We start from the raw sequence: 57,072 nt of genomic DNA, 5'->3' as shown, positions 1-57,072 counted from the left end.
ATGTTCGCGCTGTTCATCAACGCCTCGATCCTGATCGTCTCCGCCGCGGTGTTTCACAAGGCGGGCAACCACGAGGTCGCGGAGATCCAGGACGCCTACAAATTGCTCACCCCTATGCTCGGCGTCGGCGCGGCGAGCACGATCTTCGCCGTGGCGCTGCTCGCTTCGGGGCAGAATTCCACGCTTACCGGCACACTGGCCGGCCAGATCGTGATGGAGGGGTTTCTCAATCTGCGCCTTCGCCCCTGGCTGCGCCGCCTGATCACGCGGGCGCTCGCGATCATCCCCGCGGCGATCGTCGCCGGACTTTATGGCGAGAGCGGCACAGCGAAGCTGCTGGTGTTCTCGCAGGTGGTGCTGAGCTTGCAGTTGCCCTTCGCCGTGATTCCGCTCGTCCAGTTCACGAGCGATCGCGTCAAGATGGGCGAGTTCGTGAATCCGGCCTGGGTCAAATACGCGGCGTGGGCGGTCTCCGCGATCATCGTGGCGCTGAACGCCAAACTCCTCTACGACTTCGTCGCGTCCTGACCATGTATCGCAAGATCCTCGTCGCCCTCGAAAACGGCCGCGCCGACGCGACCCTGCTCCCGCACATCGCCGAACTCGCGGGCAAGCTCGGGTCGGAGCTCCTGCTCCTGCACGTCGCCGATGGCTGGGCCGCGCGCAACTTCGAGCAGCTCAAGCTCAGCGAATCCGATGAGATGCGCGCGGACCGAGACTACCTTGCCCGCTGCGCGGGCGAACTGCAGAGCGCCGGGCTAGTGGTCACGACGCAGCTTGCGCTGGGCAATCCGCCGGCCGAGATCGTTCGCGCGGCCGCAGCCGAACACTGCGACCTTATCGCCCTCGCTTCGCACGGCCACCGGCTGCTCGGTGACCTCATCCACGGCAGCACGATCGACGCGGTGCGCCACGCGACGAGCACGCCGTTGCTCGTCGTCCGCGCGGTGATGAAACCTTAGAAGAAGCGCGCGAAGAGATCGCGGAACAGATGCGCGCCGAAGATCGCGGCGAGCACGTAGATCAACCACGAAACCTGGCGAGCGCGGCCGGTGAAAAGATAAACCAGAGCGAACGCCAGCAGGCCGAGCCCGATGCCTTCGGCGATGCTGAACGTGAGTGGCGTGCCCAGGATGATCAGGAACGCCGGCGCAGCTTCGTGGAAATCCTTCAAGTTCAGATCCGCCACGGATTGGAACATGAAGATACCGACCACCACGAGCGCTGGCGCGGTCGCGACCGCCGGCACGGCGAGGATCAACGGCGTGAAGAACAGCGCGCCGAGAAACAACATCGCGACGGTCACGCTCACGAGTCCGGTGCGGCCTCCCGCGGCGACACCCGAAGCGGACTCGACGTAGCTGACGACGTTCGACGTGCCGAAGAGAGACGAGAGGATCACGCCGATCGAGTCCGAGATCAGCGCCTTGCCCGCGCCGGGCAATTTGCCCTCCGCATCGAGCAAACCCGCGCGCTGCGCCACGCCGACGAGCGTGCCGATGTTGTCGAACAGCGCGATGAGCAGCAGCGTGAGGACGACCGTCGTCGCCTTGACCGGGTCCTGCGTGAAGTAGTCGAAGTTGAGCTTGAGGAACGTGTCGCCCATCGACGCCGGCAGCGACACGACGTGTTCGGGCCAGTTGGTGAGATGTCCGCCCTTGCCGTCAGGAATGACGAGGCCCGCGAGCGTGATGCCGAGGATCGAGAGGATGATCGCGCCTGGGACGTTGCGCGTGACGAGGATGATCGTCAGCAGCAGGCCGGCGAAAAACAGCAGCACGGACGGTGCCCCGAGGTTGCCGTGCGTCACGAGCGTGTTTGCGTCCGCGACGACGAGTCCGCCGTTCTTCAATCCGATGAAAGCGATGAAGAGGCCCACGCCGCACGTGATCGCCATCTTCAGCTGAAACGGGATGATGTTGATGATCTTCTCGCGGATGCCGGAAACGGAGAGCGCGAGGAACGCGAGACCGTTCACGAACACGAGGCCGAGCGCCGATTGCCACGGCACGCCGAGTCCGAGGCACACGGTGAACGCGAAGTAGGCGTTGATTCCCATACCCGGCGCGAGCGCCAGCGGGAAGTTCGTCACGAGCCCCATGATCAACGTGCTCGCCGCCGCGGCGAGCGCGGTGACGGTCACGAGTCCACCGCGCGGGATGCCGGCGGCGGCGAGGATCGCGGGGTTCACCGCGAGGATGTAGGCCATCGCGGCAAACGTCGTGATGCCGGCCTGGATTTCGCGGGCCGCGGTGGTGCGGTGGCGTTCGAACTGAAACAAGCGAGCGAGCATGGGCAGATTGAGCTTTCCGAGAGTGCAGGTCGGCGGCTAGAGAACCAGCCGGTTTTTATGCCGAACGTCGACGCGCACGTGCACCTCTATCCGCCGGAAGTCGCGGCCGACCCTGAGGCGTGGGCGGCGGCTCGCGGCGAGACGCATTGGGCGCGCCTTTGCACGCGCCGCCGCCAGAACGGGGCGCCGGTGCAGTTGTTCCCGAGCGTGGATGAGTTGTTGCGCGACATGGATGCGGCGCGGATCGACCGCTCGGTGTTGCTCGGTTGGTATTGGGAAAAACCGGCGACGTGCGCCGCGCAGAATCGCTTCTACGAGCGCTGTGTCCGCGCACACCCGGACCGCCTCGCGGCCTGCGCCGCGGTGCATCCGGACGACCTCGCGGAATTGCGCCGCGCGCGCGACGCGGGTTTCTGCGGCGTCGGTGAACTCTCGCCGCATTCGCAGGGCCTCGCGAGTGACGATCCGCGGGTGACCGAATTGCTACAGTGCGCGGGCGAACTGAAGTTGCCGGTGAACCTGCACGTCACCGATCCCGCGAGCCGCCGCTACGACGGCTGGGTCGCGACGCCGTTGGATGACTTCGCGCGCTGGGCGCGGGAGCTGCCGGAAACGCGTTTCGTGCTCGCACATTGGGGCGGGGGCATGGCGTTCGATCCGGCCAGTCGCGCGCTGGCGAACGTGTGGTTCGACACCGCCGCCTCGCCGTTGCTCTACGATGCGACGGCGTGGCAGCGCGCGGTCACGGCGGTGGGCGCGGAGCGATTGCTCTTCGGTTCGGACTATCCGTTGCGCCTGTTTCCGCGCGATGATGCGGGGAGCGGCCTGGCGCGTTTTGCGGGCGAAGCGCGGGCGAATCTTTCGCGCGAGGCGTGGGCCGCCGTCATGGGCGGCAACGCGACGTCATTGTTCGGCGCAGCGCGCTAGGATCCATTCGAAGACCGGGCTGCTGACGCGCGGTGCAACGATTTGCAGACCGGCACTCAGGCCGTTCGGCAGCTCGACCGGAACCGTCATCACCGGCAATCCGGCCAGCGAAGCTGGCGCCGTGAACGTCAGGATCGCGCGCCGTGTCTCGGGCGTGCATTGCGCTTTCGTCGGCGCGGGCACCGGCGCGCAAGGCAAAGCGAGAAAATCGATCTCGCGGAACAACGCGCTGAACGACTCGCGCACGACGGCAAAGATCGCGCGCGCCGCCGCGAGCTGCTCTGGCGTGGTCTGGCCGGCCTTGACGAACCGCTGCCAGATGCCGGGATCGTAGCGGTCGCGAAATCGACCGAGCCACGGCTCGTGAATCGTGAAGGCCTCATGCGTGACGAGCGTGGTGTAGGCGTCCACGGCGTTCGTCCAGGTTGCGAGCAGAGCCTGTTCGCATTCGGCGGCCAGCGGCGTGGCCAGTTGGGCGGCGGCGCGGGCGCACGCGTCGTCGAGCACGGAATCGACGCCCGGAAGAATCTTCCCGGCGCGAAGGAAACCGCCGCGCGGCGCGCGATCCGCGCCTGCGCCGACTCCGAGCAACGCACGGTTCAGGGTCGCCAGATCCTGCGGAAACGCGGTGAACCAGCCGGCGGTGTCGCACGTCGGCGAGAGTGGAAAAGCGTCGCGCACGAATGCATCGCCCGGCGTGAGACGAAATCCATACAACCCGCAGAACGCCGCCGGCACGCGCACCGAGCCGCCGGTGTCGGAGCCGAGCGCAAAGGGCGCCACGCCCGCGGCCACGAGCGCCGCGGAACCGCTGCTGGAGCCGCCGGCGAGCCGATCGGCCAAGCGCGGATGCGGGCAGTCGCCGTAGGTGCGGTTTTCGCCGGTGAGGCCGGCGGCGAATTCGACCATGTGGGTTTTCCCCGCGAGCACTGCACCTTGTTCGCGCAGACGACGCACGAGCGCGCTGTCGCCGGGCGTCGCACGCACATCCGCCAAGAACGCGGAGCCGGCGCGCGTGGGCACGCCCGCGACGTCGAACAGGTCCTTGGCAAGGTAGGGAAGGCCGCGCAACGGTCCGGTGTCGCGCGCGAGCGCGGCGGAGAGTTGCGCTTCATCGGCCTGCCAAGCCAGCGCGGCGGAGCGGAGCGGGGAGGGGAGCGCGGCGATACGGCGGGCGACTTCCTGCGTGGCGAGGTCGGGCGCCATGGCTTGCCAGCCGGCGAAGGGCAAAGGAACTGGCGTTTTGCTTCCGGTTGTATCCACTGGCCGTTTCATGGACGGCCCCGCGCCCATCGTCAAACTCGCCTCGGTCCGGAAGCGCTACGGCGACGGGCCGCTCGTGCTCGATGGGATCGACCTCGACATCGCCCGCGACGATTTCGTGAGTCTGATCGGGCCGAGCGGTTGCGGAAAGTCGACGGTGTTGAAGCTGATCTCGGGACTGAGTCCGACGACGGAAGGCGACGTGCGCGTGCTCGGCAAGGCACCGCGGCAGGCGCGCGACCGCCAGGTGTTCATTTTCCAGGATGCGACGCTGCTGCCGTGGCTCACGGCGCGACAGAACGTGGAAATACCGCTGCGCTTGCGTCGGGCGTCGGAGGCGGAACGCGCGGCACAGGCGGAAAAATTCCTGGAGCTCGTCGGGTTGGCGAAGGTGCGGGATTATTACCCGCGTCAGCTGTCGGGCGGCATGAAGATGCGCGTGTCGATCGCGCGGGCGCTCACGCTCGCGCCGGAATTGCTGCTGCTCGACGAGCCGTTCGGTGCGCTCGACGAGATGACGCGGCACCGGTTGAACGAGGAGTTGCTGACGTTGCGCGAGCAGTCGCCGTTTTCGGCGGTGTTCGTGACGCACTCCGTGGCGGAGGCGGTGTTTCTCTCGAATCGGATCGTCGTGATGTCGGCGCATCCCGGTCGCATCCATCGCGAAGTGCGCGTGGAGTTCGGTTATCCGCGGCGCGCGGCGCTGCGCGAGACGGCGGAGTTCGCCGCGAAGGTGAACGAGGTGACGCGCGTGCTGCACGAAGTCGAAACGGAGGCGCGGGCATGAGACGCGAGTCGCTGTTTAAGCAGTGGCTGCTGCCGGTCGTGACTGGCGCGGTGTTCTTCGCCATCTGGTATGCCGTGCGCGCGGCGACGGGCTTGCAGAGCTGGATTTTGCCGACGCCAGTGGAGATTTTGGAGGCGGCGTGGCGCGAGAAAGCGCGGTTGATCTCCGCGGTGGGCGCCACGGCGCTCGGCGCGGCGGCGGGTTTTTTGCTCGCGGCGGTGCTCGGTCTCGCGATGGCGCTGGTGCTTGGCGTGTCGAACTCGCTGCGCCTCTCGCTCTATCCGTGGCTGCTGGTGCTGCAGATGACTCCGGTGATCGTGCTGACGCCGATCATCGTGCTGTGGGCCGGGCCGGGCATGCCGGGCATCATCACGATCACGTGGCTCATCTCGTTTTTCCCCATCGTGGCGAACACGACGCAGGGGCTGCTTTCGACCGACATGAACCACGTGGCGCTCTTCCGCATGTGCAACGCCAGTCGCGTGCAGGAGCTGCTGCTGCTCCGGATGCCGTCGGCGCTGCCGTATTATCTGGCGGGGCTGCGCATCGCGGCGACGCTGGCGCCGATCGGCGCGATCTTCGGCGAATACATGGTCGGCAACGCCTCGGGTGGGTCGGGCGGGCTCGGTTTTCTCGTCTACAGCTACAACACCCAGATCAAGATCCCCGCCCTGTTCGCGACGGCGCTGACGAGCTGCCTGCTCGGCTTCGTGTTCGTCGCGGCGGTGTCGTTCCTGAATTGGGCATTGCTGCACCACTGGCACGATTCCTTCGAACGCAACGATCACTGACATGCGCCTCTCCACGCTCCTCCTCGCGCTCCTTTCGCTCGTGCTCGTCACGGGCTGCGGCAAGAAAACCGCCACGGCCGACGCCAACGGCCGCATCAAGATTCGCTTCCAGACCGACTGGTTTCCGCAGCCCGAGCACGGCGGCTATTACCAGGCGGTCGCGAAGGGTTACTACGCGGCGGAGGGACTCGACGTCGAAATCGTGAAAGGCGGCCCGAACGCGCAGGTCATGGCCGCCGTCGCCACCGGTCGCGCGCAGCTCGGCATGACGAACGGCGACGACGTGATCGTCGCGGTCGGACGCGGCGTGCCGATCAAGATGGTGGCGGCGGAGATGCAACGCGACGCGCAGGGCATCCTTTTTCACGCCGAGAATCCGATCCGCTCGCTGCGCGATCTCGACGGCAAGACGATCATGGCGGGCGCCGGTTCGATCTGGCTGCAGCTCGCGCAAAAGAAGCTCGGCATCCATTTCAACATCCAGCCGCTCGTGGGCGACCTCGCTCGTTTTATGAGCGACAAGAAGTTCATCCAGCAGTGCTTCGTCACGAACGAGCCGTTCTTCGTGCGGCAACGGGGCGCCGATGCCGGAGCGCTGCTGATCGCGCGGCCCGGCGAATACGAACCGTATCGCGCGATCTTCACGAGCGATGCATTCCTGATCGAGAATCCCGACATCGTCCGCCGCTTCGTGCGCGCCAGCCTCCGCGGTTGGACCGATTACCTGACCGGCGATCCGACGCCGGGAAACAACCTGATCAAGGCCGCGCGCCCGGACCTGACGGACGACTTCTTCGCCTACAGCATCAAGGCGATGAAGGATTACCAACTCGTGCTCGGCGACCCGGCGCGCGGCGAAAAAATGGGCCAGCTCACGGCGGCGCGACTCGAGACGCAGCTGAAGTTGCTCGGCGAACTCGGGTTTCTCGAGCGACCGCTGACGGTGAAGGAAGTGGCCACCTTCGAGATGTTGCCACCCGAGGCGCGTTGAACGGCGGCTTGTCTTTCCGCGGGCGGTTGGTTCGCTCGCGTTTTCCCATGAAGACGACCTCGCTGCTCGCTCCCGTCTCGCTCCTCGCACTGACATTCGCGCTCGCCGGTTGCGGCGAGAAGAAAGCCGATGCCAAGGCTTCCGCCAAAGGTTTGGAAACGGCCGATCAGCGCGTGAGCTACGGCATGGGTTACCAGATCGGCTCGAACATCGCGCGGCAACCGGCGCTAAAGTTCGACCAAGCGGCGTTTGCGGCCGGCGTGCAGGACGCGGTCGGCGGTCAGAAGACGCGCCTCGACGAAAAGCTCATCCAGGCCGCGTTCGAGGAACACCAGCGCAAGCTCGCCGCCGAGATGGAGGCGCAAGGGAAGGTGAATCTCCAGGCGGCGAACGATTTTCTGGCCAAGAACAAGACGCGCGCCGGCGTGAAGACGACCGCTTCCGGTCTCCAATACGAGGTGCTGAAGAAAGGTTTCGGCGGCGCGAAGCCGAAGGCGACGGACAAGGTGCGCGTGCACTATCACGGCACGTTGATCGATGGAACGGTCTTCGATTCGTCCGTGCAGCGCGGCCAGCCGATCGAGATGCCGCTCACGCAGTTCGTGCCGGGTTGGGTCGAGGCGCTGCAGCTCATGTCCGTCGGCGACAAGTTCAAGGTCTACTTGCCGCCGGCACTGGGCTATGGAATGCGCTCAGGCGGCAAGATTCCGCCGAATTCCGCGCTGATTTTCGAAATCGAATTGCTCGGCGTCAACTGACGCGGCGCGGGCGATGGCGGGTGAATCCGGTCAGTGGACGCGGCGAATGGGCGAGTGCCTCGACGCGTTGGCGCGCGAGCAGATCGGCTCGGCGTGTCCAGTGATCGACCATGAGGTCGTCGCGCCGCGCGGCGGCGAGGCGGACGATTTCTTCGTGTGGCTCGTCTGCCGCAGCAAAGCGGAGCGGCGCGCATTTTGGGATACCGAGCAGGCGCGGTTCGTGTCCGCCCTGAAAAAACGGATGCTCGCCGCGGGATTCCCCGAGTCGGCTGTGGCTTCGCTGAGCGTGCGTGTCACCTCCCGCGACGAAGTGGACGCGGCAGGCGGGCGATTCTCGGCGCTGCGCTGAAACGCGACGCCGGGAGATTCAGACGAGATCCTTGACCAGAATCTTCGAATTGCGGCCGCTTTCCTCGTAAGTCTTTAGACGCGAATCAGGCAGGGCGTCCTTGTCGGCTTCGACGAAGCCGCAGACCGAGGTGAAAAACGTGAAGGCCTGCGTCGACATCGCGACGACCTTCTCGGCGCCGCGCTCCTTGGCGAGCTTGAGGCCGAACTCGATCATCTTCCGACCGATGCCGCGGTGGTGGTAGAAAGGCATGACGTAGACCGAGCCGATCTCGGCGGTGTCGGACTTGTCCGGGTAGAGCGCGACGGAGGTGCAGGCGATGATGTTCTCGTCGATCTCGTAGACGTAGAAGTTCTCGATGTTCTTCTCGATCGCCTGCTGGGTGCGGAAGACGAGTTCCTCGCGCTTCACGGCCGAGCGGGTGAGGTTGTAGATGGCGCGCACGTCGCCTTTGCGGGCGAGGCGGATCTGCTGGTATTCGTTGCCGTGGATGAGCGTGCCGACGCCTTCGTTGGAGAAAATTTCGGTCAGCAGGCCGTCCATCATGCGGCCGTCGAGCAGGTGAACGCGCGGCGTGCCGGTCTCGATGGCTTTCACGGCGTGCGCGGCTTTGGAGCGCATGGGCTCGTTGATCGCTTCCGGATCTTTGGCGACGAGATCGCGGAGGAGGTCGACGTTGATCTGCTGTTTGAAGGTGCCGTTGATCTCGAGGCCGCGGCAGGGCGAGAAGAAGATGATCTTCGTGGCCTGGAGCACCTCGGCGATCTCGGCGGCGAGGAGATCGGAGTTCACGCGCAGCGGGCGGCCGTCGCGATCGAAGGCGATGGGGTTGACCACAGGGACGACGCCGGAGCCGATGAGCTGGAGGAGGAACTCCTTGTCGATGCGGTCGACGCGGCCGGTGAGCTGATGGTCGACGCCGCGCAGGATGCCGAGCGGCACCGAGCGGACGGCGTTGGTGAGCGCGGCCTTCAGGTTGTTCTGCGAAAGCTCCTCGAGCACGAGGTGCGTGACGCGGCCCGCGGCGCGGATGGCGAGGTCGAGCGTCGGCGCGTCGGTGACGCCGGTGCCGATGGAGTCGGTGATCGTGACTTTGCGCAGGGCGGAGAGCTCTTCGATCTGGCGGCCGATGCCGTGGACGATGACGACCTTGATGCCGAGCGAGCGGAGCACTGCGACGTCGAGGAGGATGTTGCCGAAGTTCTCGTCGGAGACGATCGCGCCGTCGATGGCGATGACGAAGATCTGATCCTGGTAACGCGGAACGTATTTCAGGATGCCGCGGAGGTCGGTGGGCTTGATGTCGGCGCCGGTGGACATTTTTTCTTGGCGCATTTCTTCGGGCATCGCGCCCGGCGCGTCAATAGCGCGTCGCGCTTCCGCGCGTCAGCGGACGTTGAAGGTCCACTGCGCTGCCGGTCCGTGTGCCGCGAGTCGGATCGTGTAACGACCCGGTGACAAGCGGTCGGTCGGCACGCTCGCGCAATAGTCGGCGTCCTCCCAGCGGCTGAGCAATTTGCTCGGCAGGCGCTCGAGCGTGGGGATGAGCACGATCTCGTTGCCGCGCAGCAGCGCTTCGAGGTGGCCGACCTGGTAGCTTTGGTCGGACAAACTCGCCGTGAAGAACACGGAGTAAGCCGAGCCGCGCGCGACCTCGGTCGGCGCGGTGACCTTGTCGATGGTGGCGAGGAGGCGTGGTTTTTCGGCGAACGACGCTTCGAGCTCGGTGCCGAGGCCGGCGCCGGCGCGCGCGACGGAGGCGGCGATGCTGAAACCGGGTTTGTTCGCCGGGCGTGTGAGCTCGACAGGAAGTTTTTGCCAGCCGGCGTTGAGGAGGCGCGCGGTGGTGGCGCGCTTGTTCATGTCCTCGTAGGGGCGGAAGGCCGGGCCGGGCTTCCGGTAGTAGATGTTCACGAGCGTGTAGCCGACCACGAAGATCACGATGGCGAGCACGATCCATTTCATGGACCAGGGCTTCGGGTCGGGGCGGTTGCGGCGGGCGCTCATCAGCGCGCGAGCAAAGCACGGTGCGCTGCGGGGACAAGCGGGGATTGCGCGAGGCGCGCCCGTGGTCGTGCGGCGCGCGGTGGTCGCCGACGTCCACGGCGGCGACTGGCGGAAGGGCGCAGGGCGTGCGAGGCCGCTTGGCGCCGGCAGCGATGACGGCGCGCATCTTCGATAGGGTGACCGAGGTAGAACGCACTCCGCCGGTGTGCGGTTGGGAAATTCCATTGCGCGGGGGCGGGGGAGTTGTTTCGTTGCGGGTTTCCCATGAAGAAGTGGTCGCAGACTTTCATTCCCACGCTCAAAGAGAGCCCGGCGGACGCCGAGATCGCCTCGCACAAGCTGCTCGTGCGCGCCGGCCTCGTGCGCAAGCTCGGCGGCGGTCTCTACACCTTCATGCCGGCCGGCCTGCGCGTGATGCAGAAGATTTCGCAGATTTGCCGCGAGGAGATGGAGCGGGCGCGGCCTGAAAACGAGCGCGCGGGTGCGATCGAGGTCTGGATGCCGCACGTGCATCCGGCCGAGCTGTGGGAAGAAGGTCCGCGCTGGAATGCGGCGCGCGAAATCATGTTCCGCGTCGACCACGCCGGCGCCGGCAAGGGCCGCAGCAAGGAGCCGGAGTTCGTCCTCGGCCCGACACACGAGGAGGTCGTCACGCCGCTCGTGAAGACCGAGATCACGAGCTACCGCGATCTCCCGAAGAATTTCTACCAAATCTCCACGAAGTTCCGGAACGAGATCCGGCCGCGCTACGGCCTGATGCGCGCGCGCGAGTTCGTGATGATGGACGCGTATTCGTTCGACGCGACCGACGACGGCGCGATCAAAAGCTACCTCGCGATGAAGGCGTCCTACGAAGCGTTCTTCAAGCGCCTCGGCATCGTCGCGATCGCGGTCGAGGCCGACACCGGCGTCATGGGCGGCAGCTTCTCGCACGAGTTCATGGTCCCCGCCGAGATCGGCGACGACGACGTGATCTACAACGAGGAGAGCGGCTACGCGGCGAACCGCGAAAAAGCCACGAGCGCGCTCGTGCCGGCGGATTTGGCCGACGCGGCACCGGTCGGCGCGATCGAGGAATTCGCCACGCCCGGCGTCGTGACGATCGCGGCGCTCGAGGCCGCGCCTTACTCGGTGCCCGCCGATAAACAATGCAAGACGCTCGTCTTCGTCGGCGACGGCAAGCCGTTCGTCGTGATCGTGCGCGGCTGCGACGATGTCGAGGAGGCGAAGCTCGGCTCGCTCGGCTTCCAGCTCTGGCGTCCGGCCACGCCCGAGGAAATCGAGCCGGTGCTGGGCGCGAAACCCGGCTCGCTCGGTGCGGTGAAGGGCACGATCAAGAATCCGTCCGCGCTCGCGGGCGTGTTCGCCGATCACGCCATCCGTCTCATCGGCAACGGCACGACCGGCGCGAACAAGGACGGTTTCCACCTGCGCAACGTCAACGTCGCGCGCGATCTCGCGATCACGAAGTTCGGCGATTTCCGTCGCGTGCGCGTTGGCGAGCCCGATGTGAAGTCCGGCAAGCCGCTCAAGGTCCGCCGCGGCATCGAGGTCGGCCACATCTTCAAGCTTGGCACGAAATACTCCGAGAAGTTCAACGCGGTCTACACCGACGACAAGAAGCAGTCGCACCTGATGGTGATGGGCTGCTACGGCATCGGCGTGAGCCGCACGCTGCAGGCGATCATCGAGCAGTCGAACGACGCCGACGGCATCATCTGGCCTTGGGCCGTCGCGCCGTGGCAGGTCGTGGTGACCAACCTTGACCCGCAGGATGCGACTGCGAGCAGCGTCGCCGAGAAGCTCGCCGCCGCCGCCGAGGCCGCAGGCGCGGACGTGTTGATCGACGACCGCGCGGAACGTCCCGGCGTGAAGTTCAAGGACGCCGATTTGCTCGGTTTCCCGTTGCGCCTCACGGTCGGTGGCAAGGGCCTCAAGGAGGGCGTCATCGAGATGAAGTGGCGCGCCGAGAAGGAAGTGAAGAAAGTCCCGCTCGCCGAGGCCGAGGCGGTCATCGCCGCTGCCGTCCGCGCGGTTGCCGCGAAGGCGTGACCGTGCGGGCCGGACGGCGAGTCACTTTGCGTTCGCGACTTGCCTCCGCGAGTTCGTGCCGGCGCGGAACGGAGTCCGCGTCGGGCCTTTTACGGCGCTGGCATTCTAACCGCTTCTGATTTTTCTGTTCCCGTGGCCACCAAAACTCACACGACACCTGCGCTAGCGACGGACGCCGAGACGCGTCTGCAGGATGCGTGGCGCGTCGTCGTGCTGAACGACCCCGTGAACCTCATGTCGTATGTCGTCATGGTGTTCAAACGGGTGTTCGGCTACGACGAGGTGAAGGCGCGCAAGCACATGCTCGAGGTGCACGAGCAAGGGCGTTCGATTCTCTGGACGGGCAATCGCGAGGCGGCGGAGGCCTACGTTTTCACGCTGCAACAGTGGCACCTGTCCGCGGTGCTCGAAGCCAATGAAGCGGGTTGAGGTCAAACTGAACCTCGACGCCGTCGCGCCGTTGCTCGACGTCATGAAGATGACGGCCGACCAACTCGAGCCGACGCTCGCGATCGACCCGCAGGTGCCGGATCCGGAGTTCGCGGACACGTGGAGCAGCGAACTGCTCGCCGGCCAGTCGAGCGATCTCGCGGTGTTGCTGGGACTGTTCGACTCGGACTTTTTCGCCACCGGCGTGATCGCCCTCGATCCGACGAACAGCGAGCCGATCCTGCGCGCGTGCGCCGCGATCCGGCTGAAGCTGCGCGCCAATTACTTCAAGGACATCGAGGAGGTGCACTTGGAGGCGGGCGAGCTCGACATCGAAGACTTCGCCGAGCCGCTGCGCCGGGCGTTCGCGGCCTATGTTTTTCTCGCGACGCTGCAGGAGGTGATCGTGCAGCACCTCGACCCGACGGTCATGGAGTAAGGGAGGGTGACGCCGGCGTCGCCCAGCCATCTGCGATCTGGCGCCAGTGGGATGTCGGTGCCCACCGCAACGCAGCAGATGACGGCATGGAATTCCCGAGGGAAATTCCGCCACCTTCGCGTTTGACGGGGCAGCCTGGCGGTCTACGGTCCGGGGCGACACTCTGCAGTGTTCGAGGTGCCTCGAATTCGCTCTTTGCCTTTGATACCATTTGGGAGCCGCCAAGCGGCACGCCGATGCCAGGCCGTAAACCGGAAGGCAGAAACGTGCCAGGTGGCGCCCACCTTAACCTAGAAGGTTTTGGAGCCACAGTAGGCATACGGCACAGGCGGAGTGTCATTTCATTTTCTCCCACGCACACATGGAAAGACTGCCTTATTACCAAGTCCTGCACCTGCTCTCGCTGGCGGTGCTCAGCGCGCACACGTTCATGGCGTTTGCCAATCCGGCGCCGGAAAACCGCAAGCGCACCATGATGATCACGGGCATCGCCGCGCTGCTGATGCTCGTCAGCGGCTTTGCGATGCTGTCGCTGAACAAGATTCCGCTCATGAGCACCGGATGGGTCTGGGTGAAGCTCGTCTGCTGGCTCGGCTTGGCGGCCCTTTCCGGCATCGCCTATCGCCGTCCACACTTGCGCAGCGTGCTGAGCACGATCGCACTCGTGCTCGTGGCGACGGCGTTCGTGATGGTGTATTTCCGGCCGTTCTAAGCCGGAGGCACTGATGCCCGAAACGCTGTGCGGCCTGTGGATCGACGACGCGGGTAAGGCCCACGTGTCGGTCTCCACGCCCGATGGCGGCCGCACAGAGCGTGTGGCGGCGTTTCGGCCGTTCGCGTGGGTCGCGGAGAGCGCGACGATTCCCGATATCTCTTTCGAGCGCCTGCGCGGCGAAGGGGCGTTCACTTGGCTCGCGCACGCGGACGAACTCGCGCGCTTCGACGATTTCTTCCGGGCCACGCGCGAAGGCGCGCCGATCGACGTGCTCAAGCCCTACGAGAGCCAGTGGCTGCTCCAGCAGCGCGCGCGGCTCTACGCCGAGATGCACTTCTCGGAGCTGCGCCGTTGCCAGCTCGACATCGAGACGGCGTCCGAGGAGCCGGGCGGTTTTTCCGATGCGCGGCGCGCCGGCGACCGCATCCTCGCGATCGGCCTGCAATGCGGGGAGCGGCGCGAGTTGTTGCAGTTGGAAGACGAGACGCCGGACGGCGAAAAGCGCCTGCTCATCCGCTTCAACGACGCGTTGCGCGAGATGGACCCGGATGTCATCGAGGGGCACAACCTGTTCAAGTTCGACCTCGATTATCTGCGTCAGCGTTGCCGTCGCTACAAGATTCCGTGTGCGTGGGGCCGCTTCGGACTGAACGCCGAATTCCGCAACAGCCGCCTGAAGGTCGCCGAGCGCTGGGTAGATTTCCCGCGCTGCGACATCCCGGGTCGCGCGGTGATCGACACCTATCTGCTCGTGCAGCTCTACGACATCACAACGCGGGAGATGACCTCCTACGGTCTCAAGGAGGCGGCGGTCTACTTCGGCGTGACACCCGAGTCGGGCGCGGGCCGCACCTACATCGACGGCTCCGGCATCCAGGACGAATTCCGCCGCGACCGCGCGAGGTTTCTTGCGTATCTCGCCGACGACCTGCGCGAGACGCGGGGCGTGGCCGACGTGTTGCTGCCGACGTATTTCGAGCAAACGCGGACATTCCCGTTGCTGCTCCAGGATGCGGCGCTGCGCGGCACCGCGGGCAAGGTCGATCTGCTCTTCCTCGAGGAATACTACCACGCCCGCGCGTCGTGTCCGGCGCCGCAGGATTGGGCGTCGTTCGAGGGCGGTTTCACGCGCAGTTTTCAGGAAGGCGTGTTCAAGCACGTGCTGCACTTCGACGTGGCGTCGCTTTACCCGAGTTTGCTGCTGCACATCGGGCGCAATCCGAAGAACGACTCGCTCGGCGTATTTATCCCGCTGCTCAGGCAGCTGCGCGAATACCGTCTGAAATACAAGCAGCTCGCCAAGTCCGCACCGACGGCCGCCGAGCGCGACGAGGCGCAGGCGCGCCAGGCGAACTTCAAGATCCTCATCAACTCGTTCTACGGCTACCTTGGCTTCTCCGGCGCGCGGTTCGGCGACGGCGACCTAGCCGCCGAAGTCACGCGACGCGGACGCGAGTTGCTCCAGAAACTGATCGAAGAATTCCAGCAGCACGGCTGCACGATCCTCGAAGCCGATACGGACGGCATTTACCTCTCGTCGGAGCAATACTTCGCGGAGCCCGAAACCCTGCTGGCCGCGGTCGCCGGCGTGTTGCCGCCCGGCATCGAACTGGAATTCGACGGCCGTTACGACGCGATGTTCTGCTACAAGGCCAAGAACTACGCGCTCGCGGCTGACGGCGAAGTGACCTTGCGCGGCTCCGCACTGCGTTCGCGCGGGATCGAGCCTTACCTGAAGCGGCTGAGCGACGAGTTCATCGCCTTCGTGCTCGGCGTCACCGACCAGTCGCCGGCGAAGACGCTCGAGGACTATCGCGCGAAGATCGCGGCGCGCGAGTTGCCGGTGGCCGAACTGGCGAAATCCGAGTCGCTGAGCCAAAATCCCGACGCGTATCAGCAATGGGTCGCGGGCGGCGGCAAACCGCGACGCGCGGCGGCGGAGGCGGCGTTGCAGATGACGCCGCGGCCGCGCATGGGCGAGCGTGTGACCTACTACATCGGCGCGAAGCAAAAAGGGCAGACCGCGGACTGGCAGCGGGCGCGGCCGGTTGCCCTCTACGACGCACAGGCGGCACCCTACGATCCTGTCTATTACTTGGAAAAAATCGACGATTGGGCGGAACGCTATGGACGCTTCGTGGGTCTCCGACCCAAAGTCGACCAGCAGGAATTCCTGCTGTAATCCATGCGCACCCGCCTGTGCTATCTCGCGTTGCTCGTCCTGCCTCTCCTCGCGTATTGGCCGGTGTTCACGCATGAGTTCGGATCGCCCGAGGATTTTCTTCGCCTGAGCGCGCCCGAAGTGCTCGCGGCCGACGGCGCGCAGAAGGGCATCCTGCATGGCGCGCTTCAAGACCTCGCGTTTCACTCGATCGACTCGGTGCCGCTGCTGGCGGCGCTGCGCGGACTTTCGTTCCTGCTCGTGTTGCTGTGCGGCGTCGCGATCTGGCAGGTTTGCGAACGCGGTGGCTGGTCGGAGATCGACGCGACCGCGTTGGCGGCGAGCGTGATGCTGCTGCCCGCGGCTCAGCTCTACGTCACCTGGGCGGCGGCGTGGCCTGCCGCATTGTCGGCGCTGCTGTCGTTGGCGGCGTTTGCGGCGACGGAGAGCGAATTGGAAGTGGGCGGGCAACGGCGGTTCGTTGGCCTGCTGGGCGGTGCGCTGCTCTATTTCGGCGCGGCGATGTGCTACTTCCCGAATGCGACCATGGGGCTGGTGCCGCTCGCTGCGCTCACGCTGGCGCGGCCGCTGCGTCTGGCGGGCGAATTGAAGGGCTGGTTCGCGACCCATTCGGCCATCATGGCGGCGGGCCTGATTGCATCCGGCCTGCTGGAACGGTGGCTGATGGACGGAGCCGGCATCGTCGATCGCACGGAGATCGTCGGTCGGCTGGAGTCGTTGCTCACTTTCGCCCTGCCGGCGGGTTGGGGCGTTTTCCTCGTCGGCGAACACGGCTCGGCGCGCGTGTTGGCGGCCGCGATCGGCGCGATCGTCATCGTGGGCTTGATCGCTCTCGCGCGGCGCGAAAGCCGGACCGAGCCGCGCGCGCGACTCGGTTGGTTGCTGGCGTTGGGCATGGCGATGGTGCTGTTCAGCGCGGTCGCGGTGTTTTCGCCGAACTGGCACGGCGGGTATCGCTCGCTGTGGCCGCTCGGTGGCATCGTCGTGGTGGGTTTGGTGGCCGCGGTGCGCGGCAGCGGCGAGCAAACGGGCAAGAAGCCGGTGTGGCACTTCGCGGCGTTGGGCGGCTTGGTCGCTGTCGGAGTGTTGTCGGCCGGCGCGCAGGTGTCCTCCCTGCTCGTCACGCCGCTGGCTCAGGAGTGGGATTCGCTGAATGGCGCGGTGCTGCGCACGAAGATCGCGGGCGACGTGAAGGTTCAGCTGCGTCTGCCGCCGGGCGACGTGATCAGCAACGGCATTCCCGAGGCGCGGTTCGACGCGCGTGTCGCGCAGACGCCGGCGGCCGCGATGCGGATGTTCAATGCCGCGCTCGACGATCGGTTTTCAGCGGGCTTGCCCAAGGGGACGAAGGTGCACGTGGACGTCCTCGCTGAGGGGACGCCACCGTCGGACGCGTTGGTGTTCGAGCTGAAACGATTCTGACGCGGTCGCCGGAGCGGGGCGCAAAAAAGCCGGAGCAAATGCTCCGGCTCGAGAAAGGGAACGAGCGGCTATGCTCAGATCTTGCCGGCGAGTTTCGCCTTGAGGGTGCCTTTGTCCATCATGCCGACGAACTGCTCGGCGACGGCGCCGTTCTTGAAGAGGAGCAGCGTGGGGATGGCACGGACGCCGTATTGCGCGGCGAGGTCGCCATTATCGTCGACGTTGACCTTCGCGATCTGGAGTTTGCCGGCCAGCTCGGTCGAGAGGTCTTCGAGGATCGGCGCGATGGCCTTGCAGGGGCCGCACCAGGGAGCCCAAAAGTCGACGAGGACGGGCGTGGCGCCGGAGACGGCGGGTTTGAACGAGTTAGTATCGAGATTGAGGATATTCGCGGCCATGTTGGGAGGGAAGTGAAGTGCGGTTCGGAAAAAAGACAACAGCGCGTCTCAGCGTGGCGTGGATTTATGGATGATCTCGGCGAGCTCCTTGGGCTCGACGGATTCGAGGTGTTTGCCGCGGTGTTTCAGCTCCTCGAAGGTCTTGATCATGGTCTCGGCCATACGGCCGTGCGTCTCCTCGGAACCGCCAAACAGGGAGAATTTTTCGCCCTGCGTGATGCGTTTGTGACCGTCGTCGTTGTCGAGTCCGAGGCCGAGCAGGTGCGCGTTCGCCTTGGGTTTCTTCGCCGACTTAGACGGACGGCGGCGGGGCGCTTTTTTCATCTTGGGGCGTGACGGTGTTCGCCGAGTCGGGCGTTTCAAGTGCGTTTTGCTCCATGACAGGCGTGGGAGCCGGAGCAGGCGATTCTGGCGTCGGCGCGGCTTCGGCGGCGGGCTCAGTCGTCGTTGGCACGACTTCGGCGGCAGCGGTCGCGGGTTGAGTGTCGGCGGCAACTGTCTCGGCTGTTGCGTCGGCTTGAGCGGTCTCAGTCGTCGCGTCGGCGACGGACGGGGCATCAGCAGGTGCGTTCTCGACTACCGTGCAAACAATGTCTGCGAACGCCTCGTCCTGACGCAGCCGGAGTTTGCTGAGGCGGGTGAGTTCCAGCATCGCGAGGAAAGTCGCGACGAGCGTGCGCAATGGGATCTTGGTCGTGAACAGGCTCGAGAACGTGAACTCCTTCTGCGTCTTCACGCGCTCGAGGATGTATTCCATCTGGTCGGCGACGGTGACCTGCTCGGCGTGAATTTCGCCGACGACGAGTTTCTCGGCGAGGCGGCGAAGGACGACGTTGAAGCTGTTCCAGAGTTCGATGCGGTCGACGCTCTTCAGCGGGCGCTCTGCGAGCGGGGCGAATGCGCTGGCGGGGCGCGGGAGCATGTCCTGCGTGTAGCGGGCCATCTCGCCGAGTTTGCCGGAGGCTTCCTTGAATTTCTTGTATTGGAGGAGCTGGTGGACGAGCTCCCAGCGCGGATCGAGTTCCTCGTCGTCGGCGTTCGGGTCGATCGCCTGCTGATGCTTCGGGAGGAGCATGCGGCTCTTGATCTCCATCAGCGTGGCGGCCATCACGAAAAACTCGCCAGCGACCTCGAGCTCCAAGTCCTTCATGGCGTAGAGGACTTCGAGGTATTGCTTGGTCACCGATTCGATCGGGATGTCGTAGATATCCAGCTCGTTCTTGCGGATAAGGAAGAGCAGGAGATCGAGCGGACCCTCGAAAACGGGGAGTTTGATGCGATAATCGGCTTCGGCGACCACGGGTCGAGTCGAGGGACGGCGTGGAGGGCGCGCAAGGGGGAAATCGCGTCGCGCGTGCGGTGCGATAAACGCCGACTTTCAATGCTGGCCGGAAGCCGACGCTACGACGCGCGTCGGCGCAGGATCGCGACGTAGAATCCGTCGCTGTCGTGCGTGGCGGGGAGCAGTGTCGTGCCGGCACCGTCGAAACGGCCGCCGAGGTCGCGCGCGGGTTTCTCGGCGGAATATCCCGCATGGGCGGCGAGGAACGCGGCGACGACGTCGTGGTTCTCCACGTGACTCAGCGAGCAGGTCGCGTAGACGAGCAAGCCGCCGGGGCGCACGTGCGCGGAGTTGGCGGAGAGGATCGAGAGCTGCTGCGTGGCGAACTCAGGAATCGTCGCCGGCTGCGTGTGCCACTTCATGTGCGGCAGACGGCGCCAGGTGCCGGAGCCGCTGCACGGCGCGTCGACGAGCACGCCGTCGTATTGACCGTCGGCCGCGCGGACGAGGCGGACATTGCTCAGGCGGGCGCGGGCGGCGCGTTCGCGGAGCTCCTCGAGCATGGCGGGGCGGATGTCGGCGGCGTCGACGCTGCCGGTCGGGCCGACGGCATGGGCGAGTTGCAGGGTTTTTCCGCCGGCGCCGGCACACGCGTCGAGCCAACGCTCGCCGATCGCGACTGGTGCGTGGGCGAGGACGAGTTGGGAGCCTAGGTCCTGGATTTCGACGAAGCCGCGGCGGTAGGCGTCGGTGTTGGCCACTTCGGCGTTGGGCGGCAGGGCGAAAGCGTCGGGCGAGACGGGAGTCGGGCGCGGCTCCCAGCTCTGGCGGCGGAACTCGTCGAGGACCATCTCGCGGTCGTTGGCTTGGAGGCGAATCCAGATCGGGGCGCGGGCGAGGAGGGCGTCGAGCTGCGCCGGCGCGAACGCGTCGGGGCAGTGGTCGCGGAACCACGCGGGGAGGAGCGCGGCCGGATCGAAGGCGTCGTGGGAAAACCGGGTGCAGAGAACGGACGATTTCTCCGCGAGGGTTGCGGGTGCGGGCGGCCAGCCTTCGAGGAGCGCGGCGCGATAGGCGCCGGTGTCCTTCATCTCGGGCGCGAGCCAGGCGGCGAGTTGTGCGGCGGCGTTTTCGTCGCGCGCGAGGAGCGGCTCGAACCACGGCAGGTGACGGATGACGGTATAGATCAGCTCGCGGTAGAGACGGCGGTCGCGGGAGCCGAGCGCGCGGTTGCGGCCGAGGAGTTCCTTGATGCGGCGCGGGAGCGCGCTGTCGGTGCGGACGTGCGGGAGCACGACGGCGAGTTGCGCGAGGAAGGTGCGCTGCTGGTTCGCGGCGATGCGCGGGTTCATGTCAGGCGCGCGGGCGCGGCTCAGAATTTCAGGAGTTCGACTTCGAGGTTGAAGCCGAAATTGCTTTCGCGGCGCGGGCCTTCGGAGAAGGAGACTTCGTATTTGATCGCCCAGGTCTGGCCGAGGCGCTGCGAGATGCCGTAGGTCTGCTCGTTGAAGCGGCTGTGGCGGACGTCGTAGCGCCAGCGGCCGACGACGTCGAAGACCTCGTTCACGCGCTGACGGTAATCGAGGGCGTATTCTTCGTAGTCGTCGCGGAGGAAATGCGAGCTGAGTTTGGCGGCCCACCATTCCTGATCGGTGATTTCGAGCGCGTAGTTCAGCTCCTGCTGCGCGGACGTCTGCGGCGTGAAGCGTTCGTAGACGGAGAACGTGATCCAGTCGGCGGGCGTGAGGGCGAGCTCGGAGTGGAGGTTGGTGAGCGGGCGCTGGCCGGGTTTGCGGTCGAAGCGGTAGTCGGCGGCGAAGTTGAGCGCGGCGAGATCGCGCGAGCCGGTGGAGCTGCGCGTCTGGAGGGTGTTGTTGAGCGAGAGGCGCACGGTGTTCATCGCATCGAGGTCGTCGATGTTGCGCTGGTCGCCGATGGAGAGCGGTTGCAGGTAGGTCGAGAAGACGCGACGGTCGATCGCGGGGATGTAGCGCGCGCCGCGGTCCGCTTCAGGCGCGTAGCGGTAGGAGAGGCGCGGCTCGATGAGGTGGCGGAGGCCGTCGATGTCCCAGAGCGGGTTCTTGTAGTCGAACACGCCGGCGGCGCGCAGGCGGGCATCGAAGCCGATTTCGCCGATGGCGCGCGTGTAGGTGTCTTTGCCGCCGATGGCGTTCGCGTAATGCGTGAGGCGTCCGCCGGCGACGGGCGTGAAGGTCATCCACGGTGCGAGGGCGATGGGGCGCTCGATGCCGTAGTAGGCGTCGTAGCGGGTGGAGCGCTGCTTCGGGAGGTTGAGATAGGCGTCCTCCTCGAGGACGGCGAGGGAGGCGTTGGCGCGTTCGTAGAATCCGGCGGGCGCTTCGGAGGGGAGCAGGTCGAAGCGGATTTCGGGCAACCGCTCCTGCACTTGGTGGAAGCGATTCGGGTGGACGCGCGAGAAGGCGCTGAGCACGAAGTTGTCGCCGGTGTAGGTGCCCTCGAGGTAGGAGTCGGGTTGCTGGACGGGGAAGAAGCGCTTGGGGCGGAAGTCGCGGAGGACTTCGGAGTCGCTCCAGTAGTTGAACTGGCCGTCGAGCGTGAAGTGTTCGCCGATGCGCTGGCGGTGCCACCATTCGACGAACTTGCGGTTTTCCGGCACGGCGCGACCGAGGATGTCGGTTTTGCGGTCGCCGTGGTCGTTGATGTAGCCGCTGGAGAGTCCGCCGGTGACGAAGTTGTTGTCGTCGCCCGTGTGGTAGGTGGCGGCTGGACCGACCATCACGCCGCGCGAGCCGTAGAGGCCGATGTCGGCGCCGGCTTTCACGCCAGGGGCGATCGGGACGCGGCCGTCGGCTTCGACGAACGGCCCAAGGCTCGCGCGATAGCCGACCTTGCCGACGAAGTAGGAAAAGAGCTCCGTGCCGAGCTTGTGCTGAAAGGTGGGCAGCGAAAGGAAATGGCCGCCGAGCAGGCCGAGTTGGAGTCCCTCGCCGGAGACGATCTGGCCTTTTTCGTAGACGACTTTGCGAGCGCGGATCGACGGCGCGTAGGCGGCGTTCTCGCGGAAGAAGATCGTGGCGTTGGTGAAGACGAGTTGGTCGAAGGTGCCGTCGACGGACTCGCCGGTGACGTAGACCGGGAACTCGCCGACGCGGAGGTTGCGGACATGCAGCGTGCCGGAGGCGAGGTCGTAGGTGCCTTCGTCGGCGACGAGGCGGCGCGCGCCGCGGGTGAGGATGAAATGGCCGGAGGCGCTGACGGTGTTGCTCTCACGGCGGTAGCGCAGCTCGTCGGCGGTGAGCACGACTTCGCCCCACACGAGGCGGGCGGCGCCGTGCACGACGAGCTCCTTGGTGCGGTCGTCGTAGACGGTTTCCTTGCCCGTGACGTTTGGCATGTCGCCCGCAGTCTGGGCGCGCGCGGCGGTGCCCGCGAGAGCGGCAAAGACGAAGCAGAGGGCCAGGCGGCGAAGCATCCGTTTCAACTGTCTTGGCGGTTGGGGTGGCGCAACGAGAATTCGACTGGGATTGCCGGAGATTGTGCCGGGCGATTTGCGCTAGACCCATCGGGCCGTGCGGACAGAGTGGCGGCACCGTGATTATCCCTCAGTCGGAACTCGACGCTTTCCTCCAGAACCGCCAGTCGAACCCGCATGGTTGGCTGGGCATGCACCCGGTGACGGTGGGGCGGCGCAAAGGCGTGGTGGCGCGCGCATTCGTGCGCGGCGCGGTGAAGTGCGAGGTCGTGGATCTCGATGCCGCGGGCGCGCCGCCGCTGGCGATGGAGTTGCTCGCGCCGGAGGGTTTTTTCGAGCTGTTCATCCCGAAGCGCAAAGCAGTCTTCCGCCATCAGCTGCGCTACCAGACTTCGTGGGGCGACATCCACCAAGTCTACAACGCCTACTCGTTTCTCCCGACGCTGAGCGAGCAGGACCTGTATCTTTTCAACGAGGGCAACGAGCACCGCATCTACGAGAAGCTCGGGGCGCACCTGCGCAAACTCGGCGACGTGCCCGGCGTGGCGTTCGCGGTGTGGGCGCCGAGCGCGTCGCGTGTGTCGGTCGTGGGCAACTTCAATGGCTGGGATGCGCGCTATCATCCGATGCGGCCGCTCGGTGCGTCGGGCGTGTGGGAACTGTTCGTGCCGGGCTTGAACGAGGGTGAGCTCTACAAGTTCGCCGTGTGGGACCGGCACGGGCACCAGCGGCTCAAGACCGATCCCTACGGCACGTATTTCGAGTCGCCGCCGAACAACGCCGCAATCGTGCGCAACGTGCAGCACCACACCTGGGGCGACGATGCTTGGATGGCCAAGCGGGCCGAGCAGGCCGGCAAGGTCGACCAACCGATGTCGGTCTACGAGGTGCACCTCGGCTCGTGGCGCCGCGTGACGGAGGATGGCGGGCGGCCGCTGAACTATCGCGAGATCGCGCCGCTGCTGGCGGACTACGTCGTGAAGCTGGGTTTCACGCACGTCGAGGTCATGCCGGTCGCGGAGCATCCTTACACGGGATCGTGGGGCTACCAGGTGTCGGGCTATTTTGCGCCGACGCACCGCTTCGGCACGCCGGAGGATTTTCAATTCTTCGTCGATCACCTGCACCAGCGCGGCATCGGCGTGATCGTCGATTGGGTGCCGGCGCATTTCCCGCGCGACAGCTTCGCGCTCGCGCAATTCGACGGTTCGCACCTCTACGAACACGAGGACCCGCGGCTCGGCGCGCACATGGATTGGGGCACGCTGATCTTCAACTACGGGCGCCACGAGGTGCGGTGCTTTCTCATCGCCAGCGCGCTGTCGTGGCTCGATCGCTATCACATCGACGGCCTGCGCGTCGACGCGGTGGCGTCGATGCTCTACCTCGATTACTCGCGCAAGGCCGGCGAATGGATTCCGAACAAATACGGTGGTCGCGAGAACCTCGAGGCGATCGCGTTCCTCCGTCAGGTGAACGATCTCGTGCACCAGTATTATCCGGGCGCGGTCACGATCGCGGAGGAATCGACGGCGTTCCCGATGGTGAGCCGGCCGACGAAGGACGGCGGCCTCGGCTTCGACTACAAGTGGAACATGGGCCTGATGCACGACACGCTGGCCTATTTTCAGAAAGACCCGGTCTACCGGAAGTGGGCGCACAACAAGCTCACGTTCGGCATGGTCTACCAATACTCGGAGAACTTCATCACGGTCTACTCGCACGACGAGGTCGTGCACTTGAAGGCGTCGATGCTCGGCAAAATGGGCGCCGGCTCCGACCGGGACAAGGCCGCGAACTTGCGCGCACTCTACGGCTTCGTGTGGACGTATCCGGGCAAGAAACTGCTCTTCATGGGCGCGGAGTTCGGTCAGTGGCACGAGTGGAATCACGACGGCTCGCTCGACTGGCACCTGCTCGATACGCCGCTGCATGCCGGTATCCAGTCGGTCGTGCGGGATCTGAACCGTCTTTACGCGGGGGATCCGGTCTTCTCGGCGAACGACTTCAACCCGTCCTCCTTCCGCTGGGTCAACGCCAACGACGGCGAGAATTCCGTCCTCAGCTTCCTGCGTGTCGCGCCCGACGAGAAGACGTTCTACCTCGTGATCGGCAATTTCACGCCGGTGGAGCGGGCGAACTATCGCGTGGGCGTGCCGCAACCCGGCCAATGGACCGAAGTGTTCAACACGAACGCAGAAATCTACGGCGGCAACGGCGTGGGCAATTTCGGCAGCCGGCTCGCTGCGCCGGAGCCGCGCGACGGCCAGGCGCAATCGCTGACGCTCACGCTGCCGGGGCTGAGCACGCTGGTCTACAAGTGGACGGCATCCTGATCGCTGGCTCCCGTCATTGTGGCGGGCGCGGCTGATTTCGGAGGGCTCGGCTACCGCCGAGCCGCAGGGCAGACGGGCGGCGGCGGAGGTTCGCGGCGCGGCGGTAGCCGCGCCCTCCAGCCAGCGCGCTGCGTCACCGACGCGGCACGACGCGCGTGAAATCCGAGTAGGCGATGCGCAGATCTTCCTCGATCAACTTGAAGAAGAAAAGCCGGCCGCGGAAGCGGGAGCGCGAGGCGCGGGGGAGGGACGGCCGGTCGTCGCTCGGCGGGGAAAATTCCATCGCGACCTCGAGCTCGTGCATTTTCACGCCGAGCGCGGGCGTGAACGGTGCGGTCAGGCGCATCGTGAACGACTGCACGGCGGGATCGGCCTTGGCGATTTGCAGTTCGAGCAGGAGATGCGCGAGCAGCGGCTCCTTCAGGTCCTCGCGAAACCGTCCGCGGAAGACGGCGCTCGTCGCGGTCTCGCTCACGAGTTCGAACGTCGAGCGGTCGAGGTCGCCTTTCTCGAAAGTGGCGCGCGCGGTGGGCGGCGTGCTGCTGGCCTTGTAGCGGAGGTAGCGTTCGATCTCGTCAGCGGTGGCCGCGCGGCCGTTGCGTTCGAGCAAGGTCCATTCGCCGCCCTTGGGACGCGACGGATCGTAGCGCTCGACGGAGGTGTCGCCTTCGCGCGTGGTGGTCAACGTGTAGGCCCAGCCGCGCGGGGCGTCGGACGTGAAGCGCGCGAGGGCAGCGGCGAAATAGGACGGCAACTCGGCCGCGGTGGCGGCGACAGCGAGCAGGCAGAAGGAAAGGGCGAGGCGCAGGCGCATGGGAATCACGGAGCGGTCTCGCCGCGGGCGATGAACCAATCGAAACTGCCGGAGAAGGTCACGTTGCCGGCGCGGTCCTTCAGTTCGACGAGCACGGTCGCGGCGGTGCGCGTCTTGGTCTCGAGATCGCGGACGAGATTGGCGCGGGTGAGGTCGTCGGGCCGGGCGAAGGCGAGCAGGTCGCCGGTGCCGGCCTTGCGGTATTTGAGCTGCACGCCGCGCACGACGGCGAAGACCTTCCCATCGAGCGCGGGGAAGTCGCGTTGGAGACAGGCGGCGCTGGCGGCCTCGGCGAGGGCGAACTGTGCGGCGGCGTGCGTCGTGCCGACGTGATTCTGCACGAACGCGCCGAACGGCAGTTCGAGCAAATGCTCCGCGCCGGCGGGCGCGGCGACGAGGCCGAGCGCTTGGCTGAACGCGAGGTCGGTGGGTTTCACGCCGTGATGTGACGCGCGCGCGGCGCGGTTTGGCAACGAAGTTTGCGCGGCGGCGCGGTCGCGGAGCGCGGCGATGACGAATCCTCCGCGCGCCGCGCTGCCGGGCGAACATTATTACGTATTACGTAATGATGCCACGACTGGCGGGACCGATGACCGGCGCGGTTGGAGGGGAAACTCGCATGTTTCACCTAAGAAACCGCGCGGCGGCGCGTCGTGCGGTTGGAGACTATCATGCACACCGCCACCATGACTCAACGCTTCGGCGTTCCCGCGTTAGTCGCAGCGACGTTCCACGTCGTGTTGCTGTTTGGGATTCGTCCTGACGTCCCAGCCATAATCGACGGATTCAAACTCGATCCACCGATCAAGCTCCCGCCGATGCCGGTTGAACTCATCACGCCCAAGGTCGATCCCGATCCGCCGGTCGAGGCCGTGAAGCCGCTGAGCAAGCCCGGCCCCGTCAAGCCGGTCACGGAAGATCGCTCGGTCGACGTGCGACCCGATGTCGTCGTCGATCCGTTCACGCCGCCAGCGGCGAAGGTCGACGTGAAGACCGATCAGATTCCCAAAGAATGGGGCGATGGCACGACGGGAGCGCCTGTCGTGGGCGACCCGCGCGGGCCAGGCATCTTCAGCATGGATCAGCTCGACGCGCACCCGCGCGCCAAGGCGCAGATCCCGCCGGAATATCCGTTCGCGATGCGCAGCGCCGGTGTCGAAGGCAACGTGACGGTGGAGTTCGACGTCGATGCCAGCGGCCGGGTGACTTCGGCGCGGGCGTTGAAGAGCTCCGCGCGCGAGTTCGAGGAGCCGGCGGTGCGCGCGGTGCTGAAGTGGCGCTTCGAGTCCGGGAAACGCCAAGGCAAGCCCGTGCCGTTCCGGATGGTCGTGCCGATCGGGTTTACGATGAACGATCGCGACTGACGCTCAGTTTGCCGCTCGGTCCGCACGGACCTCGGTGAGGCGATTCACGCGCTGCACCAGTTCGTGCGGGCTGAACGGCTTCGTCAGGTAGTCGAGCGCGCCGAGTTCGAGGCCGAGGTGTCGCGAGTCGGCCGAGGCCCACGCGGAAATGATCACGATGGGGATCGTCGCCGTCGCCGGATCGCGGCGGAGGATTTCGCAGACGCCGAAGCCGTCGAGATCCGGCAGCATCAGATCGAGGAGAATCAGGTCGGGGCGCTGGCGCCGCACTTCGGCGAGCGCCTCCCAGCCGTTGCCGGCGGTCGCCACCGAATGGCCGGCCTTGCGGAGTTGATAGGCGATCAGCTCGAGGATTTCCGGTTCGTCGTCGACGGCGAGGATGTGGGCGGCGGGCATCGCCGGAGCATGGCGTCGTCGTGTGGCACCCGTGCGACAACCGCGTTACGACGAGGTGAAATCTCGCGTTACGCTCCGGTCGGCGCGGCTGATGCCGATCACCAACGGTGATACGCGGGATGGCCCGGCTGCACGGCGACGAAGGTGCCGCGGCAGGTGGCGCGCGGCTTGCCGGCGGCGGTGAGGACGCCTTCGACGACGGCGCGGTCGGCGGAGGACTCGACGACGCGCGCGGTGAGTTCGACGGGGCCGTCAGTCGGGGTGGGGCGCATCATCCTGATCGCGTAGTCGGCGGTGACGCAGCAGGGCGGTTTTTCGAGTTGGCCCTGTTGCATGAGGTGCCACGCGGCGGTCCAGTTGCAGTGGCAATCGAGGAGCGAGCCGATGATGCCGCCGTTCAGCACGCCGGGGAAGGCTTCGTGGTGTTTCTCGGGCGTCCAGGTCGCTACGACCTCGTCGCCGCGCGCGTGGCTGCGGATGTGCAGGCCCTTGGGGTTGGCGGGGCCGCAGCCGAAACAGATGCTTTGCGGGGAAAAACGTTCCTGAAGCGAAAGTTCGGACATGGCGCGAAGCAGGGCGGAAGATTCGGCAAAAGAAAAACCGAAAGTCGCGCCACGCGCGGCGGGGATTCAAAGGTTTTTTAACTCGCTCGTGCCGGCGGGTTGCGGCCATCCTCGCGCCGTCGCGATATCCCTGATGGCCCGCAAAATCGCATTCATCAATTACAAGGGCGGCGTCGGCAAGACCTCGCTCATCGTCAACATCGCGGCGGCGCTCGCGCAGCGGGGCCTGCGCGTCCTGCTGGTCGATTTCGACACGCAATCCAACGCGAGCATCTGGCTCCTCAAGCTCGACCGCTGGAACAAGATCAACGCCAGCGGCGTCGGCGCGGTCTACTCGATCTTCGATCCCGGCACCGCGCGCGTGCGCGACTTGATCATCAAAAGCGTCGTCGAGGGCAAGGAGGGCGAGAAGCTTCTGCCGGGACTCGACCTGATCCCGACGACCTTCAACCTGGTCGATCTCGAGGGCGAATATAAGCCCGATCCGAAGCGGCCGAGCTACGCGATCTTCCAAGAGCAGCTGGCGGAGGTGGAAAAGGATTACGACGTGGTCCTCTTCGACTGCCCGCCCAATATCCTGCGCGCGTCGCAAAACGGCATTTTCTGCGCGAACGAGATCTACGTGCCGTCGAATCCCGATGCGCTGTCGCTGATCGGTTTCACGCTGCTCGTGGAAAAGCTGATGCGCTTCCAGCAGAGCTCGGCGAGCTTCCGCACCGCGGCGATGGGGCCGGCGGCGCAGGTCTACGGCATCGTGTTCAACGCGATCAAGACGAACGTCGACATCGAGGTGCCGAAGATGCGGATGCAGCTCCGCCTGAATCAATTCAAGGCGCAGAAGCGCGGCTGCGCGCCGAGCGCGAAGATTTTCTCCACGCAGATCCGCGACGCGATCGTCGTGCGCCGCGCCGTGACGCTCGGCTTGCCCGTCGCGCTCGTCGGCTCCGAGGGCACCGAGACCGACAGCGTTACCAACGACTACCGCCAGCTCGCCGCCGAGATCGTCGAGCACGCGCCCGCCACCTGACGGAGGACACCATGGCCAAATACACCGCGAAAGATTGGGAAGACGTCCGCAAGCGTTTCCACAGCTCCATCATGGCGGACACCTCGCTGAGCAGCCTCGCGCAAAACCTCGACATCGCCGACTGGCCGGTGAAGGGCGACGAGGAGAGGCCGTCGAAATACATCGATTTCAACTATGAGGAGCTCCTCATGCTGCCGGAGATCGCCGGCAGCGAGAAGCGAGTCGATCATCTCGTCGGCATCCTCAAGGAGACGCTGGCGTTCGACGATCCGTTCGGCGACATGGTCGCGCAGGTCGAGGAAAGCTCGTCGAAGGAAAACGCCGTGCTGAAGACGCTCGGCCGCCTGGGCATCCCGGAGGCTTATCCGCTCGCCTTGGTCAATGTGAGCGAGGGCACGCGGGCGGTGTGCGCGTCCGAAGGTGTGAAGACGATCGGCGAGTTCGCGAACCTCGCGCAGCAGATGTCCACGCGCGTCGTGATCGGCGGCGATTTCCGCGGATTGCTGAATGCGCTTTCGCACGGCGACGAGGAGGGCATCGGGCAGTTCCTGCCGTTCCGGAAGGGCGCGAGCGGTCTGCACTTGCCGGAAGCGCTCGGCCTCGCGGCGGCGGCGGTCGGCCGGTCCGAGCAGGCGGCGTTGGCGAAAGCCTACGGCGCCACCCTGACCGGCACGGAGGCGGGAGCGACAGTGTTGTCGGCCGAAGCGCAGGCGCAGGCGGAGCAGCGTGTGCAGCTGGCGATGAACGCGACGTTCGACTGGTTCAAAGACGCTACGTCCGCGTTGGTGGCGAAGCTGAACGCCGGTGGCTCCCTGGAACGTGAACTCGTGGTGCTCGGCGATCCGGTGCGCGAGGCGGTGGCGGCGCGCTTCGTCCGCACGACCTTGGCCGCCAAGCTGAATTCCGCAGCTGCCACGATGCCCGCCGCACCGAAGAAGGGCGGCTTGTTTTCGCGCCTGTTTGGGCGTTAATTCGTGGGCGTGGAGAATAACCCGCCCGCTCCCACCGGCCTTCCGCCGCCGTTCCCGAAGCCCCCGAGTTTCGCGCCGCCCCCGGGCGTCATCACGCCCAAGCCTGCCAGTGGCGGGGCCAAGCCGCTCGTGCTGCCGCGGCGTGCCAGCCCGCTGCTGCGCGCACAGGAAGCGGCCGCAGCCACGAGTGCGGCGACGGTGGAGGCCCGCAAGTCGATCGACGCGATCCTCGCCCAGTCGCGGACGCCGTGGGGCGGGGAAACGCCGCAGCTCAGCGGCACCCAGGTGGACGAGTTGCAGAAGGCGATCCGGGCGCTGGAGGCGAAGCTCGCCGAGCGGGATTTGGCGGTCAACGAGGCGCAGGCCAAGCTGGCGGAGCGCGAGCGGGAGCTGGCCGAGGCCGAGGCCTTGCTGGCGGCCCGCGAACGCGTCGTGGAGGCGGCCCGCAAACAGACGACCACGGCCGGTCCGGCGGTTTCCGGCGAGCAGGTCGAGGCGATGAGGAAGCTGAAGGAGGAACTCGACCGGCAGGAAGCGGCGGTGAAAGAACAGCGCGAGGCCCTGCGGGAACGGGAGGAGTTTCTGGAGCAGAGCGAAGCCAGGCTCTTCTCGAAGATGCAGGAGCAGCAGGAGAAGGAGACCGAGCTGGAGCAGCTCGCCGACGATTTGAAGCGGAAGGCCCGGCAACTCGGCTTGGGAGGGGACGAACCGCCCGAAATCAGGGAAAAAGCGTAGGGAACAAGGTTTGAATTGGCTTTTCCAAGCCAACTTACTCTGCTTTCTCCCTTTCCTGAATGAACCTTCGTCCCGTTTCCACGGTGGCCCTGTTGGCCGCGCTCGTTGCCCCGGCTTTTGCGCAATCTGCATCGTCCACCGACGAAGAGGCCAATCTCGCCCTCACGCTCCCCACCGACGAGTGGTATGTGCCCAAGAACAACCTCAACTTCGGCATTCGCATCTTGAACAAGGGCGCGGCGGTGCGGTTCGGCAATCTCGGCAGCATCTCCAATGTGCGCACGACGGGTCCGGACGCTTCGGGCAACTACGTCTACGACACCGGCTATGTGAAGAAGGACGCGCTGCGCGATCCGTTCGAGACCAAGACCGCGCCGGATCCGGACACAAAGGTGGGCACTCCGACCTTCTACGGCGAGCCGATCGGCAATGGCCGCTATCGCGCGCACCAAGTCACGCGCGCCGAGGAAGGTGGTCCATTGACCGACAAGGTGGTCGGCGAGGGGCTCAGTTACGATGCCGCCTTCAGCCGCGAGTGGTCGGCTTCCTCCACCAGTTTGATTGACGGTTCTCTGCTCCGCATGAGCAACTACAGCGCCACTTCCGAAGGCGCGTTCGCGGAGAAAGAGGAAGGCGCGAACAGTGGCATCGAACTCTCGATGTCGCGCGTGTTCGGCAAGCTCGGCAAGCGCCTCGAATGGGGCATCGCCGGAGGCATCGCGCTGAACCCGATCAACGCGAAGACGGGCGGCGCCGTGCGCGCGACACTCTCGGTCTACAGCGACTATTTCCGCATCGGCGGCACCTTGCCGGATGGCGTGAAGAGCGGCCCGACTTTCACGGATTTCGACACGACCGTCGACGGCGACGACCAGTCGCTTGAAACGACGGTGCCGGTCGGCGCGGCGCCCGATACCACCGTCGCCGGCACGGGCAAGACCGTCACCACGGTCGGTGGCGCCACGATCGACGGAAACTGGAAGATCAAGGGCGCGTATTTCCTCATGCGCGTCGGCCCCCAAATCCGGGCCCAGTTGACCGAACGGCTCGGCGTGAGCGCGAGCCTCGGCATGGCCGGCGCGTTCAGCGGCACGCGTTACTCGGTCGTCGAAAGTCTCACGGTTTCCGACCTGCCCACGCCGATCACCGAAGAGGCCGACGATTCGAAGAGCGCGTTCCTCGGCGGCATCTATGCCGACGTGAACCTCGATTGGGCGGCCACCGAGCGCACCGGTTTCTATGCCGGCGTGAACATGCAGAAGTTCGGCTCCTACGACATGGAAGTCGGCGGGCGCACCGCGAAGATCGATTTCGGCAACGCGGTCGGCATCCGCGGCGGCATGAACTTCAAGTTCTGACCCCGCCGCGCCATCGCACCACTCCTGAGCCGGGCCCTATCGCCCGGCTTTTTATTGCTCCAGATCGGCGAGGACCGCGTCGATCGAGCGCAGCTCCGCGGCGGGGAAAAAGGAGTTGATGCGCGTGATCACCTGCTGGACGAGGCCGTCGGGGCACGAGGCGCCGCCGGTGATGAGCACGCGCTTGGGCGCCATATCGCAATCCTTCCACAGCGGGTGGACTTCGGTGTGCCCGCCTTTGCCGTGTCCGCTCGCGGGGAAAACGTAGTGCTCGATCTGGCAACGAGAGCGGATGCTGGACTCGGATTGGATGAAAAACGCGCGGCTGCCGAGCTTGTGCTCGCACACGCGGTAGAGCTGGTAGGTATTCGAGGAGTTTTTGCCGCCCACGACGAAGGCTGCATCGAGCGGCTCGCCCAGTGCGCGGGCGAGGGCGTCCTGGTTGACCTGCGTCGCGTAGCAAAGCGTGTCCTTCTTGCCCGCGCCGCCGACATGTTCGAGTCCGCTCTCCGCGCCGTATTTCGCGGTGAAGACGGTCTTGAAGTAGTCGATGATGCTCGCCGTCTCGTTCATCAGGAGCGTGGTCTGGTTGACGACGGCAACGCGATCCAGGTGCAGCGTGGGATCGAAGCCGGGCGTGGTCTTGCCCTCGAATTTTTTCAGGATCGCGGCGCGTCCGGCCGGTGTGGGCTGGGCGATGTAGTCACCGAGCAGCCGAGCCTCGTCGAGCGAGCGAATGATGATCGCCGGCGCGTAGCGGCGGGTGTTGGAAAAGGTGGCTTTCGTCTCCTCGTGCTCGCTTTTGCCGTGGATGACGACGGTGAAGCCTTCGCGGCCGAAGGCGCGGGCCGCTTTCCAGACTTTTTCCACGAGCATGCAGGTGGCGTCGTATTGGGCGACGCGAATGCCTTTGCGGATGAGGCGTTTCTTGTCCTCGTCGGTCGCGCCGAAGGCCGGGATGATCACCACGTCCTCGCTGGTGAGGGAATCCCACAACCACGGCTCCGGCTGGTCGGCGCTCGCAGGCCGGCCGCTGACGGTGAAGGGCACGCCTTTGTCCGTCTGCAGGTAGCGCAGGCCGCGGCGGAGGAGGTCTTCGTTCACGAACGGATTGTGGATCAGTTCGCTGAGCATGAAGACGCGGCGGCCGGGATTCTCCGCGAGGGACTCGTAGGCGCGCTCGATGGCGTTCTTCACACCGAGACAGAAGCCGAAGTGGCTGGGGATGACGTAGCGCACAGCGCCGAAATCGAGCACGGCGGGTGCGGAAGCCGAGCGCTCGTTGGTGCGCGCGAGGGCCTTGATGGCTTCGCACAGCTTGCTCTGGTAGAGGCCGCGGGCGTCGTCGTCCTGCTGGTAGATGGAGCGGTTGCGGTCTTTCTCGACGCGGAAGCGATAGATGTAGTCGTTTTCGCCGAGATGCAGGTAGGGAATCTCGATCAGATGGGGCTCGAGGCGCGGCAACACGGCGGCGAGCAGCGGGTCGAGACGGTCGCCCTGGCGCTCGAGCTGTTCGATCGAGCGAAACGCAAGGTCCCCCGCCGCCTGGGTGGAGACCTGCACGAAGGAGACGGCCCACTCCGTGCCTGCGTGCGTGAAGGAAAAATACTCCGCCGGCGCCGTGCTGGTCGGGAAGGCGCGGTTCAGGTCTGCGCCGGCATGTTCGCCGGCGAAGGGCAACTTCACGCGCGCGCTGTCCACGGCGACCGCGAGTTGGTTGCTCGGGTTGAACGCGAGGAGGAGCGGGAGGCGGGCGGTGGCGACGGACACAGCTCCGACGGAAGCACAACCGCGAGGAGCGTCAAACTTCCTGTCGCACGTGTCGCGACCGCGCACTGTGCTGGCCGCCCGCGCCGGCTGCTTGCGTCGGACCCGCGAAACCGCGAGGCTGCACGGCATGAATTTGCAGGAACTCCGCCGCAACTACGCGTCGCGCTCGCTCGATCTGCCCGACCTGAATGCCAGTCCGTTCGCGCAGTTCGATCTCTGGATGCGGGAGGCGATCGAGACGCAGGTGCTGGAGCCGAACGCCATGTCGCTGGCCACGGCCGATGCATCTGGGCGTCCGAATCTGCGCACCGTGCTGCTGAAGGGCTTCGACGAGCGCGGCTTCGTTTTCTACACCAATTACGAGAGCTCCAAGGCCCGCGACCTCGCAGCGAATCCGCGCGTGGCGTTGATGTTTCCCTGGCTGCCGCTCGAGCGGCAGGTCGTCGTCACCGGCACGGCGGAGAAGATCGGTGCGGCGGAGTCGCTGAAGTATTTTCTGTCGCGGCCGCGCGACAGCCAGATCGGTGCATGGGCATCGCGGCAGAGCTCGGTTATCACCACGCGCGCGTTGCTCGAGCAGAAGTTCGCGGAGATGAAGGCGAAGTTCGCGCAGGGCGAGATTCCGCTGCCGACCAATTGGGGCGGCTATCGCGTGACGCCGGGAAGCTTCGAGTTCTGGCAGGGCCGGCCCAACCGGCTGCACGACCGGTTCATGTATCGCCGGCAGGCCGAGGGAAAGTGGACCGTCGAGCGGCTGATGCCGTGAGGCAACGCCGACGCGGACGCGAGGCCGGCTTCAGGCTTTGCCGCCGAAGCTGAAGTAGTCGTCGAGCTCCAGCCGGTCGAACATCGTGCGGATGTCGTCGCGTTTCGGCGCCATTTTCCGGATGTGCTCGGCGAAGGTCTCGTGACGCGTGACGTCGCCGGGCGCGAGATTCTCGAGCCATTGCGACCAAGCGAGGATTTCCCATGCGGCGCGTTTGGGCTGCTGGCTGGATGCGAGCCATTCGAGCATTTCCGCGTCGCCCTTGCCTTCCTTGACGGCGGCGAGCAACGCGTCGGCCGTCACGCCGGCGAAAGCGAAGAAGCGCTGGTCGAGCGGGCAGTTCCAGTTGTATTCGCCCATTTTTCCGGCGAGTTGGGCGCGGGCCTTGTCGAGGAGGCGGGGCAGGTGAGCGTAGCCGCCGAGGCGGGCGCGGGGACTGCGCGGCGGATGCTGGCTCAGGTCAGGTGTCGAGTAGTTCATAAAATCGAAACGAAGCTGGACGACTGGAAAGCGCCGCGAAACAGTAGGGCCAAGGGGCCCTACGAATCACGTGACACTCACAGGACGAACTCTCGCACACGCCCGCAAGTCATTCCTTGCCGCCTGCTTCCTTGTGACGAGCACTGTGCTGGCTCAGCGGGAGATTTTCACGGCGGCGACGGCCGAGTATCAAGTGCGCGTGTGGACGGTCGAGGCGGGATACCCGCATGTGGCGCCGACCTGCATCGCGCAGACGCCGGACGGGTATTTGTGGATCGGTTCGTATTCGAACCTGACGCGGTTCGACGGCATGCGTTTCGAGGTGATCGCGCCGCCCGATGTGCCGGCATTGCACGACGGCATGGTGTTGCAGTTGCTGGTCGCGCACGACGGTGCCCTGTGGCTCTCGGGCAATCGCGGCGTGGGCTGCCTGCGGGATGGGAAGTGGCGCTGGTTCGGCGCGGAGCAGGGGTTGCCCATGGAGCCGTCGCACTCGTTGGTCGAGTGGAAGGGCCAGATCCTCGTCACCTTCGGCGGCAAGGCGTTCGCTTGCGCGGACGGCGAGCACTTCCGCAATATGCCGCTGCCGGACATCGGGCCGCGGACGATTCAGGGCTCCGCGCTGGAGACCGATGGCGAAGGCAATCTCTGGCTCACGCAGCCGCAACGCATCTGCCGGTGGCGGGACGGCCGTTGGGAGGAAGTGTTCCAGTCCACCGATCCGCGGGAGCAGCTGGGTGGCATCGCGCGTTCCGCGCGGGGCGGCGTCTGGATCGCGATCCGCGGCCGGATTGTGCGCTGGCAGGACGGCGGCGTGGTGGAGGATTTGCCGCGGCCCGAATTTCTGCCGCCCGACTACATCCGGTTGTTGGAGGATTCGCGTGGCCGGCTCTGGATCGCCAGCTCCACGCGCGGAGCCTACGCGCGTCTGGCGGCCGGCCAGTGGCTCCGCACCACGATGGAGGAAGGGCTGGAAAACGACGCCGTGCAGGCGGTGTTCGAGGACAACGCGCGCAACATCTGGCTCGGCACGAACGGCGGCGGACTCGCCCGCTTGCGGCCGAATCGCGTGCTGACGCTCGGGCGGCAGGCGGGCCTGAAGCAGCCGGTCGTCAACAGCGTGCTCGAAACCGGCCCCAACGAGTTCCTGGTGGCGACGCACGGCGGCGGCGTGGTGTTGCTGCGCGACGGGGTTTTTCAGCCGGCCCCCGGACTGCTCGGCGAGCGATTCAAGCCGACCGGTTCGTGGCCGATGACGCTCGAGCGCGATGCGCAGGGACATATTTGGGCGGGCACGTTTGGCGAGGGCGCGCTGGAGGTCAGCGACACCGGTGCACGACTTCATCCACGTTCGGGGACGGGCGACGAAGTGGTCTATGGTCTGCACGCGGCGCGCGACGGCACGCTCTGGCTCGCGACGAATACCGGTGTCGCGAGCGAGCGCGCCGGCCGGTTTCGCGTCTACACGGCGGCGGACGGCGTCCCGGCCACGCGGTTCCACGCGCTGGCGGAGGATTTGGATGGGACGATCTGGGCGGCGAGTCGCTCGGCGGGCTTGTTTGCGTTCAAGGCGGATCAAGTGCGCCACGAGGCCGTCGCGGATCGCGCCACGGGTGTCGAGGCGGTGCATTGCGACGCCGCCGGACGCTTGTGGGTGGCGTGGGAAGACGGCGGGCTGGCCGTGCGCGTGAGCGGCGTCTGGCGGCGGCTCACCGCGGCATCGGGCCTGCCGCCGGGGATCGCGCAGCTGATTTTCCACGACGACGACGGCAACATCTGGGCCGGCACCGAGCGCGGATTGCTGCGGATCACGCACCAGTCGGTGGAGCGCTGGCTCGCCGGCGGGCCGCCCGCGTTGGACTTCGTCCTCATCGATCAGACTGACGGATTGCCTTTCGCTCTGCGCGACGGCGTTTCGCCGCTCTGGCGGCGAGTGAGCGATGGACGTTTCGTCATCGCGACGATGCGCGGCGTGACGTTCCTCGACCCACGGCAACGCTTCGAGGTGGTGCCCGTGGCGCCGACTTTGCTCACGGGCTTGGAAATCGATGGCGTCCCGCGGCCGGCGGGGCCGATGGAGCGGGTGGAACTGCCGGCTGGCACGCGCCGGGTGTCGGTGAGCTTCTCCGCCGTCAATCTCACTGATGCGGAAACGCTGCGCTTCGAGTATTCGCTCGATGGCGGACGCAAGGAGTGGCGCGACGCCGGGCCGAATCGTCGCGTGGATCTCTTCGAACTCGCGCCGGGGAGCTACCGTTTCGCCGTGCGCGCGGTCGGTCGAGATGGGCGGCGCGGTCCCGCTGCAGAGATCCCGGTGCTGGAGCTGGCACCGCATTTTTGGGAGACGCTCTGGTTCCGCTACGGGGGCGTTATTCTGCTCGCGACGCTGGTGGGCGCCGGAGCGTGGACCGCGCAGAGTTTGCGGCTGCGTCGCCAGCGCGAGCGACTGGAGCACGAGCGCCTCGTCGCCGAGGCGCAGGCGCGCGCCGAGCACGAACGGCGGGAGAAGGAGGCCGCCGCCGCCGCCAGCAAGGCGAAGAGCGATTTTCTTGCCACCGTCAGCCACGAGATCCGCACGCCGCTGAACGGCATCGTCGGCTCGGCCGATTTGCTCGCCGACACCGCGCTCGACGCCACGCAGCGGGAATTCCTCGACGCGTTGCGGGTGAGCGCGGGCGGCTTGCTGACGCTGCTGAACGACGTGCTGGATTTCTCCAAGATCGAGGCGGGGCACGTGACGCTCGCGCGGGAGTCGTTCGAGCCGCGCCAGCCGGTGATCGATGCCGTCGAAACGTTGCACGCCAAAGCGCTCGAAAAGGAGCTCGAATTGACCTTGGTGCTGGCGCCGGACCTGCCGGCGATGGTCGTGGGCGACGCGGGGCGTTTGCGGCAGGTGCTGCTCAATCTCGTTTCCAATGCGATCAAGTTCAGCGAGCGCGGGCACATCGCGGTGCGAGTGACCCGCGAGCCCGGTGCGGCAGCCGGCGCGGAGCGAATCCGGTTTTCCGTCACGGACACGGGCATCGGCATCGCGCCGGAAGCGCGGGAGCGGTTGTTCGACAAATTTACCCAACAGGATACCTCGTCGACGCGTCGTTACGGGGGCACGGGGCTCGGACTCGCCATCTGCAAGCACCTCGTCGGGCTCATGGACGGGGTGATCGAGGTCGTCAGCGAGCAGGGCCGCGGGTCGACGTTCGCCTTTGCGATCGAGATGCCGGTGGAACTACCCGCGGTGGTGATGCCGCCGCGTGGATGGCGCGTGCTCGCGATCGATGATCTGCCGGCTGCCGCCGAGGCAAGCGTGGCGCTCGGCGCGCGGACAGGGGTGGAGGTCGTGGCGGCGGGCAGCGTGGCCGAAGCGCGCGAGCGCCTGCGGAGCGGCGCGTTCACGGCCTTGTTGGTCGACATCTCGGTCGCGGTGCTCGAGCGCTCCGCGCTGCGGGAGCTGCGCCAGACGCTCGCAGCCAATGTCCCCGTGATCCTCGCTGCGCCGTGGGGCTACGAGCTCGAGGACGCCGCGGAGCTCGCGCCTGCCGGGCTGGTGCGCAAACCGATGTTGCACCCCGAATATTTGGTCGAGGAACTCAACCGGCTGCGCCGCCCGGCACCGCAGCCATCCGCGCCAGGGGATGCGATGCCGGCGAAGCTCGCGCCGCGCACCATCCTGCTGGTCGAAGACGACGAGGTGAACCGTTACATCGCGAAATCCATGCTCGAGGCGCTCGGTTGCGTGGTCGACGTGGCGGTCAACGGCGACGAGGCGATCGCGCGCTCCGCCGAGCGGCGCTACGATCTCATCTTCATGGATTGTCGCATGCCGGTGCGGGATGGCTACGAGGCGACCGCGGCGATTCGGCGGCGGGACGGGTCGCGGACTCCTCCGATCGTGGCGCTGACGGCCAACAGCAGCGTCGAGGACCGGACACGTTGCGAATCGCTCGGCATGGCGGGATTCCTATCCAAGCCGGTGCGCAAGCACGACCTCGCGAGCGCGGTGGAAAAATTCTCGCGACCGCGCAACTGAGCGGGCGGCTCAGCTTTCCTCGGCTTCGGAGAAGTCGCCGGCGTCCTCGCCCCCGGCTTCGGCTTCGAAGAAGCCTTCGTTGTCGAGGATGCGCATCGTCTGGTCGATGACGGCCTTCTTGTCGGCGGGAGCGAGCGAGCGGTGGTGCAGGGTGAGGTATTCCGCGATGCCGGCTTTGGCTTCGTCCCGTTTGCGCACCCCGGCGAGGAAGTCATCGGCCTGATCGCAGATTTCGTTGGCGATGGTCTTCGGATCCATGCGGGGAAAATAACCGCTTCCGCGCCGAAGCAAAGTCGCGTGTTGGGGAGCGAAAATTTTGTTTGCGGCGACCTGGGCGAAATACCCGACGGTGGGCTCGGTGGCCGGACGCGCGGGGAAACGTTGTAACTTCGCTCCGATTTGCTGGGTTATCCCGACCATGCCTTCCCCCCACGCTTCCGCGCCGGGCTCCAGCGGTTTGCTCGCTGGCGTCCCGGGCGACCTTCGCCATGCGTTCCGGTTGCTTTGGAAAAGCCGCGGGTTCGCCGCCACGACCCTGCTCACGCTCGCGCTGTGCATCGGCGCGACGACTGCGATCTTCTCGACCGTGTATTCACTGATGCTCAAGCCGCTGCCGTTCGACGAGCCGGACCGCATTGTCGAACTTTACACCTCCGCGGCGAAGGCCGGCCTCATGCACATGCCGGCCAATGTGCCGTTCTACCTCGACTATTCGAAGAATGCCACGTCCTACGAGACGCTCGGCCTGTGGTCGTTTTCCTACAACATGGTGGGCGAGGAGGGCGCGGTGGTGCGCACGCCGTTGGCCAAGGCGACGGCGGAGATTTTTCCCATCCTCCGCGTGCAACCGATCCTCGGCAGCTTTTTCACCCAGGAACAGAACAAGCCGGGCGCGGATCGCGTCGCCGTGCTGACGCAGTCGTATTGGCGCGCGCAATTCAACGAGAGCCCCGAGGTCATCGGGCGCGAAATCCGCATCGACGGCGACGCCTACAAGATCATCGGCGTGGCGCCGCGGACATTCGAGGCCTTCGACGCGCGGGTGAAATTCATCCTGCCGCTGAGCTGGCCCGCGGCTGCCGAGAGTCCGCAAGGCCGTTACGGCGTTGGTATCAACCTCTACGGCCGGCTGAAACCCGGCGCGACCGCCGGCGCGGCGGACGCCGAGGCGAAGACACTTGAGAAAATCTACGTCGATGCGGGCCCGCCGGCGCTGAAGGCCTTCGCCGAGCGCTCCGGCATGACGATGAACGTCGGCGGCGTGCAGGATCAGCGCGTGCAACCGGTGCGGCCCACGTTGCTGCTGCTGCAGGGCGGCGTGGCGTTCGTGCTGCTGATCGGTTGCGTGAACGTCGCCAACCTCCTCCTCGCGCGCTCGAACGCGCGCCAGTCGGAGCTCGCGATTCGCTCTGCGCTCGGCGCGAGCCGGCGCATCATCGCACGCCAATTGCTGCTCGAGAGCCTGCTGCTCACCGGCCTCGGCGCCGTGCTGGGCGTGTTGCTGGCGTGGGGCGCGCTCAAGGCGACGAATTTCTACCTGGCCAAAATGCTCCCGCAGGCGCTCGCCGCGACGATCGACCTGCGCGTGCTCGGCTTCGCTGTCGCGCTGGCACTCGTGGTCGGCGTGCTGATCGGACTGATTCCGGTTTTCCATGTATTGCGGACCAACCTCGCCGAGGTGATCCAGCGCGGCACGCGCGGCGCCTCTTCAGGGCGCGGCGTGCGCGCGTTGAGCGGCACGTTGGTGGTCGCGCAGATCGCGGTGGCGTTGATGCTGCTGACGGGCGCGGGTCTGCTCATTCGCAGCTTTGCCAAGGCGCTCGATGTGAGTCCGGGCTTCGATCCTTCGCACGTCGTCACGGGGCGCATCGCGCTGCCGCAGGCGCACCGGGCGAGCGACGAGGCGGCGAACAAGATTCGCGAGCGGCTGCTGGCGTCGTTGCGGGAGATCCCGGGAGTGAGTTCCGTCGCGCTCGGTTTCGCGACGCCGTTCCAAGGCGGGTTGCCGATCAACGCCTTCACGCTCGAGAACGACACGCTGCCGCCCGGCGCGCCGCAGCCCGGCGCGTTTCGCGTGGTCGTGACGCCGGGCTATCTGGAAACGCTAGGGCTCAAACTCGTCGAGGGGCGCTTTTTCGAGGAGGCGGATCTCGCGCCAAACCGGCGCGTTTACGTCGTGGACGAGAGTTTCGCGAAAAGATTCTTCCCGGGACGCTCAGCGCTCGGCGGGCGCTTCACCTTCGGGGCCCGTCCGGAAAAGGACGCGGACTGGCCGTCGATCGTCGGCGTGGTGAAGGACCTGCCGCACAACGGCGTGGAGGAAAAGAGCGGGAATCCTTTCATCTACCAGGTCATGCAGGGCGGCCGGCCGGGCGGGCTGACGCTGTTCCTGCGCACCGAGCGGCCGGCGGCGGATGTCGTCGCGTCGCTGCGGGCGAAGATGAAGGAGATCGATCCCGCGATCGCCCTCTTTGACACGGGAGCGATGGCGCAGGTCGTCGACTCGTCCTACGACAATCGCCGCGCCGTCATGCTCTTGCTCGCGGCGTTCGCGGGCTTGGCGCTGTTCCTCTCCGCGCTCGGCATCTATGGCGTGCTCGCCTACGACGTCTCGCAGCGCACGCGCGAGATCGGCGTGCGTGGCGCGATCGGCGCTTCGCACGGCGAGATCATCGGTCTCATCCTGAAGCAGGGTCTGTGGAAAACCGGCCTCGGCATCGTGCTCGGCTTGGCCGGCGCCGCTTTGCTCAGCCATTACATGACCAGCCTGCTGTTCGGCGTGAAACCGACGGAGCCGATCGTGTATGCCGTCGTGTCGCTCGTGCTGATTGTAGTGGCGCTGCTCGCCAGCTATCTGCCGGCTCGACGCGCGGCGAAGATCGATCCGCTCGTGGCGCTGCGTGACGAGTGAGGCGGCGTGATGCCGACGTAGCGGGGCGGGGTCTTTCTGGCCCCGCCGAACTGGCGGCGCGCGTTAGGCCTTGCGGCGGGGTCGGGAGACTCCGTCCTACAACTGCGGCAAACTCAGAGCAAGCGCGGGTCGAAGGCGAACGGCTCCGGCTTCGTGAACACGAGCTTCGCGAATGCCGGGTGTGCGGGATTGACCAGGTAGTTGAACTCGCCCGGCACGACCGCACTCGGCACGCGCAACGCGAGGTGTGTGCCGGACTTCAGCCAGGCCGCGCCGACTTCCTGCGTTTCGGGCGGGTGGGGGAACTGCCGCCAATTCGTCGGAAAGCGCGCCGGCTTCTCGACGGTGCTTTCGGGCAGCGTGGCCGAGACGAAGCTCCATTTGAGGTGGAGCAGTCGGTCGGGCTCGTCGGCATTGGCGAGCACTTCGACGATCGCGAGCGCGCGGGATTCCGCGCAGTAAGCCACGCGCAAGCCGGGCGGCGACCAGCGGCCGCCGTAGAGTTCCGCGCCTTCGCCGGAGAAGGCGGTGGCGGCGTATTTCGCGGCGCAGAGGCGCCAGACGACGAGCGAACTCACGAGAACACGCCGTGCTCGATGCGCCCGAGGACATTTTCCACCTCGCGCGCGCCGGGTTCGGTCTGCGCGTAGTCGAGCGGCGTCTTGCCGCCGAGCGCGAGCAGCTTGGCGTTGAACCAGCTGCGGGTGTTCTCGTCGGTGCCGAAAATCTCCCGGGCGCGATCGAAGAGGCGCATCAGCCGCGCCGCGCGCTCGCCTTCGTGGACCTTGAGACGTGCCTTCTCGGCGACACGGCGGGCGTAGGTGCGCGGCGGGATTTGGATGAGGCGCGCGAGTTCGTCGTTGGTGAAGCCCGCCTGCTTGCCGAACTGCACGATCTCGACGACCGGCAACCCTTCCTCCACGCGGTCTTTCAGCGCGTGGTTATCGTGGAGGTAGTCGGCGATCGCGGCCTTCGTCTTGCGGGCTTTCATGTTCCGAGTATCGGCATTTTCGCAGCTAAGGCAAGGGGTATCTGCCAAATGGCGTAAAGCTTTATGCCAAATGGCGAGGCATGAACGATCAGGGATGAATGGGCGGAGCGCCACGCCGGCGCCACCTGGGTGGCGCAAACAAAAAGGCCGGTCGTGAGACCGGCCTGATGACGGAAATCGACCCGCGCCCGGAGGTCGCGGGCTACCTCACTTGAGAACTTCGGCGAGTTTGGCCGGGTCTTTGCCGCCGCCCATGGCGAAGTCGGGTTTGCCGCCGCCTTTGCCGCCGAGCTTGGCGGAGAGTTCGCTGATGATCTTGCCGGCCTGATGCCCGGCCTTGATCGCGGCAGGCGAGCAGAACGCGACGACGCTGGCCTTGTCCGGGAACGCGGCGCCGAGCGTGACGACGCCTTCGCCGACCTTGTTCAACACTTGGCTCGCGAGCGAGCGGAGCGCGTCGGGATTTTCAGCCGAAACGATCGCGGTGACGAACTTCAGCCCGTCTTTGGTCGTAGCTTTCGCAACGAGTTCCTCGGCGAGACCGGCGGAGGCTTTGGCTTCGAAGGCCTTCAACTTTTGCTCGAGTTCCTTCTGGCGCGCGAAGACGGCTTCGAGTTTCTGCGCGACGTCCTGCACGCCGGCGTTGAGGCGGGCGTTGACGGCTTTGAGCGCGGTTTCCTCGGCGAGGACGAACTCGTAGGCTGGCTGGCCGGCGACGGCTTCGATGCGGCGCGTGCCGGCGGCGACGGCCATCTCGGCAACGACTTTGATCAGGCCGATCTCGCCGGTGGTGGATGTGTGCGTGCCGCCGCAGAGTTCGCGGCTGTAGCCGCCGATGTCGACGACGCGGACGATCTTGCCGTATTTGTCGCCGAAGAAGGCGAGGGTGCCTTCGGGCTTTTTGTCGAACTCGGTCTCGTAGGTCTCGATGACGGCGTTATCGAGCACCTTTTCGTTCACGAGTTGCTCGACCTCCTTGATCTGCGCGGCGGTCATCGCCTCGAAGTGCGAGAAGTCGAAGCGCATGCGGTCCGGCGTCTTTGAGGTGCCGGCCTGGCGGACGTGCGTGCCGAGGACTTTGCGCAGCGCCCAGTGGATCAAGTGCGCGGCGCTGTGATGGCGGGAGATGGCGCGGCGACGTTGCGCGTCGACCGCGAGTTCGGCGGCGGAGTCGCGAGCAAGCTCGCTCCCACAGAGGGCCGCGGAGGCGGGCGAGAGCTTGTGCAGGTGACGGCCGGCCTTGTCCTTCACCGTGTCGACGATGTCGAATTTCTGGTGGTTGATCAGCGCGTGGCCGGTGTCGCCGGCCTGGCCGCCCATTTCGGCGTAGAAGGGCGTCTGGTCGAAGACGAGGAAGGTGTCTTTGTCGGAGTGGACGACTTCGAGGAGCTTCGCCGGGCCGGCGGTCATCGTCTTCGTCATCGTGTAGCCGAGGAAGGTCGTCGGCTTGAGGTCGGCGACGGTGTCGCCCTCTGTGGCGGCGACGATGACTTCCTTCTTCTGCGCGGCGCGGGCGCGGTTGCGCTGTTGCTCCATTTCGATTTCGAAGCCCGTAGCATCGACGGTTATTCCGCGCTCAGTCGCAAGCAACTGGGTCATGTCGAGAGGGAATCCGTAGGTATCGTAGAGTTCGAAGGCGCTTTCGCCTGAGATTTCTGGGGCTTCCCCAAAGATACGAATGGCGAGAGCAATGTCAGGACGGGTCGGGTCAAACGTGACCTCTGGAAGACCAGGCGTTGCCGATCCGGTCGAAGTCTTCGAACCAGGGCGCGTCGGGTTAGTGACCCAAATCTTGTAGTGCTGGATTGCGCCCGATTGAAGTGCGAGAACCTCGATTGAGTCGGCGACCGCTTTGTCGAAAATCTGTAGACCGCGATCCAGCGTTCGCCCGAAGCTCTCTTCCTCGCTGTGGATCACGCGGCGGATCACTTCCTGCTGCTGTTTCAGCTCGGGAAAAACGTGGCCGAGGGACTCGACGACGGGGGCGACGAGTTGGGAGAAGTCGCCGACTTTGAAGCCGAGTTTCTTTCCGTAGAGAATGCCGCGGCGGAGGATGCGGCGGATGACGTAGTTGCGACCGTCGTTGCCCGGCATGATGCCGTCGGCGATCGCGCAGCTCACGCAGCGCGCGTGGTCGGCGAGGACGCGGAAGGCGATGTCGATGTTCTCCTGCTCGGTGAGGCCTTCGCGCTTGGTCGGGACGGTGCCGCGATAGGTTTTGCCGGAGAGCGCGGCGACTTTGGTGAAGAGCGGGGCGAAGACGTCGGAGTTGTAGTTCGAGGGCTCGGCGGAGAAGTCCTTGAAGCCTTTCGTCGTGGCGTAGATGCCGGCGACACGCTCGAAGCCCATGCCGGTGTCGACGTGCTTGGCGGCGAGCGGGGCGAAGGTGCCGTCGGCGTTGGCGTTGAACTGGATGAAGACGTGGTTCCAGATCTCGATGCAGCGCGGCGAGCTCGAGTTCACGAGCGCGCGGCCGGCTTGCTCGTCGTCGGAGGGGAGAAGATTGAAATGGATTTCCGAGCACGGACCGCAGGGGCCGGTGTCGCCCATCATCCAGAAATTGTCCTTCTTGTTGCCGTTGACGATGTGGACGGCGGGATCGAGGCCTTCCTTTTTGAAGAGCTCGGCCCAGATGGCGTAGGCTTCCTCGTCGCGGTCGGCGGGATCGCCCTTGGATTTATCGGGATTATAGATCGTCGCGAAGAGGCGCTTCGGCGGGATGCCCCAGACCTTGGTGATGAGTTCCCAGCCCCAGGTGAGCGACTCCTTCTTGAAGTAGTCGCCGAAGGACCAGTTGCCCAGCATCTCGAACATCGTGTGGTGGTAGGTATCGTAGCCGACGTCCTCGAGGTCGTTGTGTTTGCCGCCGGCGCGGATGCACTTCTGGGTGTCGGCGGCGCGGGTGTCTTTCGCCGGGCGGGCGCCGGCCCACTTGGAGACGTCGGCGGCGCGGTCGCCGAGGAAGATGGGCACGAACTGGTTCATGCCGGCGTTCGTGAAGAGGAGTCCGGGCGAGTCCGGCAGCAGCGGCGACGACGGGACGATCGTGTGGCCGTGGGAGGCGAAGAAATCGAGGAACGACTGGCGGATTTCGGCGGAAGTCATGGCGGGAGACAGAGGACGGAGAACAGAGGACGGTGTGCGAGGCGGCGAGAGCAAATTTGACGCGAAGCGGGATGGAATCCCCTGCCGATAGGGGCATCCGTCCCGGCAATAGGCGAACGAAAGTTTATCGCAAAATGCGGAGTCAGGGATCGAGTTTCGCGATATTCTCCCTACTTTCCCGGCCGCTCGCATTTGCGGAGTGCGAGTGGACGTCTACCCCATGGCTCCCGAAGTCTCACCTGCACCGCTTGCGCCCCCGCCGAAGTCGTATCGGTCGCGGGCGGCCAAAATCGTTTTGGCCTACGCGGGCTTCTCGGCGCTGTGGATCGGTCTGTCGGATCACGTGCTGGCGGCGATGGTGCCGGACCGGGATTTGTTTGCCGATCTCGCGATGATCAAGGGGTGGTTTTTCGTCGTCGTGACCTCGACGCTGCTGTTCTTTTGGCTCCGACAAAGTTTTGGCGAACTGGCGGAGCACATCGCGGCGCGCGGCGCGGCGGAGCGGCTGGCCCGCCAACGCGAGGAGCAGCTGCGCGCACTGGGCGACAACCTGCCGGGCAGCTATGTGTATCGGCTGGTGCGCACGGAGAAGGGACCGCGTTTTCTCTACGCCAGCGCGGGGGTGGAGCGCGTGCACGGGATCACGGTGGAAGCGCTGCTCGCGGATGCGAACGAACTTTTTGGCCAGATCAGTGCGGAAGACGACGCCCGGATCTTCGCGCTGGGCGAACAGAGTTTCCGCACGATGCGGGATTTTGACGTCGAGCTGCGATTCCAACGGGCGGACGGTGTCTGGCGCTGGCTGTCGTTGAAGTCGCGGCCGCACCACACGGAAACACTCGGCGTGGTGTGGGACGGCGTCGCGACGGATATCACCGAGCGGAAGCAGGCTGAGACGGATTTGCGCCTGTCTCGGGCGAAGTTTCTCCAGGCGTTTTCAAACAACCCGGCGGCCATCGCGCTGACGCGGCTCGAGGACGGCCTCGTGCTGGAAGTGAACGACACCTGGGTGGCGCTCACGGGCTATTCGCGCGAGGAGGCGCTCGGTCGCACGGCCCGCCACATCTGGGCCGACCCGGCGTCGGCAACGAAGTTCGTGGCGATGCTGCGCGAGCACGGCGTGGTGCGCGGGTGGGAGGAGACGTTCCGCAAGAAAAACGGAGAACTGTTCACCGCGGAGCTCTCCACGCGTCTGCTGACCTCGGAGGGCGAGGCGACGATCCTGTCCACTCTGGTCGACGTAACGGCGCGCCGACGGCAACAGCGGCGGGTCACGCTGCTGGCGGACATTTCGCGTCGGCTGGTGGTGGGAGACGACCCGCGCTCGTTGGTGCGCGGCATTTTGGCGGACATCGCTCGCGAGTTGGAATGCGACATGTTCGCAAATCACATGGCTTCCGCGAGCGGCAATACCCTGCTGCTGGAGAACTACGGCGGGATGACGGAAGAGCTGTGCGGCAAACTTGCGGTGCTCGACATCGGCGAGTCGCTCGCCGGATTGGTGGCGCAGCGCAAGCAGCCGTTGGTGCTCGCCGACCTGCCCGCGGTGACCTTGCCGCAGGCGCAGGCATTGATCGAGGTCGGGCTGCGCGCCTATTGCGGGCAGCCGCTCCTGGTCGGCGACCGCTTGATCGGCACGATCACGTTCGGCAGCCGGACGCGCGGGCGGTTTGCGGAGGAAGATGTGCGCTTGATGAAGGCGGTCGCCGATCAAGTCGCGACGACGCTCGATAGACTGCAGCTGCACGAGCGGCTGAAACAGAGCGAGGAGCTCTTCCGGCAAATGGCGGAGAATATCGATGCGGTGTTTTGGATGGCCTCGGCGGCAAACAACGAGCTCATCTACGTCAGCCCCGGCTACGAAATCGTTTGGGGACGCACGCGCGAGGCGCTTTACGCCAATCCCCGCGAGTGGTTGGAAGCCATCGTGCCGGAGGATGCGGAGCGCGTCACGACTGCCGTGGCTCGCCAGGCGAGCGGCGGTTATCGCGAGGAATTCCGCATCGTGCGACCCGATGGGAGCGAGCGCTGGATTCTCGATCGGGCCTACCCGATCACGGATCCAAATGGGAAAGTGATTCGCATCGTCGGTGTCGCGCGCGACGTGACGGAGCAGAAGAGTCTCGAGGAGCGTTTCCTGCGCGCGCAACGCATGGAGGCCGTGGGCACGCTCGCGAGCGGCGTGGCACACGATCTGAACAACATCCTCGCGCCGATCCTCATGGTGGCAGGACTGCTCCGCGACCGGCAGATCGACGGCGAGACGCGCCGCTACCTCGAGTTGATGGAGGGATCGGCGCAGCGCGGCGCCGGCATCGTGGCGCAATTGCTGACGTTCAGTCGCGGCATCGGCGGCGAACGCGTTCCGTTGCAGGTCGAACATCTCGTGGTGGAAATCGCGCGGCTGCTGAACGAGACGCTCCCGCGCAACATCGAGGTCGTGCGCGAGTCGGCGCACAGATTGCCGTCGGTGCTCGCGAATCCCACGCAGGTGCACCAGGTGCTGATGAATCTCTGCATCAACGCCCGCGACGCGATGCCGCAGGGCGGTCGCCTCACGCTCGCTGTGGCGGAGCGCGCGGTGGACGCCGCTGTGGCGGCGGCCCACGATCGAGTGCGCGCCGGGCAATTCGTCGTGCTCTCGGTGCAGGACACCGGCCACGGCATGACGCCCGAGTTGCTGCGGCGGATTTTCGATCCGTTCTTCACCACCAAGGAAGTGGGCAAGGGCACTGGGCTCGGCCTGTCGACCGCGGTGGGCATCGTGCGCGGCCATGGCGGCTTCATCGAGGTGGATTCCGCGGCCGGGCGCGGCACGCGTTTCGAGGTCTTCCTGCCGGCGCTCGACTGCGAGAGCTCCGCGGTGCCGGTGGGCGGGGAGGAAGAGTTGCCGCGCGGCAACGGCGAGCGCGTGCTGGTGGTCGACGACGAGGAGGCGATTCGCATCGCGATGCGCGAGGTGCTGGAGAGCGTCGGCTACGAAGTCGTGAACTTTCCGGGCGTGGCCGAGGCGTTGGCGGCTTGGCCACAGCAACGTGAGCGAGTGCGCGTGGTGATCACGGACCTGATGATGCCCGGCGCGCAGGGCTGGGATTTGATCTACGGATTGCGTGCCGACCGGGCAGACGTTCCGGTCATCGTGTGCAGCGGTCTCGGCCAAAGCGTGACGAAGGAGGAGGCTGAACGCGCCGGCGTGCACTGCGTGCTGGCGAAGCCATTCACGGCGCTGACGCTCCTGCGCGAGGTGCGGGCCGCGCTGCTGGCCGGCGGCGTGGCGCGGCAATAGGACGCGCCGACAAATAGTCGGCGCGTGATGCGCGGCCGCGCGCGTCGGCGAAGCGGCGTGGTTCGCGCGGACAGCGCGGAGGAGACGCTCCGCTCGTTCAGGCGCCGCTGCGCGAAGCGACGCGCGGCGCGCCAAATTACGTTTGCGGAACCGCGGGCCGCGCGGATTCTGGCGAACGTGAAAATCTATCCGCTACCTTCCGGCCCGATTCAAACGATCGGCTACCTGCTGACCGAGCCGCAAACCGGCGCGGCCGTGCTGGTGGATGCGCCCGCGGAGGTGTGGGAAAAGGCGCAGCCGATCCTCGCGCGGGACGGATGCCAGCTCGGCGAGCTGTGGCTGACGCACGGACATTGGGACCACACGCAGGATGCCGCGACGATCAAGCGGGCGACCGGCGCCGTGGTGCGCGCGCACGAGGCAGATCGGACGCTCATCGAGACGCCCGAAGTGATGCGCGATTTTCTGATGCCCGGCATCGAACTCGAGGCGGTCAAAATCGACGCCTTCGTGAAGCAAGGCGACCGGCTCGCGGCACTCGGGCGGGAGTTTGAAGTGCGGCACGTGCCCGGGCATTGTCCGGGGAATGTGTTGTTTTACCAAGCCGAGGCAAAGGTCGCTCTCGTCGGCGACGCGTTGTTCAACGGCGGGGTGGGCCGCTGGGATTTGCCGGGCGGAAATTTCGAGCAACTGGCGGAATCGATCCGCGGGCAGATTTATACGCTGCCGGAGGCGACAATCGTGCTCCCGGGGCACGGGCCGCGCACGACCGTGGGCGAGGAGCGGGAGAACAACCCGTTCGTGTCGGCGCTCGCGCGATGACAAGGCAAAGTATGACGCGATGAAGGAGCTCGATCATCAGTGGTTCATGCGCCGCGCCATCGAGGTGGCGAAACGCGGTTGGGGCGACACGCACCCGAATCCGCTCGTGGGCGCGTTGATCGTGGAGAAAGGCGAGATCGTCTCCGAGGGACATCATGCGAAGGCGGGCGAGGCGCACGCGGAGATCAATGCGCTGCGCGCGCTCGGCCGCCGCCCGCATCCCGGCGCGACGCTTTACGTGACACTCGAGCCGTGTTGCACCCACGGCCGCACGCCGCCGTGCACAGACGCGATCATCGAGCACCAATTCGCGCAGGTCGTGGTCGGCGCCACCGATCCGAATCCGGCGCACGCGGGGCACGGCTTCGAGATCCTGCGCGCGGCGGGCATCGAGGTGATTCGCGGCGTGCTGGCGGCCGAGTGCGAGGACCTGAATCTGATTTTCAACCGCTGGATCACGACGCAGCAGCCGCTGTTTGCGGCCAAGGCCGGCGTGACGCTCGATGGCAAGGTCGCGACGCGCCTCGGCGAGTCGAAGTGGATCACGGGCGAGTCGGCGCGGGCCAACGGGCACTTGTGGCGCCGATATTTTCCGGCGATCGCGGTGGGCGCGGGGACCTTGCGCGCGGACAATCCGCGGCTGACGTCGCGGCTGCCGGTCGGCGAGTGGTGTCCGGTGCGCTTCGTCTTCGACGGGTTGCTGCGCAGCGTGCTCGATAAGGCGATGCCGAACCTCTACACGGACGAGTTTCGCGAGCGCACGATCGTGGTGACGACCTCGCACGGCGGCCTCGGCTACATGAGGAAATTGAACGCGATGGGTGTGCGCACCTGGGTGCTGTCGAATGCGTCGCCGAAGGTGTCATTCGCGGATTTCCGGAAGAAGTGCGCGGAGGAGGGCATCACCGGGGTGTTCTTCGAGGGCGGCGCGCAGCTCGTGAGCGAGCTGTTGCAGGCGCGCGAGCTCGACTATCTGTTCAGCTATCAGGCGCCGGTGCTGTTCGGCGACGACAAGGGCAAGACGATCTTCCGCGGCTTACGCACGGAGCATCTGGCGAACGCGGTGCGGCTCGAACGCGTGCGGCACGAGACGCTCGGCGAGGACGTGCTGACCCGCGGGTTCGTGAAGTATCCGGAGAAGATGTTCGTCGACGAGGCGACGTTCAGCAAACGAAGTCTCGTCGAGTGAAGGGGCCGTCGCGGCGCAGCCAAACTGTGGACGCGAGCTTGCTCGCGATATGGTTCGAGCGTCGTCGCGAGCAAGCTCGCTCCCACACGGAATCCATTCATCGACCATGATCATCCATCTCGCATCGGGTAATAAGCACAAGGCGCAGGAAATGCAGCGGCTCGCGGACGAGACGCCGGCGAGCGCGGCGTTGGGCGTGCGCGTGGTGCCGGCGGAAAAGATGCCGGCAGTCGAGGAGGACACGGGCACTTTCATCGGCAACGCGCGCAAGAAGGCGATGGCGTTGCAGGCGACGCTGGCGGCGGATGCGTGGGTGCTGGCGGATGACAGCGGCGTGTGCGTCGATGCGCTCGGCGGCGCGCCGGGCGTGGAGTCGGCTTACTACGCGGGGCCGCAGGGCGACGCGGCGGCGAATTTGCGGAAGCTGACAGAGGTGATGCGCGCAGTGCCGGAGGGGAAGCGCGCGGCGCGCTTCGTGTGCGTGCTGCTGTTGCGCGGACCGGGCGGCGTGGAACAGGTTTTCGAGGGACGTTGCGAGGGCGTGCTGGGCCGGGAGCCGCGCGGCGGAAAGGGATTCGGCTACGATCCGCTGTTCGTGCCGGAGGGATTTGCGTGCACTTACGCCGAGTTGAGCGAGAGCGAGAAGAACGCGATCAGCCACCGCGGCCGCGCGTGGGCGCAGCTGGCGCAGTGGCTGGCGAAGTAGGGACGCTTCCAGCTTCCCTTGGCCGGAGGCGGGAGCAGGATGCTCCCGCTACTTTGAGCGGCGATGACGTCGCACTCGCGGTGGATCAGTGCAGGCCCGTGATCGTCGTTTTCAGGGATTCGTATTCGCTGGACGTGAGCTCGGTGTAGTGGAGGCGCTGGGCGTTGAGGAGGATGGGCTCGAGGGGGACGTCGTGGTGCTCGTCGCGGAGGCTTTCGTGCAGGCCCCAGAAGCGGCCGGCGCCGGTGTAGATGCGGATACTCCACGGCTCGGTGGCGACTTCGCTGGCGAACATCGCGACCATCGAGCCGCGGATGTAGAGGCCGATTTGCGTGCCGCCGGAGCTCCATTGCTCGAGCAAGCGCGGGTAGTTGTGGACGCCACCGCTGTGCTGGTGCGTGGTGGTCTCGACGATGCCGGTGAGGAGGCAGGCAGAGACTTCGGTTTCGCTGGCTTCGAACTTGTAGTCGCGGGTTGTCGTGCTGGCGCCGCTGGTGCTGGTGCCTTGGAAGGGGGTGGGCGGGAGCGCGACGCTTTGATTGGTGCCGTCCATTGAGTTGCTCGAACTGGGATTGGAAGTCTGCCAGGAGGTCGAATAGGGCGCGCTGCTGGTTTGGTCGGAGCGCGTGTTGCCGCTTAGCGCGTCACACCAGCCGGAGGTCTGCGTGTAGACGTAGGGCGTCGCGGCGTTGCCGCTGCCGCTCTGGGTAAATTCGGGTTGAGAGAGGATCGTGATGGCGTCGCCCATGACGGCGGTGAGGTATTCGCTGGAAGATTCGGGATAGCGTCCGCTGTAGCCGCCGGGGTTGGTGTTGGAGTTGCTGTTGGAGTTGATGGTGCCATCAGCGTTGAAGTGGCCTACAATGTAGAGAGCGTCGTTGGTGGTGAAACTGAGGCCGGTGTAGCCGCTGGTGGTGATGGAGGCGACGGGGCCGCGGCCGTTGATGAGGCGGACGCCGGAGTCGAGTCGTGAGGGCACGCCGGCGGTTTGGACTTTGCCGGCGGTGCTCTCGGCGTCGACCGAATGGACGTAGACCGTGATGCCGTCGAACCAAGGTGTGTTGCTGCCCGCGACGAAAAGGGCGGAACCGGGCACGGCAGTGGGAGTGCTGTCGGCGTAGTAAATCTTGAAGGGGTCGGCGGTGACGGTGTCGCTGGCGGAGAGCCAGTAGGCGCTCTGGTCGTTGCTCGGCGAGAGACCGGCGATGCTGCTTTGCTTTACCCAGGTGAAAGTGCGGGTGAGCGTCGTGGTGCCTTTGGCGGCGGTGAAGACGACGGTGCCGGTGGTCGTGCCGGCGGTGGTGGAGATGCCGGTGAGCCAGAAACGATTGAAGCCGTCGCCGTTGCCGTAGACGCCTTTGCTGAGGACGCTGGAACTGGTGCTGCCGAATCCGCCGACGGAGCTGCCGGTGACGGTGAACGTGAAGGTCCAGTTTGGCGTGTCCTCCACGCCGTCGACGTAGACGTGGAGGTCGGTGTAGGCGTTGGTGAAGAGGAAGCCGCCGGTGTTGCTCGTGGAGGGGACGATGACGCGGTCGTTGGAGAGCGAGAAGATATTCGCGCCGGCGCCGGCGCGGTCGATCGTGACGGGAATGATCTGCTGGTCGAGGAGGACGGTGGTGCCGCCGGCAAGGTAGTGGCTGACGCGGATGCCAGTAATGCCGGCGGGGGGCGTGAAAGAGTGCGCCGATTCGTCGGTGCTGGACGACTCGACGTTGGTCCAGGCAGCACCTTCCAGACCGCCGGCGGAACTCGGGGTGCTCGTCGTGGTCGCGATGACGAAGCGACCGGAATATGCGGCTGGCGTGCCGCTGACGCCGGTTTGCTTGGTGCTGCCGATGAGGATCGAGCTGGGCGCGTAGGCGGTGGATTGCGAGCGCTGGACGACGTCGACGGAATTGGTGGAGGAAAAATTGTTGAACAAGCTGCCGGTGCCGAGGCCGAGTGCAGCGCTGCTGGCGGCGCTGTTGAAGATGGAAGTGCTCCAGTTGGTGCTGTTGGGGCGCGCGGGGTTGAAGACGGTGCTGGTGGTCGCGCCGTTGAGTGTGCGATCGACTGCCATCTTGAAGCGGGTCATGTCGAAATCGATTTTGGAGATCGGGCGCGGGGCGAAAGGATTCGTGCTGCGGCTGAACGGGTGGCCGTTGCTGTTGGTGGCGCGCCGCAGGTCGTAGAAGAACGCATCCTGGAAAGTGTAGGTGTTGCTGGAGTAAGTGGGCGCGGAGCTGTCGGCGTAGCCGGTATCGGCGAGGTCGACGGGGTTGCTCGGATCCGGAGCACCGATGGTGGCGGGGCGGGCCTTGGGGATGCGGAGAACTTGGTTGGAGCCGACGGAAGTGTCGGTGCGGTAGGCGTTGGGGAGAAGGTTGACGGTGGCGTTGTTGGCGCCGTAGGAGGGCTGGCCGGGGAGGACAACTTCGGTGAGGGTGTGCGAGCCGTCGGTGTTGACGGTGTTGAGCCAGCAACGATAGGAGCGGGCGCGCATGGAGACGGTGGTGGCGTCCGGGAGTGTGCCGGTGCGGGCTTCGTCGTCGGGATTGACGATGATGTAGAGGCCGGCGCGGCGGGAAAATTTGTTCTGCACCATGCCGGCGGTGTCGGAGGTCGCGGCGGGTTCGACGATGTAGCGGCCGCCGTTGTCGGTGGCGGTGTTGTCGATACCGGGGAGGACGAGCTCGGTGACGCCGTGGACGCTGGTGCGGAAATTGCCGCCGTAGCTCGAGGTGGCGAAGGATTTGAAGTTGGCGAGTTGCGAGGCGGTGGGCGTGGAGCTGCTGCTGCCGCTGTTGGACGAGTAGAAGTGATCGCGCCAGATGCTGCCGCTGTAGATGTTGGTCGCGGAGCCGGCGGGGTTCTGGAAATAGAGCGCACCGGAGCCGCCGGGGCCGGTGTCGGCGGTATCACTTTCGTTGTAGATCGTGCCCTTGTAGCCGGTGTTGGCGAAGAAGCCGCCTTTGGCGGTGACGCGGTCGGTGAAGCGGATGGTGTTGGCGAAACCGGATTGGCTGCGGGAGATGAAATTGCCGTTCGAGTGGACGGGGCCGCTGATCGTCATGTTCGCGCCAGGCGAAACCTCGAGGTCCTTGTTGTAGAAGATGGCGAACTGGAAAAGCGGAATCTCGGTGACGGAAAGTTGCTGGCGCGCGTAGGCAGTGACGCCGCCGACGGCGGTGTGCGACATGGCGGACTTGGCGATGATGTCGACGTTGCCGCTGGCGACTTGGAGGCCGAAGTTCGGATCGCTCGTGTCGGTGACCGGGTGGAGATCGACGGTGCTGGTGAGGCCGGCGTAGGTCTCCGAATCGGCGGGTGCGGAGAAGTCCGTGGTGAGCACGCTATCAGGCGGCAGATAGATATCGGAGAAGCGGCGCGTGCTGAGGTTGCGGATTTTATAGAGCTTCGTGGTGATCTGTTCCGAGCCGTAGAGGGCGACGTTCTCGGCCATGTTGCGGGCGCGAAGGACGAGGCGCTGGCGCTCGTTGGAACGGCGTTCGCTGACGGTGTATCTCAGGACGCTGCCGGTGAGCAGCGCCAACATGAAGATGAAGAAAATGACGACGATGAGCGCGGAGCCGCGGCGAGCGCGGAGAGCGGCGGCGGAGGGCGAAGGCATGGGCGTGTGCATGGGGATCATTTCCGCGGGGAGATCGTGTAGTTGAAGCTGGAGCTGGAGAGCAGGTTGTTGGTCGCGGTGCCGTTGATGACCTCGACGTTCACGGAGACGCTGTAGTTCGTGGGCGTGTCGGCGTCGGTCTCGGTCGCGAAGATCGGGTAGTAGTAGGCGGGATTGGAGCCGGCTTGGAGGCGACCGCGCGTGCTGCCGACGATCTGACGCGAGCGGGTGATCGCGGGTGTGGTGCGGAGGTTGACGGTGTTGAGCAGCGTCGTGATTGGACTGGGGGTGCCGGTGGCGCCGTAGTCCTGACTCTCGTAATAACGGATCGGCGCGCGCACGCTCGTGTCGGCGGCGACGCGGTAATAGATGCGGAATTGGCGGACGTTTGAGGTGTTGTCGTCGGTGTCGACGCGCGACACGAGGACGACGCAATCGCCATACGCGAGCTGTGTGCCGTAAGCGTCGGATTGGAGGGTCGAGACGTCCGTCGCGAGGTTCACGCTGCCGTCGAGCGCCTGGTAATTCGGGAAGACGTAGAACTCGGTGGAGTCGAGCGTCTCCTTCGACATCTGGGCGATGAAGTAGCGGAGCGAAGCATTGGTCGCGAGGCGCTCGGTGTCGCGATACATGACTTTCAGTCCCATGACGAAGATGCTCATGGCGCCGCCCATCGCCATGCCGACGATGGTCATCGAGATGAGCGCTTCGACGAGGGTGAAGCCGCGTGTGGAGCGAGAGGGCGAGCGGGACGCGCGGCTGGAAACGGGAGACGGGGAAGTTTTCATTGGTCGAAGCGCGTGCGGAGGAACACTTCGCGGTCGATCGCGGTGCGCGTGCGCGCGCCGTCGACGTAGGTGTAGGAGTAGACGAGGGTGATTTTCTTCACGTCGCTGACGTCGCGCGTGACGTCGGGGATCTCGTCGATCCACATCCAGAGGTGGAGGGTGAGCGGTTGCGACGAGGTGCCGCTGACGCTTGAAAGTGCGAGCGGGCCGATGATGTTGTCGGGGACGTCGAGGCTCGTCGCCGTGGCCGTGTCCGCCGGCCGAGTCGTGGGTGCACCGCCGGTGGTCTTGCACTGAAGCCAGGTGACTTGGTCCTGATTGAGGCGAACCCGGATGTAGGGCGCGGCTTTGCCGGAGCCAGGGAAGGCATCATAGGTGGCCTGATCGGCATCAGTGGCGGTGCTGGGAACGAGGGTCGTGTAGTCGAAGGTTTTGATTTGTTCGACGATGCCGTAGACCAAACTCGTCGCGGCGGCGTGCAGCACGCTGGACTCGGTGACGCGACGCGATTGGAT

At 65.9% G+C, this 57,072-nt stretch carries 49 protein-coding genes and 1 other RNA gene (2 of these 50 cut by a window edge); 28 read left to right on the top strand and 22 right to left on the bottom strand.

Annotation, left to right across the window (positions count from 1 at the left end; genetic code table 11):
• Positions 1-528: the end of an Nramp family divalent metal transporter gene (locus KF715_02195; GenBank protein MBX3735474.1), read on the top strand. It extends 819 nt beyond the left edge of the window; only the last 528 of its 1,347 coding nucleotides appear in the window; its start codon lies off the left edge, out of view; its stop codon occupies positions 526-528.
• Positions 529-530: 2 nt separating this feature from the next.
• Positions 531-962, top strand: a complete 432-nt coding sequence (locus KF715_02190; protein ID MBX3735473.1) for a universal stress protein — start codon at positions 531-533, stop codon at positions 960-962.
• On the opposite strand, the gene KF715_02185 is transcribed toward KF715_02190, so the two are convergent.
• A complete protein-coding gene (locus KF715_02185) occupies positions 959-2,293 on the bottom strand; it encodes an NCS2 family permease (GenBank protein ID MBX3735472.1) in 1,335 nt (444 codons plus the stop codon). The two genes, KF715_02190 and KF715_02185, sit on opposite strands and share 4 nt — an antisense overlap.
• Before the next feature lie 57 nt (positions 2,294-2,350).
• Between KF715_02185 and KF715_02180 the strand changes: the two genes are divergently transcribed.
• Positions 2,351-3,220 (top strand): amidohydrolase, encoded by an 870-nt coding sequence (locus KF715_02180; protein MBX3735471.1) that lies wholly within the window; start codon positions 2,351-2,353, stop codon positions 3,218-3,220.
• On the opposite strand, the gene KF715_02175 is transcribed toward KF715_02180, so the two are convergent.
• Positions 3,197-4,426: an amidase gene (locus KF715_02175; GenBank protein ID MBX3735470.1), complete on the bottom strand. Its 1,230-nt coding sequence runs from the start codon at positions 4,424-4,426 to the stop codon at positions 3,197-3,199. The genes KF715_02180 and KF715_02175 overlap by 24 nt on opposite strands.
• Before the next feature lie 67 nt (positions 4,427-4,493).
• Between KF715_02175 and KF715_02170 the strand changes: the two genes are divergently transcribed.
• The 5 genes from KF715_02170 to KF715_02150 are packed head-to-tail and all read left to right on the top strand — an operon-like array spanning position 4,494 to position 8,159.
• Positions 4,494-5,270, top strand: coding sequence for an ABC transporter ATP-binding protein (locus KF715_02170; GenBank protein ID MBX3735469.1), 777 nt, complete (start codon positions 4,494-4,496; stop codon positions 5,268-5,270).
• Positions 5,267-6,061, top strand: a complete 795-nt coding sequence (locus KF715_02165) for an ABC transporter permease subunit (protein MBX3735468.1) — start codon at positions 5,267-5,269, stop codon at positions 6,059-6,061. Before KF715_02170 ends, KF715_02165 begins: the two co-directional genes overlap by 4 nt.
• Position 6,062: 1 nt before the next feature.
• Complete coding sequence (locus tag KF715_02160) at positions 6,063-7,052, top strand: ABC transporter substrate-binding protein (GenBank protein ID MBX3735467.1); 990 nt, start codon at positions 6,063-6,065, stop codon at positions 7,050-7,052.
• 47 nt (positions 7,053-7,099) lie between these two features.
• Positions 7,100-7,810, top strand: coding sequence for an FKBP-type peptidyl-prolyl cis-trans isomerase (locus tag KF715_02155; GenBank protein MBX3735466.1), 711 nt, complete (start codon positions 7,100-7,102; stop codon positions 7,808-7,810).
• A 46-nt stretch (positions 7,811-7,856) separates the two neighbouring features.
• A complete protein-coding gene (locus tag KF715_02150) occupies positions 7,857-8,159 on the top strand; it encodes a hypothetical protein (protein MBX3735465.1) in 303 nt (100 codons plus the stop codon).
• 18 nt (positions 8,160-8,177) lie between these two features.
• Here KF715_02150 and argA read toward each other — a convergent pair whose 3' ends face one another.
• Positions 8,178-9,506, bottom strand: coding sequence for an amino-acid N-acetyltransferase (gene argA / locus KF715_02145; GenBank protein MBX3735464.1), 1,329 nt, complete (start codon positions 9,504-9,506; stop codon positions 8,178-8,180).
• A gap of 39 nt (positions 9,507-9,545) precedes the next feature.
• Positions 9,546-10,166, bottom strand: a complete 621-nt coding sequence (locus KF715_02140) for a hypothetical protein (GenBank protein MBX3735463.1) — start codon at positions 10,164-10,166, stop codon at positions 9,546-9,548.
• A 264-nt stretch (positions 10,167-10,430) separates the two neighbouring features.
• Here KF715_02140 and KF715_02135 point away from each other — a divergent pair, with 264 nt between their 5' ends.
• The 7 genes from KF715_02135 (at position 10,431) to KF715_02105 (ending at position 17,405) form a co-directional block, all read left to right on the top strand.
• Positions 10,431-12,218: a proline--tRNA ligase gene (locus tag KF715_02135; protein ID MBX3735462.1), complete on the top strand. Its 1,788-nt coding sequence runs from the start codon at positions 10,431-10,433 to the stop codon at positions 12,216-12,218.
• Positions 12,219-12,452: 234 nt separating this feature from the next.
• Positions 12,453-12,647 carry an ATP-dependent Clp protease adaptor ClpS gene (locus KF715_02130; protein MBX3735461.1) on the top strand — a complete coding sequence of 65 codons (195 nt, stop codon included), beginning with the start codon at positions 12,453-12,455 and terminating at the stop codon, positions 12,645-12,647.
• Positions 12,634-13,086 (top strand): hypothetical protein, encoded by a 453-nt coding sequence (locus KF715_02125; GenBank protein ID MBX3735460.1) that lies wholly within the window; start codon positions 12,634-12,636, stop codon positions 13,084-13,086. The genes KF715_02130 and KF715_02125 overlap by 14 nt, the downstream gene beginning before the upstream one ends.
• A 157-nt stretch (positions 13,087-13,243) precedes the next feature.
• A non-coding RNA gene (ssrS, locus tag KF715_02120) (6S RNA) lies at positions 13,244-13,425 on the top strand.
• A gap of 22 nt (positions 13,426-13,447) precedes the next feature.
• Positions 13,448-13,798: a hypothetical protein gene (locus KF715_02115; protein MBX3735459.1), complete on the top strand. Its 351-nt coding sequence runs from the start codon at positions 13,448-13,450 to the stop codon at positions 13,796-13,798.
• Between the two features lie 13 nt (positions 13,799-13,811).
• Positions 13,812-15,983, top strand: coding sequence for a DNA polymerase (locus KF715_02110; protein MBX3735458.1), 2,172 nt, complete (start codon positions 13,812-13,814; stop codon positions 15,981-15,983).
• 3 nt (positions 15,984-15,986) lie between these two features.
• On the top strand, positions 15,987-17,405 hold the full coding sequence (locus KF715_02105) for a hypothetical protein (protein MBX3735457.1): 1,419 nt from the start codon (positions 15,987-15,989) through the stop codon (positions 17,403-17,405).
• A gap of 74 nt (positions 17,406-17,479) precedes the next feature.
• Here the strand turns inward: KF715_02105 and trxA are convergent, their stop codons facing one another.
• The 5 genes from trxA to lptD form a co-directional block, all read right to left on the bottom strand.
• A complete protein-coding gene (gene trxA, locus KF715_02100; protein MBX3735456.1) occupies positions 17,480-17,803 on the bottom strand; it encodes a thioredoxin in 324 nt (107 codons plus the stop codon).
• A gap of 48 nt (positions 17,804-17,851) precedes the next feature.
• A complete protein-coding gene (locus KF715_02095; protein MBX3735455.1) occupies positions 17,852-18,064 on the bottom strand; it encodes a hypothetical protein in 213 nt (70 codons plus the stop codon).
• Between the two features lie 31 nt (positions 18,065-18,095).
• Positions 18,096-19,103, bottom strand: coding sequence for a segregation/condensation protein A (locus KF715_02090; GenBank protein ID MBX3735454.1), 1,008 nt, complete (start codon positions 19,101-19,103; stop codon positions 18,096-18,098).
• 101 nt (positions 19,104-19,204) lie between these two features.
• Positions 19,205-20,437, bottom strand: coding sequence for an RsmB/NOP family class I SAM-dependent RNA methyltransferase (locus KF715_02085; GenBank protein ID MBX3735453.1), 1,233 nt, complete (start codon positions 20,435-20,437; stop codon positions 19,205-19,207).
• A gap of 20 nt (positions 20,438-20,457) precedes the next feature.
• Positions 20,458-22,539 (bottom strand): LPS assembly protein LptD, encoded by a 2,082-nt coding sequence (gene lptD / locus KF715_02080; protein ID MBX3735452.1) that lies wholly within the window; start codon positions 22,537-22,539, stop codon positions 20,458-20,460.
• Positions 22,540-22,658: 119 nt separating this feature from the next.
• Here lptD and glgB point away from each other — a divergent pair, with 119 nt between their 5' ends.
• Positions 22,659-24,875, top strand: coding sequence for a 1,4-alpha-glucan branching protein GlgB (glgB, locus tag KF715_02075; protein ID MBX3735451.1), 2,217 nt, complete (start codon positions 22,659-22,661; stop codon positions 24,873-24,875).
• A 133-nt stretch (positions 24,876-25,008) separates the two neighbouring features.
• Here the strand turns inward: glgB and KF715_02070 are convergent, their stop codons facing one another.
• Positions 25,009-25,689 (bottom strand): hypothetical protein, encoded by a 681-nt coding sequence (locus KF715_02070; protein MBX3735450.1) that lies wholly within the window; start codon positions 25,687-25,689, stop codon positions 25,009-25,011.
• 5 nt (positions 25,690-25,694) lie between these two features.
• Positions 25,695-26,126 carry a DUF4442 domain-containing protein gene (locus tag KF715_02065; protein ID MBX3735449.1) on the bottom strand — a complete coding sequence of 144 codons (432 nt, stop codon included), beginning with the start codon at positions 26,124-26,126 and terminating at the stop codon, positions 25,695-25,697.
• A gap of 249 nt (positions 26,127-26,375) precedes the next feature.
• On the opposite strand from KF715_02065, the gene KF715_02060 reads away from it, so the two are divergent.
• Positions 26,376-27,053, top strand: a complete 678-nt coding sequence (locus KF715_02060) for an energy transducer TonB (GenBank protein MBX3735448.1) — start codon at positions 26,376-26,378, stop codon at positions 27,051-27,053.
• A 3-nt stretch (positions 27,054-27,056) separates the two neighbouring features.
• Here the strand turns inward: KF715_02060 and KF715_02055 are convergent, their stop codons facing one another.
• Together KF715_02055 and KF715_02050 are read right to left on the bottom strand one after the other, a co-directional pair.
• Positions 27,057-27,449, bottom strand: coding sequence for a response regulator (locus KF715_02055; protein MBX3735447.1), 393 nt, complete (start codon positions 27,447-27,449; stop codon positions 27,057-27,059).
• A 98-nt stretch (positions 27,450-27,547) separates the two neighbouring features.
• Positions 27,548-28,012 (bottom strand): PaaI family thioesterase, encoded by a 465-nt coding sequence (locus tag KF715_02050; GenBank protein MBX3735446.1) that lies wholly within the window; start codon positions 28,010-28,012, stop codon positions 27,548-27,550.
• A gap of 133 nt (positions 28,013-28,145) precedes the next feature.
• Between KF715_02050 and KF715_02045 the strand changes: the two genes are divergently transcribed.
• The 4 genes from KF715_02045 to KF715_02030 are packed head-to-tail and all read left to right on the top strand — an operon-like array spanning position 28,146 to position 32,103.
• Complete coding sequence (locus tag KF715_02045) at positions 28,146-29,039, top strand: AAA family ATPase (GenBank protein ID MBX3735445.1); 894 nt, start codon at positions 28,146-28,148, stop codon at positions 29,037-29,039.
• 11 nt (positions 29,040-29,050) lie between these two features.
• Positions 29,051-30,010, top strand: a complete 960-nt coding sequence (locus KF715_02040; GenBank protein ID MBX3735444.1) for a hypothetical protein — start codon at positions 29,051-29,053, stop codon at positions 30,008-30,010.
• A 9-nt stretch (positions 30,011-30,019) separates the two neighbouring features.
• Entirely contained in the window at positions 30,020-30,745 is a 726-nt protein-coding gene (locus tag KF715_02035) for a hypothetical protein (GenBank protein MBX3735443.1), read from the top strand.
• Positions 30,746-30,804: 59 nt separating this feature from the next.
• Positions 30,805-32,103 (top strand): hypothetical protein, encoded by a 1,299-nt coding sequence (locus KF715_02030; GenBank protein ID MBX3735442.1) that lies wholly within the window; start codon positions 30,805-30,807, stop codon positions 32,101-32,103.
• A 51-nt stretch (positions 32,104-32,154) separates the two neighbouring features.
• On the opposite strand, the gene ispH is transcribed toward KF715_02030, so the two are convergent.
• Complete coding sequence (gene ispH, locus KF715_02025) at positions 32,155-34,002, bottom strand: 4-hydroxy-3-methylbut-2-enyl diphosphate reductase (GenBank protein ID MBX3735441.1); 1,848 nt, start codon at positions 34,000-34,002, stop codon at positions 32,155-32,157.
• On the opposite strand from ispH, the gene pdxH reads away from it, so the two are divergent.
• Positions 34,001-34,639, top strand: a complete 639-nt coding sequence (gene pdxH / locus KF715_02020; protein ID MBX3735440.1) for a pyridoxamine 5'-phosphate oxidase — start codon at positions 34,001-34,003, stop codon at positions 34,637-34,639. The genes ispH and pdxH overlap by 2 nt on opposite strands.
• 30 nt (positions 34,640-34,669) lie before the next feature.
• On the opposite strand, the gene KF715_02015 is transcribed toward pdxH, so the two are convergent.
• Complete coding sequence (locus tag KF715_02015) at positions 34,670-35,119, bottom strand: DUF5069 domain-containing protein (GenBank protein ID MBX3735439.1); 450 nt, start codon at positions 35,117-35,119, stop codon at positions 34,670-34,672.
• Between the two features lie 133 nt (positions 35,120-35,252).
• On the opposite strand from KF715_02015, the gene KF715_02010 reads away from it, so the two are divergent.
• Positions 35,253-39,146, top strand: a complete 3,894-nt coding sequence (locus KF715_02010) for a response regulator (protein MBX3735438.1) — start codon at positions 35,253-35,255, stop codon at positions 39,144-39,146.
• A 9-nt stretch (positions 39,147-39,155) separates the two neighbouring features.
• Here the strand turns inward: KF715_02010 and KF715_02005 are convergent, their stop codons facing one another.
• Positions 39,156-39,404, bottom strand: coding sequence for a hypothetical protein (locus tag KF715_02005; GenBank protein ID MBX3735437.1), 249 nt, complete (start codon positions 39,402-39,404; stop codon positions 39,156-39,158).
• A 160-nt stretch (positions 39,405-39,564) separates the two neighbouring features.
• On the opposite strand from KF715_02005, the gene KF715_02000 reads away from it, so the two are divergent.
• Entirely contained in the window at positions 39,565-42,057 is a 2,493-nt protein-coding gene (locus tag KF715_02000; GenBank protein MBX3735436.1) for an ABC transporter permease, read from the top strand.
• Positions 42,058-42,170: 113 nt separating this feature from the next.
• On the opposite strand, the gene KF715_01995 is transcribed toward KF715_02000, so the two are convergent.
• The 3 genes from KF715_01995 to KF715_01985 all read right to left on the bottom strand — a co-directional run bounded on the left by KF715_01995 (position 42,171) and on the right by KF715_01985 (position 46,153).
• Positions 42,171-42,635, bottom strand: coding sequence for an RES domain-containing protein (locus tag KF715_01995; GenBank protein MBX3735435.1), 465 nt, complete (start codon positions 42,633-42,635; stop codon positions 42,171-42,173).
• Positions 42,632-43,048, bottom strand: coding sequence for a DUF2384 domain-containing protein (locus tag KF715_01990; GenBank protein MBX3735434.1), 417 nt, complete (start codon positions 43,046-43,048; stop codon positions 42,632-42,634). Before KF715_01990 ends, KF715_01995 begins: the two co-directional genes overlap by 4 nt.
• 207 nt (positions 43,049-43,255) lie before the next feature.
• Positions 43,256-46,153, bottom strand: coding sequence for an alanine--tRNA ligase (locus KF715_01985; GenBank protein MBX3735433.1), 2,898 nt, complete (start codon positions 46,151-46,153; stop codon positions 43,256-43,258).
• Between the two features lie 220 nt (positions 46,154-46,373).
• Here KF715_01985 and KF715_01980 point away from each other — a divergent pair, with 220 nt between their 5' ends.
• From KF715_01980 to rdgB, 4 genes are all read left to right on the top strand, one after another.
• Positions 46,374-49,439 carry a PAS domain S-box protein gene (locus KF715_01980; protein MBX3735432.1) on the top strand — a complete coding sequence of 1,022 codons (3,066 nt, stop codon included), beginning with the start codon at positions 46,374-46,376 and terminating at the stop codon, positions 49,437-49,439.
• A gap of 177 nt (positions 49,440-49,616) precedes the next feature.
• The gene (locus KF715_01975; GenBank protein ID MBX3735431.1) at positions 49,617-50,261 is read left to right on the top strand and encodes an MBL fold metallo-hydrolase; all 645 of its coding nucleotides are present in this window, start codon (positions 49,617-49,619) and stop codon (positions 50,259-50,261) included.
• 19 nt (positions 50,262-50,280) lie between these two features.
• On the top strand, positions 50,281-51,450 hold the full coding sequence (ribD, locus tag KF715_01970; protein ID MBX3735430.1) for a bifunctional diaminohydroxyphosphoribosylaminopyrimidine deaminase/5-amino-6-(5-phosphoribosylamino)uracil reductase RibD: 1,170 nt from the start codon (positions 50,281-50,283) through the stop codon (positions 51,448-51,450).
• A gap of 106 nt (positions 51,451-51,556) precedes the next feature.
• Entirely contained in the window at positions 51,557-52,156 is a 600-nt protein-coding gene (rdgB, locus tag KF715_01965; protein ID MBX3735429.1) for an RdgB/HAM1 family non-canonical purine NTP pyrophosphatase, read from the top strand.
• 85 nt (positions 52,157-52,241) lie between these two features.
• Here the strand turns inward: rdgB and KF715_01960 are convergent, their stop codons facing one another.
• The 3 genes in view from KF715_01960 to KF715_01950 are tightly spaced (at most 17 nt apart) and all read right to left on the bottom strand, a layout consistent with a single transcriptional unit that may run on beyond the window.
• Positions 52,242-55,769 carry a hypothetical protein gene (locus KF715_01960; protein MBX3735428.1) on the bottom strand — a complete coding sequence of 1,176 codons (3,528 nt, stop codon included), beginning with the start codon at positions 55,767-55,769 and terminating at the stop codon, positions 52,242-52,244.
• 17 nt (positions 55,770-55,786) lie between these two features.
• Positions 55,787-56,557 (bottom strand): prepilin-type N-terminal cleavage/methylation domain-containing protein, encoded by a 771-nt coding sequence (locus KF715_01955; protein MBX3735427.1) that lies wholly within the window; start codon positions 56,555-56,557, stop codon positions 55,787-55,789.
• Positions 56,554-57,072 carry the 3' portion of a hypothetical protein gene (locus tag KF715_01950; protein ID MBX3735426.1) on the bottom strand. It continues 120 nt past the right edge of the window, so only the last 519 of its 639 coding nucleotides appear in the window; the start codon falls outside the window, past its right edge — the gene reads right to left on this strand; it ends in the stop codon at positions 56,554-56,556. Before KF715_01950 ends, KF715_01955 begins: the two co-directional genes overlap by 4 nt.

This window comes from Candidatus Didemnitutus sp. (assembly GCA_019634575.1).
Lineage (GTDB): Bacteria > Verrucomicrobiota > Verrucomicrobiia > Opitutales > Opitutaceae > Didemnitutus.
This window is presented reverse-complemented; position numbering and strand designations above follow the sequence as displayed.

Coding starts and splice junctions, on each gene's coding strand:
- KF715_02190 (MBX3735473.1), top strand. CDS start 531: ATGTATCGCAAGATCCTCGTCGCCCTCGAAAACGGCCGCGCCGACGCG.
- KF715_02185 (MBX3735472.1), bottom strand. CDS start 2,293: ATGCTCGCTCGCTTGTTTCAGTTCGAACGCCACCGCACCACCGCGGCC.
- KF715_02180 (MBX3735471.1), top strand. CDS start 2,351: ATGCCGAACGTCGACGCGCACGTGCACCTCTATCCGCCGGAAGTCGCG.
- KF715_02175 (MBX3735470.1), bottom strand. CDS start 4,426: ATGGCGCCCGACCTCGCCACGCAGGAAGTCGCCCGCCGTATCGCCGCG.
- KF715_02170 (MBX3735469.1), top strand. CDS start 4,494: ATGGACGGCCCCGCGCCCATCGTCAAACTCGCCTCGGTCCGGAAGCGC.
- KF715_02165 (MBX3735468.1), top strand. CDS start 5,267: ATGAGACGCGAGTCGCTGTTTAAGCAGTGGCTGCTGCCGGTCGTGACT.
- KF715_02160 (MBX3735467.1), top strand. CDS start 6,063: ATGCGCCTCTCCACGCTCCTCCTCGCGCTCCTTTCGCTCGTGCTCGTC.
- KF715_02155 (MBX3735466.1), top strand. CDS start 7,100: ATGAAGACGACCTCGCTGCTCGCTCCCGTCTCGCTCCTCGCACTGACA.
- KF715_02150 (MBX3735465.1), top strand. CDS start 7,857: ATGGGCGAGTGCCTCGACGCGTTGGCGCGCGAGCAGATCGGCTCGGCG.
- argA (MBX3735464.1), bottom strand. CDS start 9,506: ATGCCCGAAGAAATGCGCCAAGAAAAAATGTCCACCGGCGCCGACATC.
- KF715_02140 (MBX3735463.1), bottom strand. CDS start 10,166: ATGAGCGCCCGCCGCAACCGCCCCGACCCGAAGCCCTGGTCCATGAAA.
- KF715_02135 (MBX3735462.1), top strand. CDS start 10,431: ATGAAGAAGTGGTCGCAGACTTTCATTCCCACGCTCAAAGAGAGCCCG.
- KF715_02130 (MBX3735461.1), top strand. CDS start 12,453: ATGTCGTATGTCGTCATGGTGTTCAAACGGGTGTTCGGCTACGACGAG.
- KF715_02125 (MBX3735460.1), top strand. CDS start 12,634: ATGAAGCGGGTTGAGGTCAAACTGAACCTCGACGCCGTCGCGCCGTTG.
- KF715_02115 (MBX3735459.1), top strand. CDS start 13,448: ATGGAAAGACTGCCTTATTACCAAGTCCTGCACCTGCTCTCGCTGGCG.
- KF715_02110 (MBX3735458.1), top strand. CDS start 13,812: ATGCCCGAAACGCTGTGCGGCCTGTGGATCGACGACGCGGGTAAGGCC.
- KF715_02105 (MBX3735457.1), top strand. CDS start 15,987: ATGCGCACCCGCCTGTGCTATCTCGCGTTGCTCGTCCTGCCTCTCCTC.
- trxA (MBX3735456.1), bottom strand. CDS start 17,803: ATGGCCGCGAATATCCTCAATCTCGATACTAACTCGTTCAAACCCGCC.
- KF715_02085 (MBX3735453.1), bottom strand. CDS start 20,437: ATGAACCCGCGCATCGCCGCGAACCAGCAGCGCACCTTCCTCGCGCAA.
- lptD (MBX3735452.1), bottom strand. CDS start 22,539: ATGCTTCGCCGCCTGGCCCTCTGCTTCGTCTTTGCCGCTCTCGCGGGC.
- KF715_02070 (MBX3735450.1), bottom strand. CDS start 25,689: ATGCGCCTGCGCCTCGCCCTTTCCTTCTGCCTGCTCGCTGTCGCCGCC.
- KF715_02060 (MBX3735448.1), top strand. CDS start 26,376: ATGACTCAACGCTTCGGCGTTCCCGCGTTAGTCGCAGCGACGTTCCAC.
- KF715_02055 (MBX3735447.1), bottom strand. CDS start 27,449: ATGCCCGCCGCCCACATCCTCGCCGTCGACGACGAACCGGAAATCCTC.
- KF715_02050 (MBX3735446.1), bottom strand. CDS start 28,012: ATGTCCGAACTTTCGCTTCAGGAACGTTTTTCCCCGCAAAGCATCTGT.
- KF715_02045 (MBX3735445.1), top strand. CDS start 28,146: ATGGCCCGCAAAATCGCATTCATCAATTACAAGGGCGGCGTCGGCAAG.
- KF715_02040 (MBX3735444.1), top strand. CDS start 29,051: ATGGCCAAATACACCGCGAAAGATTGGGAAGACGTCCGCAAGCGTTTC.
- KF715_02030 (MBX3735442.1), top strand. CDS start 30,805: ATGAACCTTCGTCCCGTTTCCACGGTGGCCCTGTTGGCCGCGCTCGTT.
- pdxH (MBX3735440.1), top strand. CDS start 34,001: ATGAATTTGCAGGAACTCCGCCGCAACTACGCGTCGCGCTCGCTCGAT.
- ispH (MBX3735441.1), bottom strand. CDS start 34,002: ATGCCGTGCAGCCTCGCGGTTTCGCGGGTCCGACGCAAGCAGCCGGCG.
- KF715_02015 (MBX3735439.1), bottom strand. CDS start 35,119: ATGAACTACTCGACACCTGACCTGAGCCAGCATCCGCCGCGCAGTCCC.
- KF715_02005 (MBX3735437.1), bottom strand. CDS start 39,404: ATGGATCCGAAGACCATCGCCAACGAAATCTGCGATCAGGCCGATGAC.
- KF715_02000 (MBX3735436.1), top strand. CDS start 39,565: ATGCCTTCCCCCCACGCTTCCGCGCCGGGCTCCAGCGGTTTGCTCGCT.
- KF715_01990 (MBX3735434.1), bottom strand. CDS start 43,048: ATGAAAGCCCGCAAGACGAAGGCCGCGATCGCCGACTACCTCCACGAT.
- KF715_01985 (MBX3735433.1), bottom strand. CDS start 46,153: ATGACTTCCGCCGAAATCCGCCAGTCGTTCCTCGATTTCTTCGCCTCC.
- KF715_01980 (MBX3735432.1), top strand. CDS start 46,374: ATGGCTCCCGAAGTCTCACCTGCACCGCTTGCGCCCCCGCCGAAGTCG.
- ribD (MBX3735430.1), top strand. CDS start 50,281: ATGAAGGAGCTCGATCATCAGTGGTTCATGCGCCGCGCCATCGAGGTG.
- rdgB (MBX3735429.1), top strand. CDS start 51,557: ATGATCATCCATCTCGCATCGGGTAATAAGCACAAGGCGCAGGAAATG.
- KF715_01960 (MBX3735428.1), bottom strand. CDS start 55,769: ATGCCTTCGCCCTCCGCCGCCGCTCTCCGCGCTCGCCGCGGCTCCGCG.
- KF715_01955 (MBX3735427.1), bottom strand. CDS start 56,557: ATGAAAACTTCCCCGTCTCCCGTTTCCAGCCGCGCGTCCCGCTCGCCC.